Source organism: Modestobacter sp. VKM Ac-2984, from assembly GCF_026967985.1.
Lineage (GTDB): Bacteria > Actinomycetota > Actinomycetes > Mycobacteriales > Geodermatophilaceae > Modestobacter.
This window is the reverse complement of the sequence record NZ_JAPVBJ010000002.1, coordinates 290,349-348,019: the sequence shown is the minus strand read 5'-3', so window position 1 is coordinate 348,019 and position 57,671 is coordinate 290,349. Positions and strand designations below refer to the sequence as shown.

Below are 57,671 nucleotides of genomic sequence, written 5' to 3'. Positions count from 1 at the left end.
GACCAGCGGCTCGGGGCTGCCGATCGGCCGCCAGGCACCGTCCACCAGGTTGTGCAGCCGGTCGGTGCCGAACGCCTCCGGGGCGAGCCCTGCGGCACGGCCGAGGACCGAGGCCCACTCCGTGCCGGGCTTGACGTGCAGGGCGGGGGGCGACGACGCAGCAGCCATGTCGGCACTCTGCCAGTCGTCTTGGACGTCTGGTAAGTGAACTGGCTCACAGGGCCTGCGGGATCGTTGCCCGACCGTGATCCAGCGGCCGGGCGACCGTGCGCGAGGGAGGGCACAGTGAGCCAGGCCACTGCCTTCGCAGGCAACTCCCCCACACACGACGGAGGCAACCGATGCAACGACGCCGGCTCACCCTTCCCGCACTCCTCGCCGCATCTGCACTCACCCTGGCCGGCTGCGGCGGCGGGGAAGAGGACGAGGTCGCAGTGGGAGGTGGCGGGGACGACGCCGCAGCGGCGGAGTACCCGACCGACGACATCACCCTCTACGTCCCCTACGCCGCGGGCGGCCCGACCGACCTGGCCGCACGGACGATCGGCGACTGCCTGTCCACGGAGTTCGGCCAGACCGTCGTGGTGGAGAACCGCCCCGGCGCCTCGGGGTCGCTCGGCATGCAGGCGATGCTGGCCGGCGGCGCCGACGGCTACAGCCTGTCCCTGATCGCCGTCCCGGCCACCGCGACCAACCCGCTCCAGCAGGACGTCGGCTACACCAACGAGGACTACGTCCCGATCGCCGCCGTCACCGAGATCCCCTCCGTCCTCGCGGTCGGGGCGGACTCCGAGTTCGCCGACGCCGAGGCGTTCTTCCAGTACGCCGAGGAGAACCCCGGCCAGGTGAACGTCGGCGTCCCCGGGGCGACGACGTCCCAGGCGATGGAACTGCAGCGGCTGGCCGCGGAGTACGACGTCCAGCTGACCGCGGTGCCGTTCACCGGCAACGCCGAGATGACCACCGCCCTGCTGGGCGACAACGTGGACGCCGTCTTCATCAACGCCTCGGAGGACGTGCTGGCGAACGTCGAGGCCGGCGAGTTCGTGCCGCTGGCGGTGAGCCCCCCCGAGCAGGTCGACTACCTGGAGGACGTGCCCACGCTGGCCGAGTCGGGCTTCCCGGAGCTGACCAACAGCGTGTCGGTGTTCGGTCTCGCAGCCCCGGCCGGCACGCCCGAGGACGTCGTCACCACCCTGGAGACGACGGTCAACGACTGCCTGGAGCAGCCCGAGGTGATGGAGCGGCTCGGCGAGGAGTACGTGCCCGACGAGTTCATCGGCACGGACGCCTTCGCCGACCGGATCGACGAGATCGTCGAGACGTACGGCCCGATCCTGCAGGAGTGAGTCCTGGTGGCCGGCGCCGTCCGCAGCGGGGGACGGCGCCGGTCACCGATCGCCTGGTGACGGACTGGGCAGCACCTCCTCGGCGGTGGCCAGGAAACCGGCCAGCACCGGGGAGGGGTCCTCCCGTCGCCAGGCCAGCGCGATGGGCACCCGCAGGTCGACCCCGCCGGCGATCGGCCGAAAGACCACCCCCTCCAGCTGCAGCCGCTCGGCGGAGGCGGGCATCAGCGTCACGCCCACCGCTGCGCCGACCAGGGCGACCACGGTGTGGGTGTCCGGGGCCTCCTGGACCACCCGCGGGGTGAACCCGGCGGAGAAGCAGGCGTGCACCGCCGCGTCGCGCAGTGCGGACCCCTGGCGGGAGGGATAGGTGATGAAGCCGTCCCCGGACAGGTCCGCCAGCGCCACCGCGGCCTGCCCCGCCAGCGGGTGGTCCAGCGGCAGCACGGCCATCAGCGGCTCGTTGAGGATGACCCGGCTGGCCAACGGCCCGTCGGGCACCGGCGCGCGGAGGAAGCCGACGTCGATCCGGCCGTCCAGCAGCGAGCTGACCTGGGTGCCGCTGAACACCGCGGGGTGCAGGTCCAATCGCACCAGCGGGTAGCGCTGCCGGTAGGCGCGGGCCATCCGGGGGAGCAGCCGCCAGGTGATCGCCCCGGTCACCCCGACCCGGATCTCGCCGCGGGCGCCCCGCTCGGCGGCCAGCACCGACTCGCGCGCCCGGTCGACCTCGGCCAGCACCCGGTGCACGTGCTCCAGGAAGACCACGCCCGCCGCGGTCAGCCGCACCTGCCGGGTGGTCCGCTCCAGCAGCAGCGTGCCGACGTCCTCTTCGAGGTGCTTGATCTGCTGACTGAGCGCCGGCTGGGCCACGTGCAGCCGCAGCGCCGCCCGGCCGAAGTGCAGCTCCTCGGCGACGGCGGCGAACGCGCGCAGGTGTCGCAGCTCCATCGCCTCCTCCTCTCTCGCTCATGCTCTCCCACTCATGCACAGCCGTTCTGGATCAGCGGGCGATTCCGTATTGGACCATTCTCAAAGCCCGCCCTAGTGTCCTGGCTCACACGGGGCGTCAACGAGGACGAGGTGAGCACGTGCACGGCTCGACATCGGCGTCCGGCGCCCCCACCGAGGGGACGGCGGACCGGGGGCATCGGTGGCGCCAGTTGCACCGGATCGCGCCCCTGCTGCTCCTCGTCCTCGGGGTGGCCGCGATCATCGGCTCCCGACAGCTGGGCCTGGGCGAGCTCACGGCCCCGGGCCCGGGGCTGTGGCCCTTCATCGTCTCGCTGCTGCTGACCGGCACCGCAGCCGTGCTCGTCCTCATCGACCCGGCCGAGGACTACGAGCCGTGGACCCGCGGCACGATTCGGATCATCGCCGGACTGGTCAGCCTCGGGGTCTTCATCCTGCTGTTCCAGACCTTCGGCTTCGTCGTCTCGGCGTTCCTGATGCTGGTGCTGTGGCTGCGGGTCTTCGGCGGTGAGTCCTGGCGCTGGACGCTGGGGCTGGCCGTCGGCGGCACGGCCGTCATGTACCTGCTGTTCGTCGAACTGCTCGGCGTGCCCTTCCCCGAAGGCCTCGTCGACGCTGTGATCGGGGGCTGACGTGGACAGCTGGGACGGCATCCTCCAGGGCTTCTCCGTCGCCCTGACCCCGACCAACCTGCTGTACGTGTTCTTCGGCGTGCTGATCGGCACCGTCATCGGGGTGCTGCCCGGCCTCGGGCCGACGGCGTCGATCGCCCTGCTGCTGCCGATCACCTACACGGTCGAGCCGGTGACCGCGATCATCCTGCTGGCCGGCATCTACTACGGCTCGATGTACGGCGGCACGATCACCTCGGTGCTGCTGCGGCTGCCCGGCGAGGCGGCGTCGGTGGTGACCACCTTCGACGGCTACCAGATGGCCAAGCAGGGCCGGGCCGGCCCGGCCCTCGGCATCGCCGCCATCGGCTCGTACATCGGCGGCACGGTCTCCGTGATCGGGATGATCCTGCTGGCACCCCCACTGGCCGACCTGGCGGTCTCCTTCGGGCCGCCGGAGTACGTCGCGCTGACCATCCTGGGCATCCTGCTGGTCACCTACCTGGGCACCGGCTCGGTGCTGAAGAGCCTGTGCATGGCCGCCCTGGGGCTGCTGCTGGCCACCATCGGCCTGGACCCGATCACCGGCACGGCGCGCTTCACCTTCGGCGAGGTGGCGCTGTTCAACGGCCTGGACTTCGTCGCGGTGGCGATGGGCCTGTTCGGTGTCGGGGAGATCCTGCACAGCCTGGAGCGCACCGACAAGGTCCAGGCGGTCACCTCGAAGATCAAGGGCATCTGGCCGACCCGGAAGGACTTCCGCGACTCCTCCGGCGCGATCGGCCGCGGCTCGCTGCTCGGCTTCGTGATCGGGGTGCTGCCCGGCGGCGGCGGGGTGGTCTCCTCGCTGGCCTCCTACGCGATGGAGAAGCGCCGGGCCAAGGACCCCAGCCGTTTCGGCAAGGGCGCCATCGAGGGGGTCGCCGGCCCGGAGACGGCGAACAACGCCTCCTCCACCTCGGCGTTCATCCCGCTGCTCACCCTGGGCATCCCGCCCAACGTGGTGCTGGCGCTGATCTTCGGCGCCCTGATCCAGCAGAACATCACCCCGGGGCCGCAGCTGATCGAGCAGGAGCCGGAGATCTTCTGGGGCGTCATCGCCTCGATGGTGATCGGCAACATGATGTTGCTGGCGCTGAACATCCCGCTGGTCGGGGTCTTCGTCCAGATGCTCCGGGTGCGGGCCGGCATCCTCGCCGCGTTCGCGCTGCTGGTCACCATGGTCGGCGTCTTCTCGGTCAACAACAACGCGTTCGACATGTGGGTCGTGCTGGGCTTCGGGGTCATCGGCTGGCTGATGAAGAAGACCGGCTTCGAGCCGGGCCCGCTGGTGCTCGCCTTCGTGCTCGGGTCGATCCTCGAGCGGGCCTTCCGGCAGTCGATGCTGCTCTCCGGCGGCGACCTCGACATCTTCGTCACCCGCCCCATCTCCGGCGGCATGTTCGCCTTCATGGCGCTGATCATCATCGTCAGCGCGATCACCAGCCGCCGGCGCAAGGCGGTCTTCGGCCGGGTCGACCCCGCCGACGTCGACGAGACCGACGAATCGGCCCCGGACGCCGACCGGCAGGTGACCGCCGAGGGCAGCCCCGGCGCCGACTCGACCACCGACACCACTGCTGGCACCCCCACCGACGGCCCCTCGGGGTCCACCTCCACCACCCCAGGAGAACGATGACCGCGCGCCGCACCCTCGCCGTCCTGCTCGTCACCGGCGTCGCACTGACCGGATGCGGCGGCGCGGAGGAGACCACCGACGCCTCCGGGGCCGCGGAGGAGTACCCGACCGAGGACATCCGGCTGCTGGTGCCCTACACGGCCGGCGGTCCGACCGACATCGCCGCCCGGGCGCTGGCGGCGCACATGGAGAGCGAGCTCGACCAGTCCGTCGTCGTGGAGAACGCGCCCGGGGCCTCGGGGGCGACCGCCTACCAGCAGCTCATCAACGCCGACGCCGACGGCTACACGCTGTCGATGACGGCGCTGCCCACGGCGGTGCTCAACTACCTGTCCAACGACGTCGGCTACACCCGGGAGGACTTCGCGCCGATCGGCGTGGTCACCCAGGTGCCCTCGGGGATCCTCGTGCCGGCCGACTCGCCGTACCAGTCGCTGGAGGACCTCTTCGAGGCCGCCCGGGAGGACCCGCAGGCGGTCACCGTCGGCACCCCCGGGGCCACCAACACCCACGCCGCGGAGACCCAGCGGATCAGCGAGCTGTACGACGTCCCGCTCACCGTCGTCCCGTTCAACGGCAACGCGGAGGTGCAGACCGCGCTGCTGGGGGAGAACGTCACCGCCGGCTTCGCCAACCTGTCCCAGGACATCCTGCCCGCGATCGAGTCCGGCGACCTGCGGGTGCTGGCCGTCGGCAGTCCCGAGCCGCTGCCCTACGTGGACGCCCCCACCTTCGTCGAGCTGGGCTACCCCGAGCTGGTGCAGAGCACCACGACCTTCGGGGTCATCGCCCCGGCCGGCACGCCGGAGGAGGCCGTGCAGACGCTGGAGGACACGCTGCGCAGCGCCACCGAGGACCCGCAGGTCGTCGAGTCGCTGGACGAGCGGTACGTGCCGGAGGAGTTCATCGGCGCCGACGGCCTGGGCGAGCTGTTCGTCGAGACCGAGGAGACCTTCCGCGATGTCCTCGGTGACTGAGGCCACCACGACCGCGATCGGCGTGCGGACCGGCGCCGACGACCTGGTCGCCGCCCTGCAGGAGCTGGGCGTGGAGATCGCCTTCGGCCTGCCCGGTGTGCACAACCTGGCCGTCTGGGAGGCGGCGGCCGCCGCGGGGCTGCGGCTGGTCGGGGTGCGGCACGAACAGACTGCGGTCTACGCCGCCGACGGCTACGCCCGGGCCACCGGCCGGCTCGGCGTCGCCGTCGTCACGACCGGCCCCGGGGCGGCCAACACCCTGGGCGCCACCGGCGAGGCGATGGCGTCGGGCGCGCCGGTGCTGGTGGTCGCCACCGACATCCCCACCACGCTGCGCCGCCCCGGCGTGCACCGCGGGGTGCTGCACGAGACCCGGGACCAAGGCGCGATGTTCGCCCCGGTCACCAAGCTGACGGTCACCTGCGACTCGGCCGGCCGGCTGGGCGAGGAGACGGTGCGGGCCGGCGCCGTCGCGCTGACCGCCGCCACCGGGCCGGTCTACCTCGGGGTGCCGACCGACCTGCTCAGCCAGCCGGTGGACGGCGCCCGGCCGACCGCCCCGGACGTCCCGCCGTCGGCCACCGCGCCCGAGGCGGACGTCGCCCGCGCGGTGGAGCTGCTGACCGCGGCCCGGCGCCCGCTAATCTGGGCCGGCGGCGGCGCGCTCCGCAGCGGCGCCGGGGAGGTGCTGGGCCGGCTCGCCGAGCAGCTGGCCGCCCCGGTGGTCACCACCTACAACGGCCGCGGGGTGCTCCGGCCCGACCACCCGTGCCTGGTCCCCGGGCCGGCGCACGTCCCCGAGATCGGGGCGCTGTGGGACGACGCCGACCTGGTGATCGCCGTCGGCAGCGACCTCGACGGGATGACCACGCAGAACTGGGCGATGCCGCAGCCGGCCACCCTGCTCGCGGTGAACGTCGACGCCGCCGACGCGAACAAGAACTACCCGGCCGACCTGACCCTGGTGGGGGACGCCACCACGGTGGTCGGCCAGCTCCTCGCCGGCACCCCGCCGCGCGACGGCCTCCCCCAGCTCCGGGAGCGGCTGGCCGGCCTGGGGGACCGGGTCCGCGCGCTGGTGGCGGCCGAGGACCCGCAGGCCGCCCAGTTGCTGGACGTCCTGGACCGGGTGTCCGCGCCTGAAGGAGTGCTGCCCGACGGGATGCTGCTGGCCGACATGTGCATCGCCGGCTACTGGGTGGCGGCGTTCGGCCGGGTCCCCGGGCCGCGCCGGCTGGCCTTCCCGATGGGCTGGGGCACGCTCGGCTACGCCTTCCCCGCGGCGCTCGGCGCCGCGCTGGCCGGGCAGGGCCGCGCCCTGGCCCTGGTCGGCGACGGCGGCTTCCTCTTCGCCTGCGGCGAGCTGGCGGCGGTCGCGCAGGAGCAGCCCGCGCTGACCGTGGTGATCGTCGACGACGGCGGCTACGGGATGCTCCGCTTCGACCAGGTGCACAGCGGGACCCCGACCCGCGGCGTCGACCTGGTCACCCCCGACTTCGTCGCCCTGGCCCGCTCCTTCGGCGTCCCGGCGGACTCCGTCGACGGCTTCGGGCCGGAGTTCGAGAGCCGGCTGACCGCGGCGCTGGGCGCCACCGGCCCGAACGTGCTGGTGGTGCGGGCGGCCCTCACCCCGCCGCCGTCGACCTCGCCGCGCTGGTACCGCCGGCAGGGGCCGCGATGATCGACAAGCGGGTGGCGACCCTCGCCGACGCGGTCGCCGGCATCTCCGACGGCGCCACGGTGCTGATCGGGGGCTTCGGGGACTCCGGCGTCCCGGTGGAGCTGGTGCACGCCCTGCTCGACCACGGTGCCCGCGACCTGACCGTGGTCACCAACAACGCCGGGGCGGGGGAGAGGGACGTCGCCGCGCTGATCCGGGAACGCCGGGTGCGGACGGTCGTCTGCTCCTACCCCCGGTCGATGGGCTCGATCTGGTTCGAGGAGCGGTGGCGGGCCGGGGAGATCGGCCTGGAGCTGGTGCCGCAGGGGACGCTGAGCGAGCGGATGCGCGCCGCCGGCGCCGGGCTGGGCGGGTTCTTCACCCCGACCGGCGCGGACACCCTGCTGGCCGAGGGCAAGGAGGTGCGCACCATCGACGGCCGCCCGCACGTGTTCGAGCACCCGCTGCCCGGCGACGTCGCGCTGATCAAGGCCCACCGGGCCGACCGGTGGGGCAACCTCGTCTACCGGACGGCGGCGCGCAACTACGGCCCCACGATGGCCACCGCGGCGGCGCTCACGGTGGTGCAGGTCGAGGAGTTCGTCGAGCTGGGCGACCTGGACCCCGAGGCGGTGGTCACCCCCGGCATCTTCGTCGACCGGGTGGTCCAGGTGGCGGCGTCGTGATCAGCCCGCTGAGCGACGTGGCCGTGGCCCGGCGGGTGGCCCGGGACATCCCGGACGGCTCCTACGTCAACCTGGGCATCGGCATGCCGATCCTGGTCGGCGACGTGGTGGGACCGGACAAGGAGATCGTCTACCACAGCGAGAACGGGATCCTCGGGATGGGACCGGCCCCGGCGCCCGGCGAGGAGGACCGGGAGCTGATCAACGCCGGCAAGCAGCCGGTGACGCTGTTGCCCGGGGGCTGCTACTTCCACCACACCGACGCGTTCGTGATGATGCGCGGCGGGCACATCGACATCTCCGTGCTCGGCGCCTTCCAGGTCTCCGAGACCGGCGACCTGGCCAACTGGATCACCGACCTGGCCACCATGCCGCCCGCCGTCGGCGGGGCGATGGACCTGGCCGTGGGCGCCAAGCGCGTGCTGGTGATGACGACGCACACCACCCGGGACGGCCGCCCCAAGCTGCTGCCCCGGTGCACCTACCCGCTCACCGCCGGACGAGTGGTGGACCGGGTCTACACCGACCTGGCGGTCCTCGACGTCGGCCCCGACGGGCTGGTCGTCCAGGAGATGGCCCCGGGGCTCACCCGCGCGGAGCTGCAGTCGGTCACCGCCGCCCGGCTCACCTTCGCCGACGACGTCGGCGAGCTCGACCCGCACTGACCGGCCCCACCCCACCACCGGAGGCAACGATGCCCCTGTCCCGCACCTCCCGCGCCCGCACCGCCCGCGCCCTCGCCGCCTGCACCGCCCTCGGCCTGCTCACCGCCTGCGGCGGGGCGGAGGAGACGGCCGGCTCCGCCGAGTCGGCCGCGGAGTACCCGACCGAGGAGATCCGGCTGCTGGTGCCCTACGGGGCCGGCGGTCCCACGGACCTGACCGCCCGCGCCTACGGCGCCTCCCTCGAGGAGCAGCTGGGCCAGACCGTGGTGGTGGAGAACCTGCCCGGCGGCTCGGGCGCGCTCGCGACCCAGGAGCTGATCGGCGCCGACCCCGACGGGCACACCCTCTCCCTCGCCACCCCCGGCACCCTGGTGCTCACCCCGCTGGCCAACGAGGTCGGCTACACCAAGGACGACGTGACGCCGATCGGGGTGATGAGCGAGGTGCCGTCGGTGCTCGCCGTCGGCGCGGACTCGCCGTACGCCACCGCCGAGGAGTTCTTCGCTGCTGCCCGGCAGCAGCCCGGCTCGCTGAACGTCGGCACGCCTGGCGCGTCCACCCCGCAGGCGATCGAGCTGCAGCGGCTGGCCGAGGAGTACGACGTCGAGGTCACCGCCGTGCCGTTCAACGGCAACGCCGAGATGACCACCGCCCTCCTGGGCGGCAACGTCGACGCGGTGCTGATCAACGCCTCCTCCGACGTGACCGCGAACATCGACGCCGGCCAGTTCCGCCCGCTGGCGGTCTCCTCCGCGGAGCCGCTGCCCTGGCTGCCGGACACCCCCACCCTGGCCGAGTCCGGCTTCCCGGAGCTGACGCTCTCCGGGTCGACGTTCGGTCTCATCGGGCCCGATGAGCTGCCCGAGGAGATCGTCACCGAGCTGGAGGACGCGCTGCGGACGGCGTCCGAGGACCCGGCGGTCGTCGAGCAGATCGGCGAGGAGTACGTGCCGGCGGAGTTCCAGGGTGCGGAGGAGTTCCAGCAGCTGCTCGACCGCACCCAGGAGGTGTACGAGCCGATCCTCGGCGGCTGATCCGGGCGATCAGCTCAACCGCGCCTCGGCGGCGGCCCACCGGGCCGCCGCCGAGGCCTGTGTCGGTCCGGACGTCCGGTCGGCGCCACCTGCCACCTGCTTCGTCACGTCGCGATCTCGTCGCACACTGTGATGATCGACAACTCCGCTGGTTTCGATTGGCACCCTTCGGGCCTTCGTTACCTTTTTGTGCTTTGTCACTTGCTTGCCCCTCCGCTTAGGTCCGAGACGCGGATCACAGTGATCCACATCACCTCAGACTGCAGGTGGCGGGAGGGACGTGGACGAGATCACCCGTTCCGAGGCGATCATGTCCCGGCTCGATTCGGACGGCCGGGTCCTCGTGCGCACTCTCGCCAGCCAGCTCGGCGTCTCCACCGTCACGATCCGCAAGGACCTGGAAGCGCTCGAGCAGCGTTCGGCGTTGCGTCGCATCCGTGGTGGTGCGGTCGCCGCCCGCTCCGCCGACGAGGGGACCTTCGACACCCGGTTGCGGCACCACCGGGCGGAGAAGGAGGCGATCGCCTACGCCGTGGCGCCGCTGGTCCGCGACGGCGACGTCATCGCCTTGGACTCCTCGACCACCTGCCACTACCTCGCCAGCCAGTTGCTGGACCGGCGCGGCCTGGTCGTCGTGACCAACAGCCTGCCGATCGCCACCCTGCTGTGCGAGCGCACCGACGCCAACGTGCTGCTGCCCGGCGGCGTGGTGCGACGGTCCGCGCGTTCCCTGGTCGGACTGGTCGGTGACGTGCTCGCCGGCCGCGGCCGTATCGACCGTGGCTTCCTCGGTGGGCACAGCATCTCCGCGCACCACGGGCTGCTCGACCTCGCCAGCGAGGAGGCGCAGGCCAAGACGTACCTGGCCAGTGCCTGCCGCGAGGTCTACGGCCTGATCGACTCATCGAAGTTCGGCAGCTTCTCCATCCACCCCTGCGTCCCCATCGAGCGGCTCACCGCCGTCTACACCGACGCCGGGGTGGACCCTGCGGCCGCTGCGTCGATCTCCGCCGCCGGTACCCGGGTGCACGTCGTCGGTTTGGACGAGCCGTCGTGAGCCGCCCGACCGATCCCGGTGAGGGATCGGCCACCGGCCGACCCCTCCCGTCCGGGACCTGCCCGGAAACCGCTCCCGAACCCGGGGGCGGTCCACCGCGGGTACGCCCGCCGCACCAAGGAGTGAGCATGAGAGCACACCGGTACACGACCCTCGCGGCCGGACTCGCCGCGGCATCACTGGTGCTGGCCGGCTGCGGAGAGGGCAGCGGCGGCTCCGCCACCGGCGACAGTGGCGGCGAAGGCGGCGGCGACGACCAGCCCACGATCGCCTTCGTGCCGAAGCTGCAGGGCATCCCCTACTTCGAGGCGATGAACACCGGTGGGGAGCAGGCCTGCGAGGAGCTCGGGTGCGAGTGGCTCTACCAGGGCCCGGTCGAAGCCGACGCCGCCGCCCAGGCCGACATCGTGCGCTCCTACATCCAGCAGGGCGTCGACGTGCTGTTCGTGGCCCCCAACGACCCGGACTCGATGGCCCCGCTGCTGCAGCAGGCCGCCGACGCGGGGATCGCCGTGGCCACCACCGACACCGACGCCCCGGACTCCGTCCGCGAGGTCTTCGTCAGCCAGGCCTCCACCGAGGGGATCGGCCAGACCCTGACCGACGAGCTCATGCAGGCCATGGGTGGGTCGGGGCGCTACGCGATCGTCTCCTGCGGGGAGACGGCGGAGAACCTCAACTCCTGGATCGAGGTGCAGCGGGAGTACACCCAGTCCGAGTACCCCGACGCGGAGATCACCGACGTCGTCTACGCCGGTGAGGACCAGACGGTCGCCACCCAGATGGCGACCGACCTGATGAACTCCGATCCGTCGCTGACCGGTCTGGTCGGGGAGTGCACCTCCTCGGCGCCCGGTGTCGCCCAGGCGGTCCGGGACGCCGGGAAGATCGGCCAGGTCCAGACCGTCGGGCTCGGGACGCCGAACTCGATGGCGCCCTACCTGGAGGACGGCTCGGCCGCGGCCAGCGTGCTCTGGGACGTCGAGGCGCTGGGTGAGCTGACCGCCTGGGCCGGCACCCAGCTGGCTGCGGGCGAGGAGATCTCGGCGTCCCCGGACGTCCCCGGCATCGAGGGCGTCACCTACGACGCGGAGAACAACGTGCTGCTGCTCGGTGACCCGCTCGTCCTGACGGCCGACAACGTCGGCGAGTACGACTACTGATCCCTCCGGGCTCAGTGGGGGGACGGACCGGCCGGCCCGTCCCCCCACCCCGGGCGCACCCACCACGGAGGTCGCCAGGTCATGACCGAACAGAGCTCGAACCCGCCACGGCTGGCGGTCCAGGGCATCGCCAAGCGGTTCGGCGCCGTCCACGCCATCGAGAACGCCGACATGGTCGTCCAGCCGGGCACGGTGCACGCCCTCGTCGGTGAGAACGGGGCCGGGAAGTCGACGTTGATCAAGATCCTCGCAGGAGCGGAGCGCCCTGACGCCGGGACCGTCGAGTTCGACGGGGATCGGGTGTCGATCACCTCGACCACCGACGCGATGGCCCTGGGGATCGCCACCGTCTACCAGGAACCCCAGCTGTTCGACGAGCTCACCGTCGCCGAGAACGTCTTCCTGGGCCGGGAGATCACCCGCGGCGGGCGCGTGGACTGGGCAGCGCAGATCGCCCGGGTCACCGAGCTGCTGGAGCTGATCGGCCTGCCCGCCGAGCACGCGACCACCGCCGTCGGCACGCACTCCATCGCCCAGAAGCAGCAGGTCTACATCGCCAAGGCGCTGGCCGGCGAGGCCCGGGTGCTGATCCTGGACGAACCCTCGGCGATCCTGACCGACCGCGAGGTCGAGGTGCTGTTCGGGGTGATCCGCCGGCTCACCGAGGCCGGCGTCGCGATCATCTACATCTCCCACCGGCTCGACGAGCTGTTCCGGATCGCCGACGAGGTCACGGTGATGCGGGACGGCCGCACCATCGGGACCCACCCGATCGGCGACCTCTCGGTCCGGCAGATCGTGGAGATGATGGTGGGCGGGGCCATCGAGGACGAGCGCCCCGAACGCGACGTCCCCACCGGTGACCCCCGCCTGGAGCTGCGCGGCCTGGGGCTGACCGGCCGCTTCCACGACGTCGACGTCCAGGTACGGGCCGGGGAGATCGTCGCCCTCTACGGGCTGGTCGGCTCCGGCGTCGCGGAGATCGGCGCCACGGTCTACGGCATGGACCGGGCCACCGACGGCGCGATCCTGGTCGACGGCACCGAGGTGCGCCCGCGCTCTCCGCGCGAGGCGAAGGGCCTGGGGATCGCCCTGCTGCCGGCCAACCGCAAGGAGCAGGGGCTGTTCTCCTTCCAGCCCATCTCCTTCAACATCTCCGCCGGCCACCTGGGCCTGCTGTCCCGGCTCGGGGTGTGGCTGGACCGCCGCCAGGAGACCGAGGTCGCCCGGTCGATGATCGACCGGCTCGCGGTGAAGGCGCCCAGCGAGAGGACGCCGGTGGCGGCGCTCTCCGGCGGCAACGCCCAGAAGGTCGTGCTGGCCCGTCAACTGGTCGACAAGCCCCAGGTGCTGGTGCTCGCCGAGCCGACCCAGGGGGTCGACGTCGGCGCCAAGGAGGAGATCCACCGGCTGATCACCCAGCTCGCCGACGACGGCGTGGCGGTCCTGATCGTCACCTCGGACCTGCTGGAGGCGATCCGGATCGCCGACCGCATCCAGGTGGTCCGCGCCGGCACCACGACCGTGGAGTTCGGCCCCAACGCCGACCAGGTCGACGTGCTGACCGCCGCCGCAGGCGACGAGTCCGGGCCCGCCGCCGAGACCCAGCCCGACCAGACGGGAGTACCCGCATGAGCAACTCGACGCTCACCCCACCCGGGGGGGCCGGGAGCACCGCGGTCTCCGGCAGGGACGGACCCGGCCGGGGGCGCGGCCGGGTGCTACCGCCGCCGGTCACCAGCCAGGAGACGGTGCTCATCGTCGTCATCGCGCTGCTCTGGCTGGTGCTGAGCCTGGCGACACCGGCCTTCTTCACCGCGGGCTCGATCGTCCCGCTGCTGGTGGCGACCACCCCGATCGCGCTCATCGGCATCGGCATGACGATCGTGATCATCACCGGCGGGATCGACGTCTCCGTCGGCAGCATCGTCATGGTCGCCTCGGTGATCACCGCCCAGACCATGGTGGACACCGGCCTGCCGCTGGTGCTGGCGGTCCCGCTGTCCATCGCGGTCGGCGGCGTGCTCGGCCTGGTCAACGGCGTGCTGATCGCCTACGGCCGGGTGCACGCGATCATCATCACCTTCGGCACACTGAACCTGTTCCGCTTCGTCGGGCTGCAGATCTTCGGCTCCTCGACCGTCGAGGGCATCCCCCGCACGCTGAACTTCTTCGGCCGCGGGGACGCCGGTCGCACCCTCGGCATCCCGCACGCCTTCCTCATCACCATCGTGATCGCCGCGCTGGCCTGGTACTACCTGCGGCACACCGCGGGCGGCCGGCACTTCTACGCCGTCGGCGGCGACGCGAACGCCGCTCGGCTGGCCGGCGTCGCGGTCCGCGCCCGGGTGCTGTCGGCCTACGTGGTCACCGGCCTGCTCGCCGGCCTCGCGGCCTGCTTCGTGCTCGCCCAGGGCACCTCCAGCCTGGCTGCGAACGTCGGGTCCGGCCTGGAGCTGGCGGTGATCGCCGCGGTGGTGATCGGCGGGACGTCGATCACCGGTGGCCGCGGCTCGGTGCTGGGCACCGTGCTCGGCGCGCTGCTCGTCCAGACCGTGGCCACCGGGGTGACCCAGCTCGGCTGGCCGACGCAGCTGTCCTCCCTGTTCGTCGGTGTGTTCATCATCGTCGCCGTCGGGGCCGACCTGCTCCGCCGGCGCACCAGGAGCGACTCATGACCACCTCGACCACCCCTCCCCCGGCACCGGCACCGGAGAAGCCGCAGCCTGGCGCCGCCACCGACCGGCCGGAGAGCCTGCCCGGCCGGCTGCTGAGGGTCCTGCTGACCCAACGCATCGCGCTGCTGGTCCTCCTGCTCGCGGTCGTGCTGATCACGATGACGACGCTGAGCGGCAACAACTACCTCAGCGCGCCCTACGACAGCGGCTACCTGGCGGCGACGCTGATCAACGCCGTGCCGCTGGTGCTGCTCGGGCTGGCCGAGCTGCTGGTGATCACCTCCGGCCGCGGCGGCATCGACCTGTCGGTCGGCGCCATCGTCTCCCTGACCGGGATGGTCTTCGGCTTCGCCTACGGCGAGTGGGGCTGGTCGCTGTTCCCGGCGCTGGTGCTGGCCGTGGCGTTCGGCGCGCTGTGCGGCGCGCTCAACGGCGTCCTCGTCGCCTACCTGGGTTTCCCGGCGCTGATCACCACGCTGGCGACCTACTACGCGTTCAGCTCGCTGGCCCTGGTGATCAACGACCAGCAGCCGATCAACGCCGAGCCGATCCAGGAGCTCTACTCCACCGCCCGGGCGGTGGAGGTCCCGTTCCTGCCCGACGCCGTGCCGGCGGTCCCGCTCGGGGTGTTCACGTACCTGATCCCGGCGATCGTCGTGATCTGGCTGGTGATGGCACGCACCACCTACGGCCGCAAGCTCTACGCGATCGGCACCAACGACGTGGCGGCCGAGTGGACCGGGATCAACGTCCGCCGCACCCGTTTCCTGGCCTACGTCGGGGCCGGCGCGCTGTCCGGGCTGGTGGCCGTCTACACCGTGGCCCAGTTCGCCTCCGCCCGGCCGGACGCCGGCGTGGCCGGCAACGGCATGGCCCTGCCGGCGATCACCATCGCCGTCCTCGGCGGGGTGGCGATCACCGGCGGCATCGGCCGGGTCGCCGGGGTGGTGCTGGCCACGCTGCTGATCGTGTGGCTCAACGCCGGGATCCTGCTCGCCGTCCCGGGCAACGCCGGCACCCAGTTCCAGCTGTTCGCCCTGGGCTTCGTGCTCGTCTTCGCCGCCCTGCTCAACGGGTTCGCCAACCGGCGCTACGGCGGGACGTCGTAGCGCCCGCCGACCGAACGTCACCGCCTGACAGTGCCCCGGGACCGGGACACGGAGAGAGGACCCCATGACCGTGACCCACGGCGTGCACGCCCTGGTCTGGACCGGCAGCTGGACGCGGGAGGAGGCGCGCCGGGCCATCGCCGCCACCGCGGAGGCCGGCTACGACCTGATCGAGATCGCCCCGATCGACCCCACCGGGTTCGACGCGGACATGACCGCCGAGCTGCTCCAGGAGCACGGGCTGCAGGTGAGCGCCTCGCTCGGCCTGAGCGCGGACACCGACGTGTCCAGCGAGGACCCGGACGTGGTGGCCCGCGGCCGCGCGCGGCTGGCCGCCGCGCTGGGCGTCCTCCGCGACAGCGGCGGCACAACCCTGTGCGGGGTCCTCTACTCCAAGCTGGGCAAGTACGACGCCCCGGCGACCGAACGGGGCCGCGCCAACTCCCAGGAGACGATCGCCTGGCTGGCGGACAGGGCTGCGGCCTCCGGCATCACCCTCGCCCTGGAGTTCTGCAACCGGTACGAGACCAACATCATCAACACGACCCAGGAGACGTTGGACTTCATCGCCGTGGTGGACCGGCCCAACGTGATGGCGCACCTGGACACGTACCACATGAACATCGAGGAGCACTCGTTCGCCGATGCGGTGCGGGCGGCCGCGGCGGCCGGGCGGCTGGGCTACGTCCACATCGGGGAGTCCCACCGAGGCGCCCTGGGCACCGGGTCGATCCCGTGGGGGGAGTTCTTCGGGGCGCTGGACGAGGTGGGCTACGAGGGGATCGCCACCTTCGAGTCGTTCTCCTCCGAGGTCGTGCACCGGACGCTCTCCAACGACCTGGCGATCTGGCGCAACCTGTGGACCGACAACCACGCCCTGGCCCGGGACGCACTGGCGTTCACCAAGGCCGGGCTGGCCGGGGCGGCGGCGCAGCGGGGCGGGGCGGGCTGAGGCGCTGACCGCCAGGAGCCCGGTCACCGGGCCGGGCTCCTGGCCGCGTTCAGCGGGTACGCCGGACCCGGTCCTCCGCGGCCTGCCACGCGGCCTCCTGGGACGGGGTGGGATCGTGCCGGACGACCTGCTGGGTCGCCCGCAGCAGTGTCCGGAGCTCGGCCAGCCCGCCGCTGAGCGCGCCCCCGGCGCGGGCCTGGACCAGCACGTTGCCCAGCGCCGCCGCCTCGACCGGTCCGGCCAGCACCGGCAGCCCGCAGGCGTCGGCGGTGAGCTGGCAGAGCAGCGTGTTGCGGGCACCGCCGCCGACCAGGTGGACGACGTCCACCGACCGCCCGGAGAGCTCGGCCGCTTGGCGCACCGTGCGCCGGTAGGCCAGCGCGAGGCTGTCCAGGATGCAGCGGACGGTGGCCGCCTGGCTCTGCGGCGGCGTCTGCCCGGTCTCCCGGCAGACCTCGGCGATCCGGGCGGGCATGTCGCCGGGCGGCAGGAAGCGGTCGTCGTCGCAGTCGACGACCGCCCCGAAGGCCGGCTCCCGGGCCGCGGCGTGCAGCAGCTCGGTGAGGTCGGCCGGCAGCCCGGCCGACTGCCAGGTGCGCAACGACTCCTGGAGCAGCCAGAGCCCCATCACGTTGCGCAGGTGACGGACCGTCCCGTCCACCCCGAGCTCGTTGGTGAAGCCGGCCTCCCGGCTGGCCTCGGTGAGCACCGGGCCGGGCAGCTCCACCCCGACCAGCGACCAGGTGCCGCAGGAGACGTAGGCGAACCGTTCGGACTCCGCCGGCACCCCGACGACAGCCGAAGCGGTGTCGTGCGAACCGACCGCCGTCACCGGGACCGGCCCGGTGAGCCCGGTGTCGGCGAGCACCTCGTCGGTGAGCTCGCCGAGCCGGTCACCGGGTTGCCGCAACGGCGGGAACAGCTCGTGCGGGAGGTGCAGCCGGTCGATGAGGTCGGTCGACCACTGCCGGGTGCAGGCGTCCAGCAGCCCGCTGGTGGAGGCGTTGGTGACCTCCGCCCCGACCGCCCCGGTCAACCAGTAGGCCAGCAGGTCGGGGATCAGCAGCGCCCGGCGGGCCAGCCCGAACCCGGCCAGCTGCCGCATCGCCGCGAGCTGGAAGACCGTGTTGAACGGCAGGTGCTGCAGGCCGTTGACCCGGTAGAGCTCAGCCGGTGACACCAGCTCGTGCACCCCCGGGACGGCGGTGGCGTGCCGGGCGTCCCGGTAGTGCACCGGGTTGCCCAGCAGCGCGCCGTCGGCGTCGAGCAGCCCGACGTCGACCGCCCAGCTGTCGATGCCCACGCCGTCCAGCGGCCCGACGTCCCGGCCGGCGGCCCGCAGGCCGTCGAGCACCCCGCCGTAGAGCGCCAGCACGTCCCAGTGCAACGTGCCGGCGACCCGGACCGGCCGGTTGGCGAACCGGTTGGCCTCGCGCAGCTCCAGCCGCTCCGGACCCACCCGGCCGACCATCACCCGCCCGCTCGAGGCCCCCAGGTCGACGGCCGCGAGCGTCAGCTCCCTGGGGGCCAGAGTCGCGATCGTGGCCCCCACGTCAGCGGAGGAAGGCGGCGGCGACGCCGGAGTCGACCGGGACGTGCAGGCCGGTCGTCCGGGTGAGCTCGCCGCCGGTGAGGGCGAAGACGGCGTCGGCGACGTGGTCGGGCAGCACCTCGCGCTTGAGCAGGGTGCGCTGGGCGTAGAACTGGCCCAGTTCCTCCTCCGGGACGCCGTAGACCGCGGCGCGCTTGGCGCCCCAGCCGCCGGCGAAGATCCCCGACCCGCGGACGACGCCGTCGGGGTTGATGCCGTTGACCCGGATCTGGTGCTCGCCGAGCTCGGCGGCCAGCAGCCGGACCTGGTGGGCCTGGTCGGCCTTGGTCGAGGAGTAGGCGATGTTGCTCGGGCCGGCGAAGACCGCGTTCTTGCTGGAGATGTAGACGACGTCGCCGCCCATCCCCTGCTCGATCATGATCCGGGCCGCCTCGCGGGAGACCAGGAACGAGCCCTTGGCCATCACGTCGTGCTGCAGGTCCCAGTCGGCCTCGGTGGTCTCCAGCAGCGGCTTGGAGATCGACAGCCCAGCGTTGTTGACCACCAGGTCGACCCCGCCGAAGGCCAACACGGCCGTGCGGAACGCCGCGGCCACCGCCTCGGCGTCGCTGACGTCGGCCGCCACGCCCACCGCGACGTCGGCCGAGCCGATCTCCGCCGCGGCGTCGGTGGCCTTGGCCAGGTCCAGGTCGGCGACGACGACGCACGCGCCCTCGGCGGCCAGCCGCTGGGCGATCGCCTTGCCGATCCCGCTCGCCGCGCCGGTGACCAGCGCGACCCGGGTGGCCAGCGGCTTGGGCCTCGGCATCCGGGCGAGCTTGGCCTCCTCCAGCGCCCAGTACTCGATCCGGAACTTCTCGCTCTCGTCGATCGGCGCGTAGGTGGAGACGGACTCGGCGCCGCGCATCACGTTGATCGCGTTGACGTAGAACTCACCGGCGACCCGGGCGGTCTGCTTGTTCGCGCCGAAGCTGAACATGCCGACGCCGGGCACCAGCACGATCGCCGGGTCCGCGCCGCGCATGGCGGGGGAGTCCGGGCTCGCGTGCCGCTCGTAGTAGGCCGCGTAGTCGGCGCGGTAGGCCTCGTGCAGTTCCTTCAGCCGGACGACGACGTCCTCGACCGGGGCGGAGGCCGGCAGGTCGACCACCAGCGGGCGGACCTTGGTGCGCAGGAAGTGGTCGGGGCAGGAGGTGCCCAGCGCCGCCAGCCGCGGGTGCTCGGCGGCGGCGAGGAAGTCCAGCACGACGTCGGAGTCGGTGAGGTGCCCGACCTGCGGCTTGTCGGTCGAGGCCAGGCCGCGGACCACCGGGAACAGCGCGGCCGCCTTCGCCCGGCGCTCGGCCTCCGGCAGCGCCTCGTACCCGGGCAGCGGGGCACCGAAGGGCTGGGGGCGGCCGCGCTCGGCGAGGAACCGCTCCGCCGTCCGGATGATCTCCAGCGAGTTGGCCTCGCACTGCTCGCTGGTGTCGGCCCAGGCGGTGATGCCGTGCCCACCCAGGACGGCGCCGATGGCCTGTGGGTTCTTCTCGGCGATCTCGGCGATGTCCAGCCCCAGCTGGAACCCCGGACGGCGCCACGGCACCCAGACCACGCGGTCGCCGAAGCACTCGGCCGTCAGCGCCTCGCCGTCGGCCGCGGTGGCCAGGGCGATGCCGGAGTCCGGGTGCAGGTGGTCGACGTGGGCCGCGCGGACCAGCCCGTGCATCGCGGTGTCGATGCTCGGCGCGGCCCCGCCGCGGCCGTGCAGGCAGTAGTCGAACGCGGCGACCATCTCGTCCTCGCGGTCGACGCCGGGGTAGACGTCGACCAGCGAGCGCAGCCGGTCCAGCCGGAGCACCGCCAGGCCGGGCTCGGTGAGGGTGCCCAGGTCGCCGCCGGAGCCCTTCACCCAGAGCAGCTCGACCGGCTGCCCGGTGACCGGGTCGGTGTCGGTGCCGGCGGCGGAGGTGTTGCCGCCGGCGTAGTTGGTGTTGCGCGGGTCCTCGCCCAGCCGGTTGGAGCGGGCGAGCAGGTCACTGACCACGGGGTTCGTCATCTCGTCGTCCTCCAGTTCTTCAGGCGCCCCAGGAGGCCTGCTGGCCTCCGACGCGCTCGGTGGCGATCTGCTCCTGGTGCCCGGAGGCGGCGTAGGCCCGGTAGGGGTCGGCGGGCAGGCCCTTCGACTCGCGCAGCTCGGCGAGCAGCGGGCGGACGTCGGTGTTGTAGGCGTCCATCAGCGCGCCGTTCGCGCCGAGCACGTCACCGCTCCGCTGCGCCGTCCGCAGCGCCTCGCGGTCGACCAGCAGCGCCTTGGCGGTGGCCTCCTGCACGTTCATCACCGAGCGGATCTGGCCGGGGATCTTCGGCTCGATGTTGTGGCACTGGTCGAGCATGAAGTTGACGCCGGAGTCCGGGCGGAGCGCGTCGGCCCGGACGATCTCGTTCATGATCCGGAACAGCTGGAAGGGGTCGGCTGCGCCCACGATCAGGTCGTCGTCGCCGTAGAAGCGGGAGTTGAAGTCGAAGGCGCCGAGCCGGCCCACCCGCAGCAGCTGGGCGACGATGAACTCGATGTTGGTGTTCGGCGCGTGGTGGCCGGTGTCGAGCACGACCTTCGCCTGCTCGCCCAGCGCCAGGCAGTGCAGCAGCGAGGTGCCCCAGTCGGGGATGTCCATCGTGTAGAAGTACGGCTCGTAGAACTTGTACTCGAGGACCAGCCGGTGCTCGGGGTCCAGCTCGGCGTAGATCTGCTGCAGCGACTCCGCCAGGCGCTCCTGGCGGTCGGTGATGTCGTCCTGGCCCGGGTAGTTCGTGCCGTCGGGCAGCCAGATCTTCAGGTCGGTGGAGCCGGTGGCCCGCATGACGTCGATGCACTGCACGTGGTGGGCCACGGCCTTGGTCCGCACGGCCGGGTCGGCGTGGGTCAGCGACCCGAGCCGGTACTCGTCGGCCTGGAACAGGTTCGAGTTGATCGCGCCGATCGAGACGCCCTCGTCGGTCGCGTGCTGGGCCAGCTTCGTGAAGTCGTCGACGAGGTCCCACGGGATGTGCAGCGAGACCCGAGGGGCGACGCCGGTGTGCCGGTGCACCTGGGCGGCGTCGCTGATCTTCTCGAACGGGTCCCGCGGGACGCCGGGGGTGCTGAAGACCTTGAACCGGGTGCCGGCGTTGCCGAACGCCCAGGAGGGCAGCTCGATGGTCTGCTCGGCCAGGGCGGCGAGCGCCTGGGCGCGGAGATCGGTGGTCACGGGGTCTCTCCGTTCGTGGTGGTGTGCTCCCCGGCGGCCCGCAGCTGGGCGTCGAGGTCGAAGACGAGGTCGAGCGAGGACTTGCCGCGGCCGTCCCCGGTCTCGAAGAAGGGGGCCATCTCGGCCTCCCAGCGGGCGCTGACGTCCGCGGCGTCCACGGCGGCCTGGGCTGCGTCGAGGTCGTCGGTGACGACGGTGCCGACGAGCAGTCCGTCCTCGCGCAGGAAGAGCTGGTAGTCGTGCCAGCCGGCGTCGCGGAGCGCGCGGAGCATCTCCGGCCACACGGCGGCGTGCCGCTCGCGGTACTCCGCGAGCCGGTCGGGCCGGACCTGGAGGGTGAAGCAGACGCGGGGCACGGACCCTCCTCGCTGAAACGATTCACAAGGTGCTGTGGGCCACAGTAGGATGCTGCGTGCGAGCGGTCAACGGGCCGACCGGGAACCGAGGGGGCAGCGCTGACCGCCAGCATCCGGGACGTCGCCGTCCACGCCGGCGTCTCGGTCGGCACGGTCAGCAACGTCCTCAACCGGCCCGACACGGTCAGCCCCGGGACCCGGGAACGGGTGCTGAGCGCGATCACCGCGCTGGGCTTCGTGCGCAACGAGTCGGCCCGCCACCTCCGGGCCGGCCGCAGCCGCACCATCGGGCTGGTCGTGCTGGACATCGCCAACCCGTTCTTCACCGACGTCGCCCGCGGGGTCGAGGAGGTGGCGAACGCGCAGGGGCTGTCGGTGATCCTCTGCAACTCCGACGGCCGGCCGGCCAAGGAGGCCGCCCACCTGGACGTGCTCACCGAGCAGCGGGTGCGGGGCGTCGTCCTCACCCCGACCGCGGAGCTGTCCCCGCAGGTCGAGACGCTCCGGCAGCGCGGCGTGCCGGTCGTGCTGCTCGACCGCCGCGCACCCGGCCCCGACCAGTGCGCCGTGGCCGTCGACGACGTCCTCGGTGGCCGGCTGGCCGCCGACCACCTGCTGGAGCGCGGGCACCGCCGGATCGCCTTCATCGGCGGCCCGCGCGGCCTGCCGCAGCTGCAGGAGCGCTACCGGGGAGTCGTCGCCGCCGTCCGCGAGGGCACCGGCTCCGACGACGCGCTCACCGTGATCACCCCGGACACGCTGACCGTGGCCGGTGGCCGCGAGGCGGCGTCCCACGTCCTCGGGCTCCCGGCCGGGCTCCGGCCCACCGCCGCGGTCTGCGCCAACGACCTGCTCGCGATGGGCGTGCTGCAGGAGATGGTGCGCCAGGGGGTCCGGGTGCCCGACGACTTCGCCATCGTCGGCTACGACGACATCGACTACGCCGCAGCCGCCGCCGTCCCGCTGACCTCGGTCCGCAAACCCCGCCAGGAACTGGGCCGCCGCGCGGCGGAGCTCCTGCTGGACGAGGCTGCGGGCGAGGGCCACCAGCACGACCAACCCGTCTTCGAGCCGATGCTCGTCGTCCGCGAGTCCAGCATGGTCCGGCGCCTGCGCCCGACCGTCGCGAGCTGAGAGGAGGAGCCGCCCGTGAAGGTCGCGCTCTTCGCCACCTGCCTGGTGGACACCCTGACCCCCTCGGTGGCCCGGGCCACCGCCACGCTGCTGCAACGGCTGGGGCACGAGGTCGTCGTCCCGCCGGGGCAGTCCTGTTGCGGGCAGATGCACGTCAACACCGGCTACCGCCGGGAGGCGGTGCCGATCGTCGCCAACCACGTGCGGGCCTTCGCCGGCGCGGAGGCGATCGTGGCGCCGTCGGGGTCCTGCGTGGCCTCCATCCACCACCAGCAGGCCGCGGTCGCCCGCCGGGCCGGTGAGCACCGGTTGGCCGACGAGGCCGAGGAGCTGGCCGGGCGCACCTACGAGCTGTCCCAGTTCCTGGTGGACGTGCTGGGGGTGACCGACGTCGGCGCCTACTACCCGCACCGGGTCACCTACCACCCGACCTGCCACTCGCTGCGGCTGCTGAAGGTGGGCGACCGGCCCTACCAGCTGCTGCGGGCGGTGCGCGGGCTGGAGCTGGTCGAGCTGCCCGGCGCCGAGCAGTGCTGCGGCTTCGGCGGCACCTTCGCGGTGAAGAACGCCGACACCTCGACCGCGATGCTCACCGACAAGATGGCCAACGTCCTCGGCACGCACGCCGAGGTCTGCACCGCCGGGGACGCCTCCTGCCTGATGCACATCGGCGGCGGCCTCTCCCGGCTCCGGGCCGGCACCCGCACGGTCCACCTGGCCGAGATCCTCGCCTCGACGGAGGAAGCCGTGACACCCGACCAGCAGACCCGACCGGCGGTGTCGGCATGACCGCCACCGTCCCCCCGAAGGCGCCGACCTTCCTCGGCCTGCCCACCGCGCCCCGCGGCGTGGGCCACCTGCGCGGCGACCAGTCCTTCCCGGACGCCGCCCGCGGGGCGCTGCGCGACGGTCAGCTGCGGGCCAACCTCGGCCACGCCACCAGCACGATCCGCGGCAAGCGGGCCAAGGTGGTCGACGAGCTGCCCGACTGGGCGCAGCTGCGCGAGGCCGGCCGGGCGCTCAAGGCCGCCACGATGGCCCGCCTCGACGACCACCTGGAGGAGCTCGAGCGCCAGGTCACCGCCCGCGGCGGCGTCGTCCACTGGGCCCGGGACGCGAACGAGGCCAACGAGATCGTCACCCGGCTGGTGCAGGCCACCGGCACGTCCGAGGTGGTCAAGGTCAAGTCGATGGCCACCCAGGAGATCGGCCTGAACGAGGCGCTGGAGGCGGCCGGGCTCGACGTGTTCGAGACCGACCTGGCCGAGCTGATCGTGCAACTGGGGGAGGACAAGCCCTCGCACATCCTGGTGCCGGCGATCCACAAGAACCGGGCCGAGATCCGGGAGATCTTCGCCCGCACCATCCCCGGCGTCGACCCCGACCTCACCGACGACCCCCGGCAGCTGGCGATGGCCGCCCGCACCCACCTGCGCGAGCGGTTCCTGCGCGCCCGGGTGGCGGTGAGCGGGGCGAACTTCGCCGTCGCCGAGACCGGCACGCTCACCGTGGTGGAGAGCGAGGGCAACGGGCGGATGTGCCTGACCCTGCCGGAGACGCTGATCACCGTCATGGGCATCGAGAAGGTGGTGCCCACCTGGCGCGACCTCGAGGTCTTCCTGCAGCTGCTGCCGCGCTCCTCCACCGGGGAGCGGATGAACCCCTACACCTCGACCTGGGCCGGCGTGACCCCCGGCGACGGGCCGCAGGAGTTCCACCTGGTGCTGCTGGACAACGGCCGCACCGCGGTGCTCGCCGACGAGGTGGGCCGCGAGGCGCTGCACTGCATCCGCTGCTCGGCCTGCCTGAACGTCTGCCCGGTGTACGAGCGGGCCGGCGGGCACTCCTACGGCTCGGTGTACCCGGGGCCGATCGGCGCGGTGCTCTCCCCGATGCTGACCGGGGTGGAGGACAACGCCTCCCTGCCGTTCGCCTCCTCGCTCTGCGGCGCCTGCTACGACGTCTGCCCGGTGGCGATCGACATCCCCTCGATCCTGGTGCACCTGCGCGCCGAACACGTCGAGGCCGTCGCCCGGGACAGGGAGCGGCCGACCGCGGAGGCGGTGGCCTTCCGCGGCCTGGCGAAGGTCATGTCGCACCCGCGGCTGTGGCACCTGGCCCAGCGGGCTTCCCGGCTCGGCCGGCTGATCGCCCGCGGGAAGCCCACGTTGCCCAACGCGCTGCCGCCGCCGGTCTCCGGCTGGACCCGCAGCCGCGACCTGCCCACCCCGCCGCGGGAGACCTTCGTGGAGTCCTGGGTCCGGGAGCACGGGTCGTGACCGGGCAGGGCGCCACGGGGCGACGTTCCACGTGCAACACGACAGGAGGACGACGGTGAGCGCTCGCGAGGAGGTGCTGTCCCGGGTGCGTCAGGCCCTGGGGGCGGACCGGACGCCCCCCGAGGAGGTGGTCCGCGACTACCGGCTCACCGACGGCCGCCCGGCCGGCGACCCGGCGCTGCTGGAACTGCTGGTCGACCGGGTGGAGGACTACCAGGCCACGGTGTTGCGCTGCGCCCCCGCCGACGTCGGCGCCACCGTCCGGGCCGCCCTGGACCAGGGGCTGGGCAGCGGGTGGACGGCCGGCGACGTCGTCGTCGCTCCAGGGCTGGCCGAGGACTGGCGGCCGGCCGGCTGCGACGTCGACGACGACCGGCCGGCGGTGCAGCTCGCCGACCGGGCCGCCTCGGTCACCGCGGTGGCGGTGGCGGTCGCCGAGACCGGCACCCTGGTGCTCGACGGCTCCCCCGCCTGCGGACGGCGGGCGCTGTCCCTGCTGCCGGACTGCCTGGTCTGCGTGGTGACCGCCGACCAGGTCGTCGGCAGCGTGCCCGAGGGGCTGGGCCGACTCGACCCACTGCGGCCGCTCACGATGGTCAGCGGCCCCTCGGCCACCAGCGACATCGAGCTGCAGCGGGTCGAGGGCGTGCACGGCCCGCGCACGTTGCTGGTGGTCCTGGCGGGCTGACGGCGTCAGCCGTTGCGGGTGGGGGGCTCCCCCTCCGCGCGGGCGGCCTCCGCCTGCGCCGGGTCGTAGGCGCAGGCGTCACCGACCTCGGCGGCCGGGTCGGGCTCTGCCGGTGCGGCACTGGTCGCGCCGGCCGACGACGTGGGGGACGGCGCAGCCCCGTCGTCGGTCACGTCCTCCTCGGCCGGGGTGCTCTCGGCCGGGGTGTCCGACGACCCGTCCAGCGCCTGCTGCACCAGCGTGCGGATCTGGTCGTAGTCCGGGTAGGCCGGGTCGATCACCGTGTCGTCGAAGACGACGCTGCGGATCTCGGCGTCCTTGACCTCGAACGCCAGGTCGACGAGGTCGTCCAGCCGGGACTGCGGCACGTCGGTGGACACGATGTCCTGCGTGGTCGCGGCCAGCTGCTGGAACCGGGAGAGGAGCGTCATCGGGTCGGCGGCCTCGACGATCTCGCCGATCACGCACCGCTGGCGGTCCATCCGCTGGTAGTCGGAGAGACCGAACCGTCCGCGGGCGTAGTCGAGGGCCCGGGCGCCGTCCATGTGCTGCTCCGGCCCCGGCTCGATGTAGTCGTCCGGCAGGATCCCGAGCGAGGGCTCGCCACCGACCGGCACGTAGTAGTTGACGTTCACGTCGATGCCACCGAGCGCATCGACCAGCCGGCTGAAGCCGTCCAGGTTGACCAGCACGAAGTAGTCGATCTCCAGGCCGAGGGCCTCGCCGACGCCGAGCTTGAGCATGTCCGCGCCCGGGTCGTCGGTCTCGCCGAGGATGCCCGGGTACCACGCCGGCCCGTTCCGGTAGACGGCGTTGAGCAGGCTCTCGGCCTCGCTGCCGACGTCGAACCCGTCGGGCCAGACCTCGGCCAGCGGGCTGTCCTCGGGGAAGGGCAGCTCCTGCAGGTTGCGGGGCAGGCTGAACAGGGTGGTGGCGCCGGTGTCGGTCTGCACGTTCGCGACGATCACCGTGTCGGTGCGCACGCCCTCGCGGCCCTCGCCGCCGTCCCCGCCCAGCAGCAGGAAGTTGACCTCCTCCCGGTCGCCGAACGGGTCCGGGTCGTCGGCGGACTCCACCGGGTCGGGGACCGTGGCGCTCTCCCGGTCGGCGAACACGTTGTCGAGCAGCTGGGCCTGGGCATCGGCGATCCGCACGGCCCACACGGCGGGCGCGACCACCCCCGCGCACAGGGTCAGGACGACGACCGCGCCGAGCACGTGTTGCCATGCTCGCGTACGGCGTGGCAACAACAGCGCGTAACCGATCAGGACGACGAGCAGCCAGGCCACCGCGAGGGCGACGATGCCGCCGATCACCCATCGCAGGGCCGCGGAGTCGACGGCCACCGCGATCACGTCGCGCAGGCCCGTGGTGGCCAGGTAGGCCACCCCACCGAGCAGCACCATGAACACGACGACGACGAGCGCACCGAGCCGGCGCCGCCCGGTGGCCAGGAAGGCAGAGCCGGGCACCAGGGCGCCGACCACGGTGAGCAGCAGGGCCGGGCCGAAGCCACGGACGGTGTGTGGGCCTCTCCGCCCGCCGTGCCGACCGCCCCGTCGGGTCGCTGGTTCGTCGCTCACGCGGCAGCCCCGTGCATCGCCGATCCGGTCATCCGACCATGATCGCACCGTTTCGGCCTCAGATCACGGGTTCAGCGGACGGCCTCACCCCCGGAAGAGCAGGTCGTGTGCCCGGTCACACCCCGATGTCTGGTGCGGCTTCCCCCGGGTACGGAAGGGTCGGACCCGACCGCGGTCGGCCACGCCCGTCGGCACGGTCCGCCGTAGGTCACAACACCGCAGGTACCGGACCGAGGAGGTCGATCGTGTCCCACACGTCGCGCGAGGCAGCACTGCTCAGCGAGCTCGAGCCGGTGGTGGAGGAGAACCTGAACCGCCACATCGGGCTGGCGCAGGAATGGCACCCCCACGACTACGTCCCGTGGTCGCAGGGGCGGGACTTCGCCTTCCTCGGCGGCGAGGACTGGTCGCCGGAGCAGTCCCGGCTGGACGAGACCGCCAAGGCGGCGATGTTCACCAACCTGCTCACCGAGGACAACCTCCCCAGCTACCACCGGGAGATCGCCACCCGCTTCGGCCGGGACGGCGCCTGGGGCACCTGGGTCGGCCGCTGGACGGCGGAGGAGAACCGGCACGGCGTCGCGCTGCGTGACTACCTCGTCGTCACCCGCGGGGTCGACCCCGTCGAGCTCGAGCGGGCCCGGATGGACTACATGACCTCCGGCTACGACTCCGGCGACAAGACCCCGCTCGAGGCGGTCGCCTACGTCTCGTTCCAGGAGCTCGCCACCCGGGTGAGCCACCGCAACACCGGCAAGGCCACCGGCGACCCGATCGCCGACCAGCTCCTCGCCCGGATCGCCAAGGACGAGAACCTGCACATGGTCTTCTACCGGAACATCGTCTCCGCGGCGTTCGAGATCGAGCCGGACAAGACCATGCGGGCCGTCGCCGACGAGGTGATGCGCTTCGAGATGCCCGGCGCCACCATGGCCGGCTTCCGGAAGAACTCCGTGCTCATCGCCAAGGCCGGCATCTACGACCTGCGACTGCACCACGACGAGGTCATCCAGCCCGTGCTGCGCGCGTGGAAGGTGTTCGAGCGCACCAACCTCGGCCCCGAGGGCGAGCAGGCCCGCGAGGAGCTCGCCCAGTTCCTGGTCGGCCTCGATGCCCAGGCCACCAAGTTCGTGGAGAGCCGGGACCGGATGCGCGCCCGCGTTCAGGCCCGCCAGGACACCGAGCTGACCCCTCTCCCGCAAGCCTGAGGAAGGGCCCGGCCTAGGCTCGGCACCCGTGCGCCTGGCCACCTGGAACGTCAACTCCATCCGCAGCCGAGTCGACCGGGTGGAGGCCTTCCTGCAGCGCAGCGATGTCGACGTCCTGGCGCTGCAGGAGACCAAGTGCAAGGACGAGCAGTTCCCGGAAGACCGGTTCCGGGCGCTGGGCTACGACGTCGCGCACGTCGGGCACTCGCAGTGGAACGGCGTCGCGCTGCTCTCCCGGGTCGGGCTCAGCGACGTCCAGGTCGGCTTCCCCGGCATGCCCTCGTGGTCGTCGAAGGAGGGTGTCGAGCCGGCCCAGGAGGCCCGTGCGCTCGGCGCCGTCTGCGGCGGGGTGCGGGTGTGGAGCCTGTACGTCCCCAACGGCCGCACGCTGACCGACCCGCACCTGCAGTACAAGCTCGAGTGGCTGGAGGCCCTGCGGGTGCACGCCGGCGGCTGGCTGACCGAGGACGCCGAGGCGCAGGTCGCGCTGGTCGGCGACTGGAACATCGCCCCGCAGGACGACGACGTCTGGGACATCTCGGTGTTCAGCCACTCCACGCACGTCTCCGAACCCGAACGGGCCGCGTTCCGGGGCGTGGTCGAGGCCGGCTTCACCGACGTCGTCCGGCCGTACACGCCCGGGCCCGGCGTCTACACGTACTGGGACTACACCCAGCTGCGCTTCCCCCGCCGCGAGGGCATGCGGATCGACTTCGTGCTCGGCTCCCCGGCCTTGGCCCAGCGGGTCACCGGCGCCCGCATCGACCGCGAGGAGCGCAAGGGCAAGGGCGCCAGCGACCACGCCCCGATCGTCGTCGACCTGGCCGACTGACCCAGTCCACTCGCGGTCCGGCGCCCGTACCGGCGTCGAGGAAAGCGGCGGGCGGGACGGTTCCGCGGAACCGTCCCGCGCTGCTGAGCTGCAGTTCTGTCGGTGGTCTCCCCTACGTTCGAACACATGATCGATGCACTGGTCTCTACCCTGCCGCTGCCCGTCGTCGCCCCTGCCGTCACGGAGCCGATCGAACCCCTCGAGCCCCTCGACTCACTGGGTGATCGGATCTGCGCCGGTGCAGTGCAGCTGGCGGCGGCCACGGCGTCCTGGCTGCGATTGGTCGCCCAGTTCGACGAGCGGGAGGGCTGGGGAGGCGTCGGCATCACCTCGTGCGCGCACTGGCTGGCCTGGAAATGCGCGCTGACGCCGGGGACGGCCAGGCAGCACGTCCGGGTGGCGCGGGCACTGCGCGAGCTGCCTCTCACCAGCGCCGCCTTCTCCGCCGGGGAGCTCTCCTACTCGAAGGTGCGCGCACTGACCCGGGTCGCCGAACCGGGCACCGAGGCAGAGCTCGTCGAGTTCGCCCGGCACGCCACCGCCTCCCAGGTGGAGCGCACCGTGCGGGCCTGGCGCCGGGCCGACGACGTCGACGCGGGCCGGGTCGCCGACCGGCGACGGTTCTCCTGGTGGACCGAGGACGACGGGATGGTCTCGGTGCAGGTGCGGATGGAAGCCGAGCAGGGCGCCGAGTTCCTCGCCGCGATCGAGTCACTCGCCGAACGGGACGCCCGCCGGGAACGGGCCGCCCGCCGCCGCGCCCAGGCCGCCCTGCCCGGCGGTCCCGAACCGGCTGGGGACGGCGAGGCGGCCTCCACCGGCGTCCCCGCCGCGGGAGGACATGCCGCCGGAGATGCCTCGGGCGAGGACGAGGTGGAGCCGCTGGCGGTGACCACCGAGCGCCGATGCCGAGCGATGACGCAGCTGGCCGCGGCGGCGGCCGACGCCGACCGCCGCGCCGGGGACCCACCCCGTCGCGAGGTGGTCGTCGTCGTGGACGCCTCGGTGCTCGCCGACGACGAGGCCGCCGGGCGGGCCGCATTGGAAGGCGGTCCGGCCCTCACGCCTGCGCAGGCGCGTCGGCTGGCCTGCGACGCGGCCGTCACCGCGATCGTCACCGACGGCCCCGAGGTACTGGCCCAGGGCCGGTCGCGGCGATACGCCACCCGCGCCCAGCGCCGCGCACTGCTGCTGCGCGACGGCGGCTGTGCGCGACCGGGCTGCGAGGAGACGCGGCCGGAACGTCTGCACGCCCACCACCTGAGGCACTGGCTGCACGGCGGCCGCACCGACGTCTCCAACCTCGTCCTGCTCTGCGACGTCGACCACGGGCTCGTCCACGACCACGACCTGGCGCTCAGCCGGCGCTTCGGCCGGCTGGTCGCCGTGGCCCCGGACGGCGGGCACCCGTGGTCCGGCATCGGGGAGCGGTTCCGCGGGACCGCCCCCGACGGGCTCATGTCACTGCTCCCGTCCCCGCACCTGCTGCCCTCGGCCCTCCCCTCCGACGGCGAGCGGATGGACCTGCGGCACGTGGTCTGGGCGCTGATGGCACATCGCGACCTCGTCCGGCGGCGCGCCGCCTGAGCGGAAGGACGGCCGTCCGGGGGCCGTTGCACCAGGCGATGCCCACCGCGCGCACCGCTCCCGCCAGCTCCCCGCTCCCCGCCGCCCCGTTCCCCGCCGCCCCGCTCGCCGTTCGACCCGTCACGGCTACCACGCCGACCCGGCTGTGGACGCCGTCCCGTGTCCTCGTCACCCGTTCCGCGGCAGAGCGCCCGTACGGGCAGCGGGTGCTGGCCCAGCTGGAGGCCTCGGGGGTCAGCGACATCGAGCTGCTGCGCGGCGACCGGCTGCCCGCCCTGCGCGGCGACGGCGACCGGGCGGCGTTCATGGCGGCCAAGCAGACGTTGGCGCTGGTGGTGCCGCCGCCCTCGCTGCGCCGGCTCCAGCCGATCGCCCCCTCGGCCGACTGGCGGTTCGACCTCGCGCAGGGCTGCCCGGCGCACTGCCAGTACTGCTACCTGGCCGGCTCGCTGTCCGGGCCGCCGATCACCCGGGTGTACGCCGACCTCGACGAGGCCCTGGCGGGCCTGGACGGCTACGTCGGGCACGGAACCGTCACCTCCGGGTCCGCTGCCCGCGCCGGCGAGGGGACGACGTTCGAGGCCTCCTGCTACACCGATCCGCTCGCCCTGGAACACCTGACCGGCGGGCTGGCCACGGCGATCCGACACTTCGGCACGCACGACTGGGCCGGGCCCGTGCAGCTACGGGCCACCACCAAGTTCGACGACGTCGCCGGCCTGCTCGACCTGCCGCACGGCGGCCGGACCCGGCTGCGGTTCTCGCTGAACGCCGCGTCGGTGGCCCGCCGCTTCGAGGGGGCGACCTCGCCCGTCGCCGGCCGCATCGCCGCCCTGGGCGCGGTCGCCGCCGCCGGCTACCCGGTCGGCCTGACCATCGCGCCGATCATGCCGGAGCCGGGCTGGCGCGAGGAGCACGGCCAGCTGTTGGACGACGTCGCCGCGGCGCTCCCCACCGGCACCGACCTCACCGTCGAGTGCATCACCCACCGCTTCACGCCGGGCAGCAAGGCGACGCTGACCGAGTGGTACCCGCGGACGAAGCTGGAGATGGACGAGGCCGCGCGGACCACCAAGCGCGGGAAGTACGGGGCGGTCAAGCACGTCTACCCCCGCGACACCATGACGGAGCTGCGGAGCTGGTTCACCGACGCGATCGCCGACCGGCTGCCCGGCGCCCGGTTGCTCTACTGGACCTGACGGAGGACCCCTGCGCTCAGCGGGGGCGGTGCTGGACCAGGCCGACCGGCACCGGGCCGGGCCAGACGGCCTCCAGCGCCTCGGCGGTCTCCTCGCGGAGCTCGGTGGCGGCGCCGTACGTGCACACCCGGACCGGGCCGCCGTCGGGCAGCGCCTCCAGGACGTCGGCGACGACGACGGTGATGTTGTCGGTGGGCGGGCCGGCCAGCGCGGCGTCCCGCAGGCGCGCGGCGGCCTCGGCGGGCGTGCCCTCGGCGGCCAGCAGGTCGCACAGCACCGCCGGCGGGACGACGTCGGACAGCCCGTCGGAGCAGACCATCACCCGGTCACCGGGGCGCGCGTCCAGCCGCAGCACGTCGACCGCGGCGACGTCGTCGTCCGCGCCGTGCAGGGCCGCGTAGACCGCCGACCGCTGGGGGTGCACCTTCGCCTCGGCCGGCGTCAGCGAGCCGGCGTCGATCAGCGCCTGCACGAGGGTGTGGTCGGTGCTGACCTGCTGGAGTTCGCCGTCCTGGAGCAGGTAGCCGCGGGAGTCGCCGATGTGCAGCAGCGCCAGCCCCTCGGCGTCGACGTGCAGCACGGTCATCGTGGTCGCCATGGTCCGCAGCCGGGGGCGCTCGGTGTAGGCGGCCCGGATCCGCTCGTTCGCGCTGGCCACGATCCGCACCGGGTCGTCCGCGCCCTCGCCGGTGCTGCCGGTGGCCAGCGGAGCCAGCCAGTTGACCACCAGCGAGGATGCGACCGCGCCACCGACGTTGCCGCCCACCCCGTCGGCGATGGCGATCAGCTGGGGGCCGGCGACCGCGGAGTCCTGGTTGTCCGGGCGGGGGCCGCGGGTGGAGACGGCAGCGCTGTCGAGCACGAGCACCTGCCGTCACCTCCTGTCCTCACCGACCGACCGGCCTGCACTGCGAACGCAGCGGTCGCCGAACGGTAGATCACGCGACCCGGGGGCGCCCACGAACACGGCGGGCGGGGTCACCTACCGTTCGTCCTCGTGCTCGTCCTGCTGCCGCCGTCGGAGACCAAGCACCCCGGCGGGGACGGCGCCCCGCTGGACCTGAGTGCCCTGGGCACCCCGGAGCTGAACCCCCTGCGCGCACAACTGGTGACCGCGGTGGTGTCCCTCGCCGGCGACGTCCCGGCCGCCCGCGCAGCGCTCGGCCTCTCCCCCGCCCAGGACGGCGAGATCGCCCGCAACGCCGCACTGCGCACCAGCCCGACGATGCCGGCGATCGAGCGCTACACCGGCGTCCTCTACGACGCCCTGGACGTGCGGTCCCTCACCCGGGCGCAACGCCGCCGGGCCGCCGGGCGGCTGGCCGTGGGGTCGGCACTGTTCGGGCTGCTGCGCGCCGACGACCCCGTCCCCGCCTACCGGCTCTCCGCGGGCAGCTCCCTGCCCGGGCTGCCGACGCTGCGGTCGCTGTGGAAGCCGGTGCTCACCGACGTGCTGACCGGCGTCGACGACCTGGTGGTGGACCTGCGCTCCGGGGCCTACGCCGAGCTGGCCCCCGTCCCGGGCGCGGTCACCGTGCAGGTGCTCAGCGAGCGCCCCGACGGCACCCGGGCGGTGGTCAGCCACTTCAACAAGGCGCACAAGGGCCGGCTGGCGCGGCTGCTGGCGACCACCACGGCGGAGCCGGACTCCGTCGTCCGGCTGCGCGCCCTGCTGCGCCGGGCGGGGTTGCACGTGGAACACGACGGCCGCACCGAGCTGACCCTCGTCGTCCCCGCAGCCGCAGTGACCCGCTGACCGAGGTTCCTCAGCGCTGAGAGACCCAGTACGGTCGCCGGGGTGAGCGACCTCGATGAGCTGTGCACCCGTCCGGCGACCGAGCTGGTCGCGCTGGTCCGCGACCGGGAGGTCTCCGCCCGCGAGCTGATGGACGCCCACCTCGACCGGATCGAGCGGCTGAACCCGGAGCTCAACGCGATCGTCACGCTGGACGCCGAGGGCGCCCGGGCCGCGGCCGACGCCGCCGACGCCCGGCTCGCCGCCGGTGAGCCGGTCGGCCCGCTGCACGGCCTGCCGGTCGCGCACAAGGACACCCACGCCACCGGGGGCATGCGCACCACCTGGGGCTCCCCGCTGCACGCCGAGACGGTGCCGGCCCGCGACGAGCTGGTCGTCGCCCGGCTGAAGGCGGCCGGTGCGATCCGGGTCGGCAAGACGAACGTGCCCGAGTTCGCAGCCGGCTCGCACACCTTCAACACCCTGTTCGGCGCCACCCACAACCCCTACCGGCACGGACTGTCCGCCGGCGGGTCCTCCGGCGGCGCGGCAGCGGCGCTGGCCGCCGGGCTGGTGCCGATCGCCGAGGGCAGCGACATGGGTGGCTCGCTGCGCAACCCGGCTGCGTTCTGCAACGTCGTCGGCCTGCGCCCCACGCCCGGCCGGGTGCCCAGCCACCCGACGGCGATCGGCTGGTCGCAGCTGTCCGTGCAGGGGCCGATGGGCCGCACCGTCGGCGACGTCGCGCTGGGGCTGTCCGCGCTGGCCGGCCCCGACCCGCGGGTACCGATCTCGCTGGCCGACCCCGGCGCCCCGTTCGCCGCGCCGCTGCCGACCGAGCTGACCGGCCTGCGGGTCGCCTGGGCGCCCGACCTCGGCGGCCAGGTGCCGGTCGACCCGGCGATCACCGCCGTGCTGATGGAGCAGCTCGGGGTGTTCCGCGACCTGGGCGCCACCGTCGAGGAGGACTGCCCCGACCTGGCCGGCGCCGACGAGGCGTTCGGGGTGCTGCGCGCCTGGCTGTTCGAGGCGAGCTTCGGCGCCCTGGTGCGCGAGCACCCGGACCAGGTGAAGGAGACGATCCGCTGGAACGCCTCCCGGGGTGCGGCGCTGACCGGCGCCGACGTCGGCCGCGCGGAGGTCGCGCACACGGCGCTCTTCGAGCGGGTCGTCGCGTTCTTCGAGCGCTTCGACGTGCTGCTGGCCCCGACCACGCAGGTCCTGCCGTTCCCGGTCGAGCAGGAGTACCCGACCGAGGTCGCCGGCGTCCCGCAGGAGGACTACCTGGGCTGGATGCGCTCCTGCACGCTGATCTCGGCGACCGGGTGCCCCGCACTGTCGGTGCCCGGGGGCTTCACCCCGGACGGGCTGCCGGTGGGCCTGCAGGTCATCGCTGCGCCGCGGGCCGACCGGCGGGTGCTGGAGGTCGGGCACGCGTTCGAGCAGGCCACCGGCCACGGCCGGCGCCGTCCCGACCTGGGCTGAGCCGGGGGCTCACTCCTGCTCGGGCGCGACCACCCGGTAGGCGCCCCCGGTGCCGGCGACCCCACCCGGGCGGTGGGCCCGGGCCACCATGACCTTCTCGTGCCGGCGGGCGAAGACCACCGTGCCGACGAGGAACAGCCCGGAGATCATCAGGACGAGGGCGGTGAAGGCGTTGGTGAACGGCAGCTCCACCCCGGCGAGCACCAGCGCCCCGACGGCGACCAGGGCGAGGGCGGCGAGGACGGCGCCGGCGGCCCGCCAGGGGCTGCGGCCGACCTCCTCGACGCCGGCCACGGCCTTGTCCTGGGCGTAGTCCAGCGGCTTCTTCGCCCAGGCGAACCGGGTGGCCAGCACGGCCAGCCCCGCAGCGACGAGGACGAACCCGGGGCCGGGCAGCACCAGCAGCCCGATGCCGGCGAGGGTCAGCAGGCCACCGAGGGTGGCGATCACAGCGGTCTTCACGAGGCCGGTTGTGCCCCACCCATCTGCGGCACACTCCGTTCCTCCGGCGTGTCGCACGGATTCCCTGGGTTCAGCGGCGGCGGCGCAGCCCCCGCAGCGTGCGGACGGCGACCAGCAGCTCGGCCAGCTCGTGCCGGTCACCGCCGGCCAGGTCGGCGAGCTGGGCCGCGGCCCGCTGCTGGGCGACGTCCCAGGCGTCGACCCACCGCTCGACCAGCTCGGCCGCGGCCTCGCCGTCGGAACGCCGCAGGCCCAGCACGTCGCCGGTGAGCGTCGCCTGCTCGGCCGCCAGGTCGTCGCGCAGGCTCGCCCGGGCCATCGACGGCCAGCGCCGGTCCCGGGGCAGCCCGATCACCAGCTCGCGCAGCGGCACGAGGGCCAGCCGCTCGGCCAGGCACTGGGACACCTGCGCGGCCAGCGCGATGGGGGCGCCGGTGTCCTCGGCCACCACCGCGAGGTCCAGCGCCGTCGGCAGCAGCGGCGCGGCGGCGACCTCGGCGGCCAGCTCCGGCGCGACGCCGGCGGCCCGGAGCTCCGCGGCCCGCTCCGCGTAGGCCTCGGCGTCGGCCCCCAGCAGCCAGCCGGGCAGGCCGGCGCGCACCTCGGCGACCGGCGCGGCGAACCGCTCGATCACCGGGGTCAGCGTGGCCGCCGGCTCCGCGGTGAGCTCGGGGATCCGCAGCAGCCAGCGGGTGGTCCGCTCGGCCAGCCGGGTCGCCTCGGTGCGCAGCCGCACCTGGGTGGCGGCCGGCACCCGGTTGTCCAGGTCCCGTGGGGCGTCCCACAGCCGGTCGACGTCGAACACCGCCCGGGCGACGGTGTGCGCGCGCACCACGGCCGAGACCGGGGCACCCGTCTCCTCGCCGAGCCGGAACAGCCCGGTGACGCCGGCGGTGTTGACCGCCCGGTTGCTCAGCACCGTCGCCACGATCTCCCGGCGCAGCGGGTGGCTGGTCAGCGCGGTCGGGAAGCGGGCACGCAGTGCGGTGGGGAAGTAGTCCTCGAGCAGGTCGGCCAGCGCCGGGTCGTCGGGCAACCCCGAGTCCAACACCGCGTCGCCGGCCTCGATCTTGGCGTAGGCCAGCAGCACGGACAGCTCGGGGCCGGTCAGGGCCTGACCGTCGCGGCGGCGCTCGGCCAACGCCCGGTCGTCGGGGAGCGCCTCCACCGCACGGTCGAGCCGGCCGGCCCGCTCCAGGGCCCGCAGGTAGCGCTGGTGGGCGTCGAGCAGCCCCCGCGATGCGGCGCACTCGGTGGCCAGCGTCGCGTTCTGCGCGTAGTTGTCCCCGAGCACGGCCGCGGCCACCTCGTCGGTCATCTCCTCCAGCAGCCGAGCCCGGTCGTCCGGCTCCAGGCGCCCCTCGTCGACCACCCGGTTCAGCGCGATCTTGATGTTGACCTCGTGGTCGGAGGTGTCGACGCCCGCGGAGTTGTCGATCGCGTCGGTGTTCACCCGCCCCCCGGCCAGCGCGTACTCGATCCGCCCCCGCTGGGTCAGGCCCAGGTTGCCGCCCTCGCCGACCACCCGGACCCGCAGCTGGCCGCCGTCGACCCGCACCGCGTCGTTGGCCTTGTCCCCCACGTCCAGCGCGCTCTCCGCGGCGGCCTTCACATAGGTGCCGATCCCGCCGTTGAACAGCAGGTCGACCGGGGCCAGCAGCACCGCGCGCACCAACTCGGGCGGGCTCAGCGCGTCCACGTCGTCGGCCAGCCCCAGCGCCGCGCGCATCGGCGCGGACACCGGCACCGACTTCGCCGTCCGGGGCCAGACTCCCCCGCCCGGGCTGATCAGCGAGCGGTCGTAGTCCGCCCACGAGGAGCGCGGCAGCTCGAACAGCCGCCGGCGCTCGGCGAAGGACACCGCGGCGTCCGGGGTCGGGTCGACGAAGACGTGCCGGTGGTCGAAGGCAGCCACCAGCTGGAGGTGCTCGGACAGCAACATGCCGTTGCCGAACACGTCACCGGACATGTCGCCGACGCCGACGACGGTGACCTCCTGGTTCTGCACGTCGACGCCGAGCTCGCGGAAGTGCCGGGTGACCGACTCCCACGCACCACGGGCGGTGATGCCCATCGCCTTGTGGTCGTAGCCCACCGAGCCGCCGGAGGCGAAGGCGTCGCCCAGCCAGAACCCGCGCTCGATCGCCACCGAGTTGGCCAGGTCGGAGAAGGTCGCCGTCCCCTTGTCGGCGGCGACCACCAGGTAGGTGTCGTCGCCGTCGTGGCGGACGACCCGCTCCGGGGGGACCACCTGGCCCTCGACCAGGTTGTCGGTGAGCGTCAGCAGCGCGCCGATGAACTGGGTGTAGCAGGCCTTGCCCTCGGCGAGCACCTCGTCGCGGGACGCCCCCTCACCCGGGCCGCGCAGCACCACGAAGCCGCCCTTGGCCCCGGTCGGGACGATCACGGTGTTCTTCACCGTCTGCGCCTTGACCAGGCCGAGCACCTCGGTGCGCAGGTCCTCCCGCCGGTCGCTCCAGCGCAGTCCGCCGCGGGCCACCGCACCGAACCGCAGGTGCACGCCGAGCACCTGCGGCGAGCTGACCCACACCTCCCGCGCCGGGCGGGGCTCGGGCAGGTCGGGGACGGCGGAGGGGTCGAGCTTGAGCGCCAGCGGGGCGCCGTCGGTGAAGACGCCGGCCGTGTAGGCCGTCGTCCGCAGGGTCGCCCGGACGGCGGCCAGCAGCGAGGACAGCACCCGGTCGGCGTCCAGCGAGGCCACCTCGCCGATCGCCGCGGTCAGCGACTCGACCAGGGCGGTGGTGCGCGCCTCGCGGCCGGCCGAGCGGTCGGGGTGGAACCGGGTCTCGAACAGCGCGATGAGCCGGGCCACGATCCCCGGGTGCGCGGCGAGGGTCTCCTGCACGTAGGACTGCCCGAAGGGGAGCCCACCCTGGCGCAGCCACTGCACGTAGGCGCGCAGCACGGCCACCTGCCGCCAGGTCAGCCCGGCCAGCAGGACGAGGGAGTTCAGCGCGTCGTCCTCCGCTCGGCCGGCCCAGACGGCGGTGATCGCGTCGGTGAACCGCTCGGGCAGCGTGCCGGCGAAGGGCACCTCGGTGGTCGGCGACGCCAGGCCGAAGTCGTACACCCAGGCCATCGGGGCGCCGATCCGGTCGACCTCGTACGGCCGCTCGTCGAGCACGTCGACGCCCATGTGCTGCAGCACCGGCAGCACGTCGGACAGCAGCAGCCGCTCCCCCACCCGGTACACGGTCAGCCGGCGCTCCCCCTCCGGCCCGGCCGGTGCCCGCAACCGCAGGTCCATCCCGCCGGGGGCCAGCCGGTCCAGCCGGGCCAGGTCCTCCACGGCCACCTGGGCCGGGAACTCCTCCTGGTAGGCCGCGGGAAAGGCGTCGGCGACCCGGGCCAGCAGCCGGGGAGCGTCGTCGCCGTGCCGGACGACGAGGGCGGCAGCCAGGTCGTCGGTCCAGCTGCGGGCGGCCGCCGCCAGGGCCTGCTCCAGCGCCGGGACGTCGACGTCGGGCAGCGACGGGCCACCCCGCCGGCTCACCGGCACCCGGACGATGAAGTGCAGGCGGGTGAGCACCGACTCGCTGGACCGGACGGTGAACTCCACGTGGGTGCCGCCCAGGTGCTCCAGCAGCAGCCGCTGCATGGTCAGCCGGACCTGCGTCGTGTACCGGTCGCGGGGCAGGTAGACGAGGGCGGAGAAGAACCGGCCGAACGGGTCCCGGCGCAGGAACAACCGGGTCTGCCGGCGTTCGCGCAGGTGCAGCACGGCCAGCGCCACCGGGAGCAGCTCGTCGACGTCGACCTGCAGCAGCTCGTCGCGCGGGTAGGTCTCCAGGACGTCGAGCAGCTGCTTGCCCGAGTGGCTGTCGGCGGGCACCCCGGAGCGGTCCAGGACGGCGTCGGCGGTCCGCCGGACCAGCGGCACCTCCCGGACGCTGCTGGTGTAGGCCTCGTTCGGGAACAGGCCCACCAACAGGTGCTGGCGGCCACGGCTGCCCGGCGAGTCGCTGGGCAGGTCGACGACCACCAGGTCCAGCCAGGCCGGGCGCTGGACCGTGGAGCGGGCGTCGCCCTTGGTGATCCGGACCCGGCGAGCGGCCCCCGCACCCGGCGCGGCCAGCCCGGCCGGCGCCACCGAGGTGGCGCGCTCGGGGGAGCTGCGCAGCACGCCGAGCTCGGAGCCGGCGACCACCTCGACCGCCGGCTGGGCGGCGTCACCGACCAGCTCGACGGTGCGGGCGCCGAGGAAGAGGAAGTTGCCGCCCGCCAGCCAGCGGAGCAGCGCCGCGGCCTCGGCCGGATCGTCGGCGGGGTGCCCGTCGTCCGCAGGGGCCGGCAACCGGCCCAGCGCGTCGGCGATCTCCCCGGCCCGCCCGGCCAGGGCGGGGGCGTCGGTGTGCGCCCGGCGGACGTCGTCCAGCACGGCACCGATCCCGGCCAGCAGGTCGGCGGCGGCCTCCTCGTCGACCTGCCCGGACAGCACGACGGACATCCAGGACTCGGCGATGGCGTCGGCCCCGCAGGTGACGGCGTCGGCGCTGTCGCAGAAGGCGACCAGCTCCCCGTCGGCGTCCCGGCGGACGACCACGACCGGGTGCACGACGTGGTCGGGGGCGATGCCCTGCCGGGTCACCTCGGCGCTGACGGAGTCGACGAGGAACGGCATGTCGTCGACGACCACCCGGAGCACGGCCCGCCCACCGTCGGTGCGGTGGACGTCGACGACCGGGGTACCGGGCCGGCGGGAGGCCGCCAGCCGGAGGTGCCCGAGTGCGAGGGCGGCCAGCTGGGCGGGGTCGTGGCCGACCACCTCGGCGGCCGGCTCCCCGGCGTAGAAGCGGTGCAGCAGGACGGGGGTGTCGGCCGGTCCGACGCCGGCCGGGAGGGTGCCCTGGGCGGTCAGCAGCTCGCGGGCGGCGGTGGCTGCCTGGTCCAGCAGCCGGCGCTTCTCCTCCTGCGCAGCCTCCAACGAGGCCATGTCGGCGCGGGTGTCGACCAGGCCGTCGACGGTCCCGTCGCCGCTCTCCCCACCCGGGGGGACCGGGATGCGGTCACCCCCCGGAGCGGCCGGGGTGCGTGCGGACCGATCGGACTCCGAACCGAGACGAGCCATGCTCACCGACGCTAGTGGCCGCGCACCTTCAAGGGCAGCACCAGCTCGGCGATCCAGCTGAAGAGGGCGATGAGGAACCCGCCGAACAGAGCGGCGAGGAAGCCGTCCACGGTGAACCGGTCGGACAGCACCGCGGTGAGGCCGAGCATCGCCGCGTTGATCACCAGCAGGAACAGGCCGAGGGTGAGGATCACGAACGGCAGCGCCAGCAGCCGGACGATCGGCCCGATGATGGAGTTGACCAGCGCGAACAGCAGCGCCACCCACAGGTAGGTGCCGGTCTCGCCGAAGAACCCGGTGGGGTTGCCGATCACCTCGATCCCGTCGACGAGCCGGGTCACGGCGTAGATGATGGCCGCCAGCACGACGACGCGGACGGCGAACTTCCCGATCGTGGCCACGGCGGCACGGTAGCGCCCAGCGATCACGATCCGTGGGACTCGGGCCGTATGACCGACTCTCGCGCCGTGACTAGACAGCGGTAGACACCGCCGACTGCGGTGCATGCCACGCAATCCGGCGGGGAACAATCGAGCGCGCCGGGCGTTGTGATGGGTACCGGTCCGGTCGGACCCTCGGGCCCCACCCCCTCGTCGCCTCGTGCTCGTCGCCTCGTGCGACCACTCGCCGAGAGGCGCCCGCCCGGATCGGTCATCGCGCGCCCCGTCGGGAGTCGGCTCCCGGCGGGGCGCTGCGCTGCGCTGCGCTGGGAGACTGCGGCCATGACCAGTGCGCCGACGCAGGACCCGGCCCCGGCGCACCGCCGACCGGACGCCGAGCCGCGCCGACTGCCCGCCCGGACCGCGCGCCGAGCCCTGCTGCTGGTCGCCCTGATCGCCGCCGGCTGCACCGTCGCCCTCACGGCCGACCTCCCCGAGGTGGCCGCGCTCCGCGACTGGCTCGGCGACGTCGGCCCGCTCGGCTGGGCCGTCCTCGTGGTCGGCCTGGCGCTGGCCACGCTCGCGCCGGTGCCCCGCACAGCACTCTCCCTGCTGGCCGGGGTCCTCGCCGGGTTCTGGGGCGGGCTGGCGCTGGCGCTGACCAGCGGCGCCCTCGGCGCCGCCGCCGGGTTCCTGGTCGCCCGCCGACTCGGCCGGGAGGCGGTCACCCGGCTGGCCGGCCCACGGTTGGCCCGGGTCGACGCCCGGCTGTCCGAGCGCGGGTTCCTCGCGGTGCTGGTCGGCCGGCTGACGCCGATCGCGCCGTTCACCGTGGTCAGCTACGCCGCCGGGCTGTCCGGCATGCGGTCGCGGGACCACCTCGCCGGGACCGCACTGGGACTGGTGCCGGGCACCGTGCTGCACGTGTCCATCGGGGCGACCGTGGGCTCGGCCGACCAGGACGGCGGGGTCCCGCTGCTGCTGAGCCTGGTGCCGCTCACCCTGGCCCTGGTGACGCTCGGCGTGGTCCGCGGTCGCCGGCGGGCGGCCGGCGCCCGAGAGCCCCGGGCCTGACGCCGGCTCATCGGTTCGAACGTGTGTTCGAGCGCCGTGATAGCGTGACACCCGTCGAGGAGCCCACCACCACCTCTCTGACGCCGTATCGGTTTGTCTAACGCTGACGCTAGACAGCCGCAGATGCATGTCGAGACGGCGGTCGATGCCGTCGTCTAACGGTTTCTACCGCCATGGCAAGACAACGGCATAGGGTGCTCGACATGGACCCCGTGCGGAACCCGTACGCCCCCGGCGCCGGGCAGCGCCCGCCCGAGCTGGCCGGCCGGGACACCGAGCTCTCCGCGTTCGACGTCGTCCTCGAGCGGATCGCCCGTGGCCGGCCGGAGCGCTCCCTGGTGCTCACCGGGCTGCGCGGCGTCGGCAAGACCGTGCTGCTCAACCAGCTGCGCTCCGCGGCGATCACCCGCGGCTGGGGCACCGGGAAGATCGAGGCGCGCCCGGACCAGTCGCTGCGCCGCCCGCTGTCGGCCGCGCTGCACATGGCCCTGCGCGAGCTGCGGCACCCCGACCAGGAGTCCACCGACGCCGTCCTGGGCACCCTCAAGGCCTTCGCCCAGCGCCAGGCCCCGGCCGACGCGAAGGTGCGCGACCGCTGGCAGCCGGGCATCGACGTGCCGGCCAGCTCCGGGCGCGCCGACTCCGGGGACATGGAGATCGACCTGGTCGAGCTGCTCAGCGACGTGGCCGGCCTCGCCGCCGACGTCGGCAAGGGCGTGGCGTTGTTCATCGACGAGATGCAGGACGTGCAGACCGACGACGTCTCGGCGATCTGCGCCGCGTGCCACGAGCTCTCCCAGCAGGGCTCGCCGCTGATCGTCGTCGGCGCCGGGCTCCCCCACCTCCCCGCGGTGCTGAGCGCCTCCAAGAGCTACTCCGAGCGGCTCTTCCGCTACCTGCGGATCGACCGGCTGGACCGGGCCGCCGCCGACCGGGCACTGCTGGCCCCCGCCGAGCGGGAGGACGTCGAGTTCGACACCGAGGCACTGGACGCCCTCTACGCCGCCGCCGACGGCTACCCCTACTTCGTGCAGGCCTACGGCAAGGTCACCTGGGACGTCGCTGCGGCCTCCCCCATCACCGCCGACGACGTCGCGATGGCCGCACCGGCCGCCGAGGCCGAGCTCGCGGTCGGCTTCTTCGGGTCCCGCTACGACCGGGCCACCCCGGCCGAGCGCGAGTACATGCACGCGATGGCCGAGCTCGGCGGGCCGAGCGGCGCCGCGGTGGGCACCTCCGACGTCGCGGTGTCGCTGGGCCGCAAGCCGGCCTCCCTCTCCCCCGCGCGGGACTCGCTGATCAAGAAGGGCCTGGTCTACTCCGCCGAGCGCGGCCAGATCGCCTTCACCGTCCCGCACTTCGGCCGGTACCTGCTCCGGCACGCCCCGGAGTAGTGCGGCACCCGATCGGGTCGTGTTCCACGTGCGACCTCGCCGCCGGGACGGCAGGGTGGCCGGGGTGAGCACCCCTGCCGACGCCCGCTCCCCCGAGGAGATCACCGTCCCCGTCGAGGGCGGCGAGCTCGCCGCGCTGTACTGGGCGGCCGACGCCCCGGGGGCCCCGCTGGTCGTGCTGGTGCACGGCATCACCGGGAACGCCGCGGTCTGGGGGCCGGTCGCGGCCGCACTGGCCGGCGAGTGCGAGGTGGTCGCGCCCGACCTGCGGGGCCGCGCCGGCAGCGCCGAGCTCCCCGGCCCCTACGGCCTCTCCGTCCACGCCGCGGACATCGCCGCGCTGCTCGACCGGTTCGGCGCCGACGCCCAGGCCGGGGCTGACGCGACCGTGCTCGTCGGCCACTCGATGGGCGGGTTCGTCGCCGCGCTGGCCACCGCCGGGGTGGCCCGGGACATGGTGCACGGGCTGGTGCTGGTCGACGGCGGCCTGCCCTTCGCCGTCCCGCCGGCCGCGGACACCGACTCGATGCTCGGCGCGTTCCTCGGGGCGAGCCTGGATCGACTGGACCGGACCTTCCCCGACCTGCCGGCCGTCCGGGAGTTCTGGTCCGAGCACCCGACGATCGGCCGCTGGGTGGACCACCCGCCGGCGTCGGCGTTCTTCGTCCGCGACCTCACCGGCACGCCGCCGGAACTGCGCAGCGCGGTGGCGCACGAGGCGGTCCGGGTCGACGGCGCGGACATGCTCCGCAACCAGGTGGTGCTCGAGGCGACCACCGACCTCCCGGTGCCGGCGACCCTGCTGTGGGCCACCCGCGGCATGCAGGGCGAGGTGCCCGGCCTCTACGACGAGGTGCGGCTGGAGCCGATGCAGCTCGGCGAGGCCCACGTGACCGCCCGCGAGGTCCCCGACACCGACCACGACTCGGTCCTGTGGGCCGAGGAGGGCGTCCGGGCGATCACCGACGCCGTCCGCGAGGCGGCCGCGCGCGGCCGCTGAGACGCACAGGAGCCGGCGCCGCCGTGGGGCGGGTCGGCGGGGGTCCGGAGGTCGGCTACCGCTGGCGCTGAACGCAACGACCAGGGGAGCAGGTCCGGCGCTCTCGCCCGGTCCCGCTCCCCTGGTCGCTGGGTCCTGCTGGTCGGTCGTGGGGGTCAGTGCGCCATCACGATGGACATGTTGCCCGAGCCGTAGCCGGCCACGTCGACCTTGAGGTCGATCCGGTTGAACGCCGCGGCGAGGCCGGCGATGTCCCCCGGGATCGGCTCCCCCGGAGCGTGCAGCTTGTGCAGCTTCGAGTGGTTGACGCCCCCGCCGTTGAACAGCGCGGCGGCGACGTTCACCACCTCGTAGACGACCTCCAGGTGCATCTCGGAGAGCTCGCCCTCGTCGATGGCGTCCTCGAGCCCGCCCTTGGGGAGCAGGGCCAGCGCCCCGGCGAGCCAGGCGGCGAGCCGGATGTCGACCAGGCAGAGGGCGGTGGTCGCCATCGTCGGGTCCACGTAGACGGCCACGGCCGGCTTGTCGTTGAGCGACACCGGGTCGCCCGGGGAGACGGTGACGTCCTTGCCGAACAGCCCCTCCAGCAGGTCGCGGACGGCCTTGGGGTTGGGCAGCAGCGCCGGTGCGGGGGCGGTCATGCGATCACCCCGTCCAGGGCGTCCTTGAAGGTGTCCTCGTTGAAGGGCTTGGCGATGAGGAAGAGGGCGCCGGCGTTGGCCGCCTTCTCCCGCATCTCCGGGGAGCCCTCCGAGGTCACGAAGCCGAAGGGCACCTGCGAGCCGGAGGCGCGCAGCGCCTCCAGGCACTCGATGCCGGACATCTCGGGCATGTTCCAGTCCGAGAGGACCAGGTCGGGCTTCTCCGACCCGACCTTCTCGAACGCGTCGCGTCCGTCGACGGCCTCGACGATGTCGTGGTCGTCGTAGCCCGCCTGACGGAGGGTGCGGATCACGATCTGCCGCATGACACGGCTGTCGTCGGTCACCAGGATCTTCACTGCGGCACCTCAGTTCCGCTCGGGTGCAGCGCCTGGGTGGCGCCCTGCACGGTGATGGTCAGGGACTGTCCGCGCCACTGACCGTTGACGCGGCAGACGTCGTCCAGCCGCCCGGTGGTGGGCGCGGAACCGATCTGGGGGAGGCCGAGGCTGGAGGGCCCCGGCAGGACGGACTTGATGTTGCCGCCCAGCACGTTGGCGAGTTCGCCGAGCGCATCGGCGACGTCCTCGTCGTCCACGACCGTGGGTGGCCGGGTCATCAGCACGCTCTCGGCGAGCGCGCCGGCGGTCGCCGGGGCGCAGGTGAGGACGACGGCGCCGTTCCACGGGCCGCTGATCGTCACCCACGCGCTGACCACCTCGGCCGGCGGTGCGACCGGGACGGGGACGAACGCCTCACCGTCACCGACCAGGGTCGGCCAGATCTCGTCGGCGATGCTCTGCACCGTCTCCGGGTCCAGCAGCGCGGTGATCGGCGGGGCTTCCTGCAGGGTCACGCGGACACCTCCTCGGGGAGCAGGCCGAGCAGCGCCAGCTTGTCGCGGAGCGCGTCGGCGGTGAACGGCTTGATCAGGTACTCGTGGGCGCCGGCGGCCAGCGCCTTGACGATCTGGCCCGTCTCGCTCTCCGTGGTGACCATCATCAGCGTCACCTGGCGGAGCTCGGGGTTGGCGCGGACGGCGACGACGAACTGGAGCCCGTCCATCACCGGCATGTTCCAGTCGATGCAGCAGAGGTCGGGGACCCAGCCCTCGGCCTTGCCCTCCTGCAGCGCGTCGAGGGCCTGCTGGCCGTCTCCGGCCTCACGCACCTCGAAGCCGAAGTCCTTGAGGATGCTGCCGACGATGCGCCGCATGGCGCGGGAATCGTCGATCACCAGAGCTCGCACGGTCAGGCTCCCTTTCGCGGGCGGTAGGCGGAGCCGCGGCCGAGGACGACCCGCTCCCAGTTCTCGTCGACCCCGAGCGTGGTCTCCGCCGCGCCCAGGAACAGCCACCCGTCGGGGCGCATGAGCTGGCGGACTCGGGTCAGGATCGCCTGCTTGGTGGGCAGGTCGAAGTAGATGAGGACGTTGCGCAGGTAGACCACGTCGAACGGGCCCATCCGGGGCAGCGGGGCGGCGAGGTTGCACTCGCTCGCGGTGATCATCCGGCGCAGGGCCGGGGCGATCTCCCACTCGTTGCCGCTGCGGGTGAAGTGCCGCACCAGCATCGTGGCGGGCAGGCCCCGGTTGACCTCCAGCTGGCTGAACCGGCCGGCGCGGGTGCGCTCCACCATCTGCTGGGACAGGTCGGTCGCGGTGATCGACACCCGGGTGGGGGCGTTGGGCAGCGCGTCGGCCAGCAGCATGGCGATCGTGTAGGCCTCCTGCCCGCTGGAGCAGGCCGCCGACCAGATCTGCAGCCGCTCGTCGGGCCGGCGGGCGGCCAGCAGCTGCGGCAGCACCGTGCTGGTGAGCGCGGTGAACGGGTCACCGTCGCGGAACCAGGACGTCTCGTTCGTGGTGAGCGCCTCGACGATCCGCCGGGTGGTCGCCGGGTCCGGCCGGTTGCGGACGGACTCGACGAGCTCGCTCACCCCGGACATGCCGCGCTGCTGGGCCATCGGCAGCAGCCGGGCCTCGACCAGGTACTCCTTGCCCGGCTGCAGGACGATCGCGCTCTCGCGGTGCACCAGCTGGCGCACCCAGTCGAAGCTCGTGGCGGTGAGGGTCATCGTCGGCCTCCCATCGGGGCAGCGGCCCGGGCAGCGGCGAAGCTGGCGGCCGGGCGCGGGGTCGGGAGCAGTCGGACGATCGCCTCGGCGATGCGGTCCAGTGGCAGCACCTCGTCGGCGAAGCCGGCCTGGGCGACCGCACCGGGCATGCCCCAGACCACCGAGGTGGCCTGGTCCTGGGCGACGACCGTGCCGCCGGCGTCTCGGATCTGTCCGGCGCCGATGCGCCCGTCCGAGCCCATGCCGGTGAGCACGACGCCGAGCACGGCGCCGTCGAAGGCGGCCACGGCCGAGCGGAAGAGGACGTCGACGGCCGGCCGGCAGAAGTTCTCCGGCGGTGCCTGGTTCAACGCCGTCCGCTTGTTGGCCCCACTGGTGCCCACGGTCAGGTGGAAGTCACCGGGGGCGATGTGCACGGTGCCGGGCACGAGCGGACTGCCGTCGGTGGCCTCGACCACGGTGAGCGGGCAGAGCCGGTCCAGCCGCTGGGCGAACTGACGGGTGAAGACGGGGGGCATGTGCTGCACCAGCAGCACCGGCACCGGCAGCGAGGCCGGCAGCAGCGGCAGCACCTTGGTGAGCGCCTCGGGGCCACCGGTGGAGGAGCCGATCACGAGCACGGCCGGCTCCCTGGGGGCGCGGGTGCGCGCCACCGGCGGACGGACGGCGACCGGCGAGGCGACCGGGGCGGCCGCGGGGCCGCTGGTCTGCGGCCGGCCGGTCAGGGCCTTGATCTTGGGGATGAGCTGCTGACGCACGCTCTCCATCGACTGGGCGACGCTGCCGACGTTGGCCGGCTTCGTCACGTACTCGTTGGCACCGGCGGACAGCGCGTCCAGGGTCGCGGAGGCACCGCGCTCGGTCAGCGTGCTGAACATGATGATCGGCACCCGGCTGTACGCCTGCCCGCCGGCCCGGCTGCGGATGGCCCGCACCGCCTCGATGCCGTTCATCTCCGGCATCTCGATGTCCATCGTGACCAGGTCGGGCTTGAGCTGCTCGAGCTTGGCCACGGCCAGCCGGCCGTTCGGCGCCGTGCCGACGACCGTGATCATCGGGTCCTCGGACAGCACGTCCGTCACGATCTTGCGGACGACGACGGAGTCGTCGACGACCATCACCCTGATCTGTTCCACGCGTTCCCCCGCAGCCGATGTGCCGGCCGGTGGGCCGCTCCAGACCTGTATCGGCATCCCGTGCCGGGCCTTGAGCGGATTCAGACGCGTACTGCAGATCGAGCGGGATTCACCCCTCGAGGGGGAGGGACCTCCCGGTCACCGCGGCCCACGGGCCACCCAGCACGGCGAGGGACTCCTCGTCCAGCAGGTCGGCCATCGCCAGGCCCTGCACGCAGCCGGCCAGTGCGTTCCAGACGCCCTCGGCGCCGTCCCGGGAGGAGAAGCCGGCCTCGGCGAAGACCCCGACGGTCATGAGCTGGACGGCGGCCAGGGTGCGGGTGCGGCCGGAGACGTGCGCGGCCCAGGCGGCACCGTGCATCGCCGCAGCCCAGGGACGGCGCTGGGCGCGCCCGGCGTCGACGGCCAGCCGCCACCGCCGGCGACCGGGCTCGTCCAGGCCGCGCAGCTCCTCGAAGAAGGCAGCGACACCCGGGGCCGCGGGTCCGAGGTCCGGTCGCGGACCGGGCTCCCAGGCGGTCGCGGTCGCGAACGGGCTGGTGAGCTCGGCCCGGGTCGGTGCGTCGAGGGCGTCCGCGGCCCACCAGCCGGTGGCGGCATCGGCCAGCACGTCGGCGGCCTGGGTCGTCACGGCCGGGTCGAGGTCGGCCACGACGGGGTGCTCCGGGCCGAGGACGTCGTCGCGTACCAGGCGCTCCAGGGCGGGGGTGTTGCCGATCGTGCCGCGCTCCAGCAGGGCGACCAGGCGGGCGGACCGGTCCTCGCCGGCCGGGGCGGTCAGGTCGCGCAGCTGCGGGACGCCGCCGGCGGCCAGTTCGTGGGCCCGGCGGGCGCGGACGGCGAGGGCCGCGCGCTCGTCGTCGGGGCAGCCGGCGGCGGGGTGCGCCGCGGCGATCCGGTGCAGGGTGGCGGCATCGGCACCGATGCCGGTCACCAGGACGTCGGCGACCTGGCCACCGGCGGGCAGACGGACGAGGTCGAAGCCGAGCGTCGCAGCGCTGACCAGGGAGTAGGGCACGTCGCCTCCAGGGAAGTGGTCAGGCCATCGTGCTGGCAGCCCGGGCCACAGCGCCACGCGGAGGTCACCCGCTCGCAGGACAGCGAGCTGGCGACCTCCGCGCGTTGCTGCCGGACGGTCAGTGCCCGGTGACAGGTTGTTCCAAACGCGTCACTCAGTAGGTGAAGCGGGCCACGCTCCCCCGCAGGTCGCTGGCCATCCGGGACAGCTCGTCCACGGCCTGCCGGGTCTGCCCCAGCGCCTGCGTGGTGGACGACGCCGCCGCGGAGACGCCGGTGATGTTCGTGGCGATCTCCGTCGAGCCGCCGGCTGCCTCCTGCACCGACCGGGACATCTCGTTGGTCGTGGCCGTCTGCTCCTCCACCGCACTGGCGATGGTCAGCTGGAAGTCGTTGATCGACCCGATCACCGCACTGATCCCACCGATCGCCTCGATCGCCTTGCCGGTGTCGCCCTGGATCGCCTCCACCCGGCGCGCGATGTCCTCCGTGGCCCGCGCGGTCTCCTGCGCCAGCTCCTTCACCTCATTGGCGACCACCGCGAAGCCCTTGCCCGCCTCACCGGCACGCGCGGCCTCGATCGTGGCGTTCAACGCCAGCAGGTTCGTCTGCTCGGCGATGGAAGTGATCGTCTTCACCACCGCACCGATCTCCTTGGAGGAGATCCCCAGCTTCGTGATGGTCGCCGTCGTCGCCTCCGCCTCACTCACCGCCGACGCCGCCACCCGCGCCGCCTCGTTCGCGTTCTGGCTGATCTCCCGGATCGAGGCGCCCATCTCCTCCGCACCCGCAGCCACCGTCGCCACGTTGCGCGACACCTCCTCCGCCGCAGCCGACACCACCCCGGACTGCGCCGAGGTCTCCTCCGCCGACGACGAGATCTGCGCCGAGGACGCCGACAGCTCCTCCGACGACGCCGCCACCGCATCAGCCGACGCGACGATCTCCGCGACCGTGTCGGCCATCGTCTGCGCGGCCGTGTTCAGTGCCGCCGACATCTGCCCCATCTCGTCCCGGCCGCGGACGGGCAGCCGCACGGTGAGGTCACGCCCGGCCAGCCGCTCCAGAGCGGTCTGGATCTCCCGGACGCCGCGGACGATCCCGCCGGACACCACGAACGACAGACCGGCGCCGAGCAGCACCGAGGCGAGGGCGACCAGCACCATGTTGCGGACCATCGCCGACTCGGCCGCTTCGGCCTCGGCGCGCGTCTCCGCGACGCGGGCGTCCACGGAGCCGACCAGTTCGGTCATCGCCTGGTCGAGCACGTAGAAGACGTCCCACTTGTCCCCGGTGGAGACCGCGTCGCCCTCGTCCAGCCGGCCCTGCGCCCAGAGGGCGAAGATCTGGTCGTTGAAGGCGCTCATCGCGGTCCAGTTCTCCTGGATCGTGTCCAGGCTGGCGCGGGCGTCGGCGTCCAGCAGGTCACGGTCGATGGCGAAGAGCTCCTCGAACCCGGTGGCGCCGTCCTCGTAGTTCGGCACGTTGTCGCCGTCGGGAGCGGCCGCGGTCGCCCCACCGTCCACCCGCGCGCGCCAGGCGGTGATGTTCTGCCAGTTGGCGGCCCACAGGAGGTCGTAGCGGGCGTCCTCGACGGCGCGCTGGACCCCCACGGCCGCCGTCGCCCGGGCGTTCAGGTCGCTCACCCGGTGCGACCCGGTGATCCCGGTGATCGCGACGGCCGCCAGGCCGATGAGCAGGACGGTGCTCAAGGCGAAGATGCGGGTCCTGATGCCCCGGTCGTGCAGCCAGCCACGCGCGCCGGCGCGCGGCGTCCGCTGGCTCGATCCGGTCGTCCGGGCGAGGACGGATGGTGCGCTCACGAAGGGGCCTCCTGGGCTCGAGCTGGTCCGACCGGTCCGTCGGTCGGTGGCGTGGCGGCCGGTCACGCGTGGGCCCCGTGGGGCGCATGTGACTCGGTCTCGTCCGGCAGATCGTCGGGCACCAGGTCGGCCCGGTCGTTGATCGTCCGGGCGTGTCGCGCCGCTGACCTGCAGAAAGACGGATGACCGTCGACCAGGGACGACGAGTCGACATGCCGCACGGGCAACCGGGCGGGGAACGCAGCAGGGCCGCACGGACCTGAGGTCCGTGCGGCCCTGCTGTTCCGGTGGAGCGGCGGATCAGAAGCTGAAGCGGGCCACGCTCCCCCGCAGGTCGCTGGCCATCCGGGACAGCTCGTCCACGGCCTGCCGGGTCTGCCCCAGCGCCTGCGTGGTCGAAGTGGCCGCCGCCGAGACACCGGTGATGTTCGTGGCGATCTCCGTCGATCCGCCGGCGGCTTCCTGCACCGACCGGGACATCTCGTTGGTGGTCGCGGTCTGCTCCTCCACCGCACTGGCGATGGTCAGCTGGTAGTCGTTGATCGACCCGATGATCTCGCTGATCCGACCGATCGCCGACACCGCACCGGAGGTGTCGCCCTGGATGGCCTCCACCCGGCGGGCGATGTCCTCCGTGGCCCGCGCCGTCTCCTGCGCCAGCTCCTTCACCTCGTTCGCCACCACCGCGAAGCCCTTGCCCGCCTCACCAGCACGCGCCGCCTCGATCGTGGCGTTCAGCGCCAGCAGGTTCGTCTGCTCCGCGATCGAGGTGATCACCTTGATCACGTTGCCGATCTCCCGGCTGGAGTCACCCAGCTTCATCACCGTCGCGTTGGTCGTCTCCGCCTCCGCCACCGCCTGCGCCGCCACCCGCGCCGCCTCGTTCGCGTTCTGCGAGATCTCCCGGATCGACGCGCCCATCTCCTCCGCACCCGCAGCCACCGTCGCCACGTTCCGGCTGACCTCCTCCGCCGCGGCCGACACCACCCCGGACTGCGCCGAGGTCTCCTCCGCCGAGGACGAGATCTGCGCCGAGGACGCCGACAGCTCCTCCGACGCCGCCGCCACCGCATCCGAGGACGCCACCACCGAGGCCATCACCCCGCGCAGGCTGTGCACCGCGGCGTCGAGGGCCGAGCCCATCTGCCCCAGCTCGTCCCGGGTGGTGAGGCCGCTGGTCCGGGTCAGGTCGCCCTCGGCCAGGCCCTCCACCACGTGCTTGACCTTCGCGGTGGCCCGGGCGACGCCGGTGGCGACGAACCAGCCGAGGGCGAGCGCGATGCCGATGCCCACGACGATGAACAGGATCGACAACGTGCGCTGCGCCTCGTAGTCGGCGCGGACGTCCGCGGCCGCCTGCTCGGCCTCCGCCGACTCCAGGTCGCGCAGCTCACGGATCTCCGCCTCGGCCTCCGTGACGATGGGGGTTCCCTCGGCGGCGTTGCGGCTCATCCAGCCCCCGAAGTCCTGGCTCTGGGCGAGCGGGACCAGGACGTCCTGCTGGAAGTCGACGTACGCCGCGATGTCAGCGGTCACCTCATCGAGGATGGCCAGCTTCTCCGGGCTCGCCGTCACCTGGCGGTAGGCGTCCGCCGCGGACTGGAACTCAGCACCCAGCGTCTCGATCGCGGCGATGTTCGCCGCCGCGTCGGCTCCCAGGATCGTGTCGCGGAGGTTGACCCGCAGGTCTCCCACCAGCGCGTCCAGGTCCGCAGCCCGGGCCACGCCGAGCGTGTTGTCCTCGTACAGCTGTTCTGCCGACGCCGCCGAGTCACTGAGCGCCGTCATCCCCAGGATGCCGATGCCGGCGGCGACGACGCCGGCGAAGCCCGCCGAGGCGAGCACCTTGGTCTTGATGGTGCGGTCGCCCCACAACGAACCAGAGCGGGCCAGCGGGCTGACGGACATGTTCTCTCCTGAGGGGTGCGTGCACTGTGCGGGTGGGAGGGGTCGGACTGGTGACCTGACCGCTCGCTCCACCGATCAGCATTCATCTGCGATCGGCGAGTCAGGACCATGGTGATTGATCCGGTAATGCGAGGTGTCGTTTTTCTGGCGTGTCGTCTGGTGTGCAACACAAAGTGCACCAATCGATTTCCGGTGCGCCTTTGTCGACATGTCCAGAGGGGCGGGGCAGTGAGAAGGAATGGTCGCCGCGGGTCATCGCGACACACCGGGACGACGACGGCCGGCACCTCTCGAGGCGGATCAGGTGCCGGCCGTGGGCCGAGTGGGTTCACCAGGTGAAGCGGGCCACGCTCCCCCGCAGGTCGCTGGCCATCCGGGACAGCTCGTCCACGGCCTGCCGGGTCTGCCCCAGCGCCTGCGTGGTCGAAGTGGCCGCCGCCGAGACACCGGTGATGTTCGTGGCGATCTCCGTCGATCCGCCGGCGGCTTCCTGCACCGACCGGGACATCTCGTTGGTGGTCGCGGTCTGCTCCTCCACCGCACTGGCGATGGTCAGCTGGTAGTCGTTGATCGACCCGATGATCTCGCTGATCCGACCGATCGCCGACACCGCACCCGAGGTGTCGCCCTGGATCGCCTCCACCCGACGGGCGATGTCCTCCGTGGCCCGCGCCGTCTCCTGCGCCAGCTCCTTCACCTCGTTGGCGACCACCGCGAAGCCCTTGCCCGCCTCACCAGCACGCGCCGCCTCGATCGTGGCGTTCAGCGCCAGCAGGTTCGTCTGCTCCGCGATGGAAGTGATCGCCTTCACCACCGCACCGATCTCCTGGGACGAGGTGCCCAGCTTGGTGATCGTCTGCGTGGTGGTCTCCGCCTCGCTCACCGCCTGGGCAGCCACCCGGGCCGCCTCGTTCGCGTTCTGGCTGATCTCCCGGATCGACGCCCCCATCTGCTCGGCACCCGCGGCAACGGTGGCCACGTTCCGGGAGACCTCCTCCGCCGCCGCCGACACCACCCCGGACTGCGCCGAGGTCTCCTCCGCCGACGACGAGATCTGCGCCGAGGACGCCGACAGCTCCTCCGAGGCGGCCGCCACCGCATCCGAGGACGCGGCGACCGAGGCGATCACCGCACGCAGATGCCCTTGCGCGGTGCCCAGCGCAACCGCCATCTGGCCGACCTCGTCCCGGGACGAGACGCCGGCGTCCACGGTCAGGTCACCGGTCGCCATGGCCTCCAGCGATGCCTGGACCTGCCGCAGGGGCCGGGCCAGCGAACGCTGGGTGAGCAGGCAGATGACCAGGATCGCCACCAACCCCAGGGCTGCGGCGATCTCACTGGTGCGGGCCCCCTGGGTGATCGCGGCGTCCAGCTCGGCCTGGGCGACCGCGGACTCCGCGGCCAGCGCGTCCTTGGCCTCGCCGACCGCCCCGTCGGTGAGGTCGTTGGCGACCTGGATCTCCTCGAAGCGGGCCCGCATGGCGACCTGGTCGGCCACGGCCGCCTGCACGAACGCCCTGAGCCCCTCCTGGTAGTCGCCGAAGGTCGACTGCACGGCAGCTGCCGCCGCGGCGCTGGCCCCGGTCAGCGGGACGCCCCGGAGCTCGTCCAGCAGCGCGTCCGCCGTCGCGACGTCGTCGGTCACGTCGACCAGCTGGTCGGCGGGGGTGGGGCTCACCAGGGCCTTGAGGCCGTCCACCTTCAGCTCACTGGCCCGGGTGTCCAGCTGCAGCACCAGCTCGGCCGCCTGGTCCAGCTCCGCCAGGTGCGCGCTGGCGTCCCGGACGCTGGCGTTCGAGGACAGCGTCGCGGTCACCAGCACACCGAAGGCCAGGACGACGACGCCGATCATGAGGCCGAACTTCACGGCGAGCCGACGGTCGGCGAACCAGCTCGATGGGCCGGGCGGTGCGGGGGAGCGCATGGCGGGTCTCCTGATCAGGAACGGGCGGTGTGGCGGGGCGGATGGGATCGATTGCACCCGTTCCAGAGAGAGGTGCCGCGTTCTCCGGATCGGTGGGGGAGTGGAACACCTCGGATCGGTTCGGACGGCGTCGTCCTGACATTTCCTGAGGATGGTTCGCGGGCCATGGTGGGGGATCCGGTAATGCGCGGTACCGATGCATGCGGCGTGTTGCGGAAGGCGTGGGAAATGGTCGACGACCGACACCCCGCGGCCCTTTGTCGACTCGGGCGCCAGCCCACGGCCGCGCTCCGTCGAGTGACAGCTGAGCGGGCATCAACCCGCTGGGAAGCCCGCTCAGCTGTCACTCGATGCGCCCCCCGGGGGCGCGTGTGGGGCGGGGTGACGGGAGAAGGACCGCGGCCGCTGCCTCGCCCGGGGAAGGGGGCGAGACAGCGGCCGCGGGAGTCGTGCGGATCGGGCCTCTCGGGACGAGAGGCGGCGTCAGTAGGAGAAGCGGGCCACCGTCGTGCGGAGGTCGCTGGCCATGCGGGACAGCTCGTCCACGGCCTGCCGGGTCTGCCCCAGCGCCTGGGTGGTCGAGGACGCCGCCGTGGAGACGCCGGTGATGTTGGTGGCGATCTCCGTGGAGCCGCCGGCGGCTTCCTGCACCGACCGGGACATCTCGTTGGTGGTCGCGGTCTGCTCCTCCACCGCACTGGCGATGGTCAGCTGGTAGTCGTTGATCGACCCGATGATCTCGCTGATCCGACCGATCGCCGACACCGCACCGGAGGTGTCGCCCTGGATGGCCTCCACCCGGCGGGCGATGTCCTCCGTGGCCCGCGCCGTCTCCTGCGCCAGCTCCTTCACCTCGTTCGCCACCACCGCGAAGCCCTTGCCGGCCTCACCGGCCCGGGCGGCCTCGATCGTGGCGTTGAGCGCCAGCAGGTTCGTCTGCTCCGCGATCGAGGTGATCACCTTGATCACGTTGCCGATCTCCCGCGAGGAGTCACCCAGCTTCATCACCGTCGCGTTGGTCGTCTCCGCCTCCGCCACCGCCTGCGCCGCCACCCGCGCCGCCTCGTTCGCGTTCTGCGAGATCTCCCGGATCGACGCGCCCATCTCCTCCGCACCCGCAGCCACCGTCGCCACGTTCCGGCTGACCTCCTCCGCCGCCGCCGACACCACCCCGGACTGCGCCGAGGTCTCCTCCGCCGAGGCGGAGATCTGCGCCGAGGACGCCGACAGCTCCTCCGAGGCGGCCGCGACCGCATCGGACGAGGCGACGACGGAGGCCATCACCGAGCGGAGGTTGGTCTGCGCGGCGGCGAGCGACGCGGCCATCTGGCCGATCTCGTCCCGGTCGCGCGCCTCGGGCAGCACGGTCAGGTCACCGTCGGCCATCGCCTGCACCGAGCGCTGCACCGAGCCGACCGTGGCGAGGATGCGGCGGACGACCAGGAAGGCCAGGCCGGCTGCGACGACGATCGACACGATCGAGACGGTCAGCAGCAGCGTGGTGGCGCTGCTGGCCTCCTCGGCGGCCGCGGCGTTGCGCGCGGCGGCCTGCTCGGACTGGGCCACGCCCTCGAGCTCGAGCTCGTCGGCCATGACCTGCAGCAGCGGCTGGAGCTGCTGCTCCTGCACCTGGGCGAAGGCGGCCAGGTCGCCACGGTCTGCCGCCGGGAACAGCTGGCTGGTCAGCAGGCCGAGGAACTGCTGACGGGTCGCGAGGAAGTTCTCCATCGCGCTCTGCTCGACGATGAACGGCTCGTAGGCGTCGTAGCCGGCCTGCAGGTCAGCGGTCTTCTCCTCCATCTGCTCGATCAGCTCGGCCCGGCGCTCGGGCGTGGAGACCGCGTACTCGAGGGTGCGAGCGCGGTGCGCGGCGTGCGCCCGCTGGATCTCCGACAGGGCGTTCAGCGGCTGGAGGTTCTCGGTGTAGATCGCGTCCTGCCCGGCGCGCATGTCGTTGATCCGGCCGATCGCCAGCGCATTGGTGCCGAGGACGACGACGGCGAGCAGGGCGATGACCGCCCCGATCTTGACGCCGATCGGCCGGTCGGCGAACCACCCGAACCGCCGAGGGGGGAGTGCTGTGGTGCTCATGGTCTTTCTCCAGGGGAGAGGGAGCGGATCGGGTGGAGGGGTGGGGCGGAGAAGCGGGGCCCCGTCCCGGGGAGGACGGGGCCCCGTGCTCAGGTGCCGACGGCGCGGTTCACGTCGAGCGCGAGGAGCAGCTGGCCGGAGAGCTTGTAGGCGCCCCGGATCAGCTCGCGGGCCGCACCGTCGAGCGTGTCCGGCGGG

At 73.2% G+C, this 57,671-nt stretch carries 49 protein-coding genes (1 of these 49 only partly in view); 27 read left to right on the top strand and 22 right to left on the bottom strand.

What is annotated here, in order from left to right; all coding sequences use genetic code 11:
- Positions 1–168, bottom strand: the 5' end (the start) of a protein-coding gene (locus O2W16_RS05520) for an aldehyde dehydrogenase family protein (protein ID WP_269157802.1). The gene continues 1,398 nt to the left of window position 1, outside the view; the window shows 168 of its 1,566 coding nt (coding positions 1–168); the start codon lies at positions 166–168; its stop codon lies beyond the left edge, outside the window.
- A 173-nt stretch (positions 169–341) separates the two neighbouring features.
- Between O2W16_RS05520 and O2W16_RS05515 the strand changes: the two genes are divergently transcribed.
- Positions 342–1,349: a tripartite tricarboxylate transporter substrate binding protein gene (locus O2W16_RS05515; RefSeq protein ID WP_269157801.1), complete on the top strand. Its 1,008-nt coding sequence runs from the start codon at positions 342–344 to the stop codon at positions 1,347–1,349.
- 42 nt (positions 1,350–1,391) lie between these two features.
- On the opposite strand, the gene O2W16_RS05510 is transcribed toward O2W16_RS05515, so the two are convergent.
- Positions 1,392–2,300 carry a LysR family transcriptional regulator gene (locus O2W16_RS05510; protein ID WP_269157800.1) on the bottom strand — a complete coding sequence of 303 codons (909 nt, stop codon included), beginning with the start codon at positions 2,298–2,300 and terminating at the stop codon, positions 1,392–1,394.
- Between the two features lie 140 nt (positions 2,301–2,440).
- On the opposite strand from O2W16_RS05510, the gene O2W16_RS05505 reads away from it, so the two are divergent.
- The 13 genes from O2W16_RS05505 to O2W16_RS05445 all read left to right on the top strand — a co-directional run bounded on the left by O2W16_RS05505 (position 2,441) and on the right by O2W16_RS05445 (position 16,591).
- Complete coding sequence (locus O2W16_RS05505; RefSeq protein WP_269157799.1) at positions 2,441–2,953, top strand: tripartite tricarboxylate transporter TctB family protein; 513 nt, start codon at positions 2,441–2,443, stop codon at positions 2,951–2,953.
- Position 2,954: 1 nt separating this feature from the next.
- Entirely contained in the window at positions 2,955–4,610 is a 1,656-nt protein-coding gene (locus O2W16_RS05500) for a tripartite tricarboxylate transporter permease (protein WP_269157798.1), read from the top strand.
- Entirely contained in the window at positions 4,607–5,587 is a 981-nt protein-coding gene (locus O2W16_RS05495; protein ID WP_269157797.1) for a Bug family tripartite tricarboxylate transporter substrate binding protein, read from the top strand. Before O2W16_RS05500 ends, O2W16_RS05495 begins: the two co-directional genes overlap by 4 nt.
- Positions 5,571–7,268, top strand: a complete 1,698-nt coding sequence (locus tag O2W16_RS05490; protein ID WP_269157796.1) for a thiamine pyrophosphate-binding protein — start codon at positions 5,571–5,573, stop codon at positions 7,266–7,268. The genes O2W16_RS05495 and O2W16_RS05490 overlap by 17 nt, the downstream gene beginning before the upstream one ends.
- On the top strand, positions 7,265–7,933 hold the full coding sequence (locus O2W16_RS05485) for a 3-oxoacid CoA-transferase subunit A (RefSeq protein ID WP_269157795.1): 669 nt from the start codon (positions 7,265–7,267) through the stop codon (positions 7,931–7,933). Before O2W16_RS05490 ends, O2W16_RS05485 begins: the two co-directional genes overlap by 4 nt.
- Positions 7,930–8,598, top strand: a complete 669-nt coding sequence (locus O2W16_RS05480) for a 3-oxoacid CoA-transferase subunit B (RefSeq protein ID WP_269157794.1) — start codon at positions 7,930–7,932, stop codon at positions 8,596–8,598. Before O2W16_RS05485 ends, O2W16_RS05480 begins: the two co-directional genes overlap by 4 nt.
- Positions 8,599–8,627: 29 nt before the next feature.
- Positions 8,628–9,632 (top strand): tripartite tricarboxylate transporter substrate binding protein, encoded by a 1,005-nt coding sequence (locus tag O2W16_RS05475; RefSeq protein WP_269157793.1) that lies wholly within the window; start codon positions 8,628–8,630, stop codon positions 9,630–9,632.
- 280 nt (positions 9,633–9,912) lie between these two features.
- On the top strand, positions 9,913–10,689 hold the full coding sequence (locus O2W16_RS05470) for a DeoR/GlpR family DNA-binding transcription regulator (protein ID WP_269157792.1): 777 nt from the start codon (positions 9,913–9,915) through the stop codon (positions 10,687–10,689).
- Positions 10,690–10,817: 128 nt separating this feature from the next.
- Positions 10,818–11,852 carry an autoinducer 2 ABC transporter substrate-binding protein gene (locus O2W16_RS05465; protein WP_269157791.1) on the top strand — a complete coding sequence of 345 codons (1,035 nt, stop codon included), beginning with the start codon at positions 10,818–10,820 and terminating at the stop codon, positions 11,850–11,852.
- A gap of 81 nt (positions 11,853–11,933) precedes the next feature.
- Positions 11,934–13,487 (top strand): sugar ABC transporter ATP-binding protein, encoded by a 1,554-nt coding sequence (locus tag O2W16_RS05460; protein ID WP_269157790.1) that lies wholly within the window; start codon positions 11,934–11,936, stop codon positions 13,485–13,487.
- Complete coding sequence (locus O2W16_RS05455; RefSeq protein WP_269157789.1) at positions 13,484–14,530, top strand: ABC transporter permease; 1,047 nt, start codon at positions 13,484–13,486, stop codon at positions 14,528–14,530. Before O2W16_RS05460 ends, O2W16_RS05455 begins: the two co-directional genes overlap by 4 nt.
- The gene (locus tag O2W16_RS05450) at positions 14,527–15,639 is read left to right on the top strand and encodes an ABC transporter permease (RefSeq protein ID WP_269157788.1); all 1,113 of its coding nucleotides are present in this window, start codon (positions 14,527–14,529) and stop codon (positions 15,637–15,639) included. Before O2W16_RS05455 ends, O2W16_RS05450 begins: the two co-directional genes overlap by 4 nt.
- Positions 15,640–15,703: 64 nt before the next feature.
- Entirely contained in the window at positions 15,704–16,591 is an 888-nt protein-coding gene (locus O2W16_RS05445; protein ID WP_269157787.1) for a sugar phosphate isomerase/epimerase family protein, read from the top strand.
- Positions 16,592–16,640: 49 nt separating this feature from the next.
- Here the strand turns inward: O2W16_RS05445 and O2W16_RS05440 are convergent, their stop codons facing one another.
- From O2W16_RS05440 to O2W16_RS05425, 4 genes are read right to left on the bottom strand one after another with little or no spacing between them, the layout of a single operon-like run.
- Positions 16,641–18,143 carry a rhamnulokinase gene (locus tag O2W16_RS05440; RefSeq protein ID WP_269157786.1) on the bottom strand — a complete coding sequence of 501 codons (1,503 nt, stop codon included), beginning with the start codon at positions 18,141–18,143 and terminating at the stop codon, positions 16,641–16,643.
- 1 nt (position 18,144) lies between these two features.
- Entirely contained in the window at positions 18,145–20,181 is a 2,037-nt protein-coding gene (locus tag O2W16_RS05435) for a bifunctional aldolase/short-chain dehydrogenase (protein ID WP_269157785.1), read from the bottom strand.
- Positions 20,182–20,200: 19 nt separating this feature from the next.
- The gene (rhaI, locus tag O2W16_RS05430) at positions 20,201–21,373 is read right to left on the bottom strand and encodes an L-rhamnose isomerase (protein WP_269157784.1); all 1,173 of its coding nucleotides are present in this window, start codon (positions 21,371–21,373) and stop codon (positions 20,201–20,203) included.
- Entirely contained in the window at positions 21,370–21,729 is a 360-nt protein-coding gene (locus O2W16_RS05425) for an L-rhamnose mutarotase (protein ID WP_269157783.1), read from the bottom strand. Before O2W16_RS05425 ends, rhaI begins: the two co-directional genes overlap by 4 nt.
- A gap of 99 nt (positions 21,730–21,828) precedes the next feature.
- Between O2W16_RS05425 and O2W16_RS05420 the strand changes: the two genes are divergently transcribed.
- The 4 genes from O2W16_RS05420 to O2W16_RS05405 are packed head-to-tail and all read left to right on the top strand — an operon-like array spanning position 21,829 to position 25,830.
- Complete coding sequence (locus O2W16_RS05420; protein ID WP_269158117.1) at positions 21,829–22,863, top strand: LacI family DNA-binding transcriptional regulator; 1,035 nt, start codon at positions 21,829–21,831, stop codon at positions 22,861–22,863.
- Between the two features lie 15 nt (positions 22,864–22,878).
- On the top strand, positions 22,879–23,652 hold the full coding sequence (locus O2W16_RS05415; RefSeq protein ID WP_036336058.1) for a (Fe-S)-binding protein: 774 nt from the start codon (positions 22,879–22,881) through the stop codon (positions 23,650–23,652).
- Positions 23,649–25,142 (top strand): LutB/LldF family L-lactate oxidation iron-sulfur protein, encoded by a 1,494-nt coding sequence (locus O2W16_RS05410; protein WP_269157782.1) that lies wholly within the window; start codon positions 23,649–23,651, stop codon positions 25,140–25,142. The genes O2W16_RS05415 and O2W16_RS05410 overlap by 4 nt, the downstream gene beginning before the upstream one ends.
- 55 nt (positions 25,143–25,197) lie before the next feature.
- A complete protein-coding gene (locus O2W16_RS05405) occupies positions 25,198–25,830 on the top strand; it encodes a LutC/YkgG family protein (RefSeq protein WP_269157781.1) in 633 nt (210 codons plus the stop codon).
- A 5-nt stretch (positions 25,831–25,835) separates the two neighbouring features.
- Here O2W16_RS05405 and O2W16_RS05400 read toward each other — a convergent pair whose 3' ends face one another.
- Positions 25,836–27,413, bottom strand: coding sequence for an LCP family protein (locus O2W16_RS05400; protein WP_269157780.1), 1,578 nt, complete (start codon positions 27,411–27,413; stop codon positions 25,836–25,838).
- Positions 27,414–27,658: 245 nt separating this feature from the next.
- Between O2W16_RS05400 and O2W16_RS05395 the strand changes: the two genes are divergently transcribed.
- From O2W16_RS05395 to O2W16_RS05380, 4 genes are all read left to right on the top strand, one after another.
- The gene (locus O2W16_RS05395) at positions 27,659–28,621 is read left to right on the top strand and encodes an acyl-ACP desaturase (protein ID WP_269157779.1); all 963 of its coding nucleotides are present in this window, start codon (positions 27,659–27,661) and stop codon (positions 28,619–28,621) included.
- A gap of 28 nt (positions 28,622–28,649) precedes the next feature.
- Complete coding sequence (locus O2W16_RS05390) at positions 28,650–29,453, top strand: exodeoxyribonuclease III (protein ID WP_269157778.1); 804 nt, start codon at positions 28,650–28,652, stop codon at positions 29,451–29,453.
- 126 nt (positions 29,454–29,579) lie between these two features.
- Positions 29,580–31,040, top strand: a complete 1,461-nt coding sequence (locus O2W16_RS05385; RefSeq protein ID WP_269157777.1) for an HNH endonuclease signature motif containing protein — start codon at positions 29,580–29,582, stop codon at positions 31,038–31,040.
- A gap of 38 nt (positions 31,041–31,078) precedes the next feature.
- Entirely contained in the window at positions 31,079–32,239 is a 1,161-nt protein-coding gene (locus tag O2W16_RS05380; protein WP_269157776.1) for an SPL family radical SAM protein, read from the top strand.
- 16 nt (positions 32,240–32,255) lie between these two features.
- Here O2W16_RS05380 and O2W16_RS05375 read toward each other — a convergent pair whose 3' ends face one another.
- The gene (locus O2W16_RS05375; RefSeq protein WP_269157775.1) at positions 32,256–33,107 is read right to left on the bottom strand and encodes a PP2C family protein-serine/threonine phosphatase; all 852 of its coding nucleotides are present in this window, start codon (positions 33,105–33,107) and stop codon (positions 32,256–32,258) included.
- Positions 33,108–33,236: 129 nt separating this feature from the next.
- On the opposite strand from O2W16_RS05375, the gene yaaA reads away from it, so the two are divergent.
- Positions 33,237–33,995, top strand: a complete 759-nt coding sequence (yaaA, locus tag O2W16_RS05370; RefSeq protein WP_269157774.1) for a peroxide stress protein YaaA — start codon at positions 33,237–33,239, stop codon at positions 33,993–33,995.
- Positions 33,996–34,037: 42 nt separating this feature from the next.
- Positions 34,038–35,459: an amidase gene (locus O2W16_RS05365; RefSeq protein ID WP_269157773.1), complete on the top strand. Its 1,422-nt coding sequence runs from the start codon at positions 34,038–34,040 to the stop codon at positions 35,457–35,459.
- A gap of 9 nt (positions 35,460–35,468) precedes the next feature.
- On the opposite strand, the gene O2W16_RS05360 is transcribed toward O2W16_RS05365, so the two are convergent.
- The 3 genes from O2W16_RS05360 to O2W16_RS05350 all read right to left on the bottom strand — a co-directional run bounded on the left by O2W16_RS05360 (position 35,469) and on the right by O2W16_RS05350 (position 41,411).
- A complete protein-coding gene (locus O2W16_RS05360) occupies positions 35,469–35,921 on the bottom strand; it encodes a PGPGW domain-containing protein (RefSeq protein WP_269157772.1) in 453 nt (150 codons plus the stop codon).
- Between the two features lie 70 nt (positions 35,922–35,991).
- The gene (locus O2W16_RS05355) at positions 35,992–41,010 is read right to left on the bottom strand and encodes an NAD-glutamate dehydrogenase (protein WP_269157771.1); all 5,019 of its coding nucleotides are present in this window, start codon (positions 41,008–41,010) and stop codon (positions 35,992–35,994) included.
- 11 nt (positions 41,011–41,021) lie between these two features.
- Positions 41,022–41,411: a phage holin family protein gene (locus O2W16_RS05350; protein ID WP_269157770.1), complete on the bottom strand. Its 390-nt coding sequence runs from the start codon at positions 41,409–41,411 to the stop codon at positions 41,022–41,024.
- Between the two features lie 321 nt (positions 41,412–41,732).
- On the opposite strand from O2W16_RS05350, the gene O2W16_RS05345 reads away from it, so the two are divergent.
- The 3 genes from O2W16_RS05345 to O2W16_RS05335 all read left to right on the top strand — a co-directional run bounded on the left by O2W16_RS05345 (position 41,733) and on the right by O2W16_RS05335 (position 44,858).
- Positions 41,733–42,464, top strand: coding sequence for a TVP38/TMEM64 family protein (locus O2W16_RS05345; RefSeq protein WP_269157769.1), 732 nt, complete (start codon positions 41,733–41,735; stop codon positions 42,462–42,464).
- Between the two features lie 203 nt (positions 42,465–42,667).
- Positions 42,668–43,858, top strand: a complete 1,191-nt coding sequence (locus O2W16_RS05340; protein WP_269157768.1) for an ATP-binding protein — start codon at positions 42,668–42,670, stop codon at positions 43,856–43,858.
- A gap of 64 nt (positions 43,859–43,922) precedes the next feature.
- Complete coding sequence (locus tag O2W16_RS05335; RefSeq protein WP_269157767.1) at positions 43,923–44,858, top strand: alpha/beta fold hydrolase; 936 nt, start codon at positions 43,923–43,925, stop codon at positions 44,856–44,858.
- A 155-nt stretch (positions 44,859–45,013) separates the two neighbouring features.
- Here the strand turns inward: O2W16_RS05335 and O2W16_RS05330 are convergent, their stop codons facing one another.
- The 11 genes from O2W16_RS05330 to O2W16_RS05280 all read right to left on the bottom strand — a co-directional run bounded on the left by O2W16_RS05330 (position 45,014) and on the right by O2W16_RS05280 (position 57,473).
- On the bottom strand, positions 45,014–45,499 hold the full coding sequence (locus O2W16_RS05330; RefSeq protein ID WP_269157766.1) for a hypothetical protein: 486 nt from the start codon (positions 45,497–45,499) through the stop codon (positions 45,014–45,016).
- Positions 45,496–45,858 (bottom strand): response regulator, encoded by a 363-nt coding sequence (locus O2W16_RS05325; RefSeq protein ID WP_269157765.1) that lies wholly within the window; start codon positions 45,856–45,858, stop codon positions 45,496–45,498. Before O2W16_RS05325 ends, O2W16_RS05330 begins: the two co-directional genes overlap by 4 nt.
- Positions 45,855–46,355 (bottom strand): chemotaxis protein CheX, encoded by a 501-nt coding sequence (locus tag O2W16_RS05320; protein ID WP_269157764.1) that lies wholly within the window; start codon positions 46,353–46,355, stop codon positions 45,855–45,857. The genes O2W16_RS05325 and O2W16_RS05320 overlap by 4 nt, the downstream gene beginning before the upstream one ends.
- Positions 46,352–46,735 carry a response regulator gene (locus O2W16_RS05315; protein WP_269157763.1) on the bottom strand — a complete coding sequence of 128 codons (384 nt, stop codon included), beginning with the start codon at positions 46,733–46,735 and terminating at the stop codon, positions 46,352–46,354. The genes O2W16_RS05320 and O2W16_RS05315 overlap by 4 nt, the downstream gene beginning before the upstream one ends.
- A gap of 14 nt (positions 46,736–46,749) precedes the next feature.
- Entirely contained in the window at positions 46,750–47,574 is an 825-nt protein-coding gene (locus O2W16_RS05310) for a CheR family methyltransferase (RefSeq protein WP_269157762.1), read from the bottom strand.
- Positions 47,571–48,710, bottom strand: coding sequence for a protein-glutamate methylesterase/protein-glutamine glutaminase (locus O2W16_RS05305; protein ID WP_269157761.1), 1,140 nt, complete (start codon positions 48,708–48,710; stop codon positions 47,571–47,573). The genes O2W16_RS05310 and O2W16_RS05305 overlap by 4 nt, the downstream gene beginning before the upstream one ends.
- Before the next feature lie 109 nt (positions 48,711–48,819).
- A complete protein-coding gene (locus tag O2W16_RS05300) occupies positions 48,820–49,728 on the bottom strand; it encodes a hypothetical protein (RefSeq protein ID WP_269157760.1) in 909 nt (302 codons plus the stop codon).
- Between the two features lie 154 nt (positions 49,729–49,882).
- Positions 49,883–51,550 carry a methyl-accepting chemotaxis protein gene (locus tag O2W16_RS05295; protein WP_269157759.1) on the bottom strand — a complete coding sequence of 556 codons (1,668 nt, stop codon included), beginning with the start codon at positions 51,548–51,550 and terminating at the stop codon, positions 49,883–49,885.
- A gap of 300 nt (positions 51,551–51,850) precedes the next feature.
- Positions 51,851–53,458 (bottom strand): methyl-accepting chemotaxis protein, encoded by a 1,608-nt coding sequence (locus O2W16_RS05290; RefSeq protein WP_269157758.1) that lies wholly within the window; start codon positions 53,456–53,458, stop codon positions 51,851–51,853.
- A gap of 328 nt (positions 53,459–53,786) precedes the next feature.
- Positions 53,787–55,382 carry a methyl-accepting chemotaxis protein gene (locus tag O2W16_RS05285; RefSeq protein WP_269157757.1) on the bottom strand — a complete coding sequence of 532 codons (1,596 nt, stop codon included), beginning with the start codon at positions 55,380–55,382 and terminating at the stop codon, positions 53,787–53,789.
- 483 nt (positions 55,383–55,865) lie between these two features.
- On the bottom strand, positions 55,866–57,473 hold the full coding sequence (locus O2W16_RS05280; RefSeq protein WP_269157756.1) for a methyl-accepting chemotaxis protein: 1,608 nt from the start codon (positions 57,471–57,473) through the stop codon (positions 55,866–55,868).
- Positions 57,474–57,671 lie beyond the last annotated feature (198 nt).

Excerpts from the sequence above, each read along its gene's own strand:
- O2W16_RS05515 (WP_269157801.1), top strand. The coding sequence starts at position 342 with ATGCAACGACGCCGGCTCACCCTTCCCGCACTCCTCGCCGCATCTGCA.
- O2W16_RS05510 (WP_269157800.1), bottom strand. The coding sequence starts at position 2,300 with ATGGAGCTGCGACACCTGCGCGCGTTCGCCGCCGTCGCCGAGGAGCTG.
- O2W16_RS05495 (WP_269157797.1), top strand. The coding sequence starts at position 4,607 with ATGACCGCGCGCCGCACCCTCGCCGTCCTGCTCGTCACCGGCGTCGCA.
- O2W16_RS05490 (WP_269157796.1), top strand. The coding sequence starts at position 5,571 with ATGTCCTCGGTGACTGAGGCCACCACGACCGCGATCGGCGTGCGGACC.
- O2W16_RS05485 (WP_269157795.1), top strand. The coding sequence starts at position 7,265 with ATGATCGACAAGCGGGTGGCGACCCTCGCCGACGCGGTCGCCGGCATC.
- O2W16_RS05475 (WP_269157793.1), top strand. The coding sequence starts at position 8,628 with ATGCCCCTGTCCCGCACCTCCCGCGCCCGCACCGCCCGCGCCCTCGCC.
- O2W16_RS05465 (WP_269157791.1), top strand. The coding sequence starts at position 10,818 with ATGAGAGCACACCGGTACACGACCCTCGCGGCCGGACTCGCCGCGGCA.
- O2W16_RS05460 (WP_269157790.1), top strand. The coding sequence starts at position 11,934 with ATGACCGAACAGAGCTCGAACCCGCCACGGCTGGCGGTCCAGGGCATC.
- O2W16_RS05455 (WP_269157789.1), top strand. The coding sequence starts at position 13,484 with ATGAGCAACTCGACGCTCACCCCACCCGGGGGGGCCGGGAGCACCGCG.
- O2W16_RS05450 (WP_269157788.1), top strand. The coding sequence starts at position 14,527 with ATGACCACCTCGACCACCCCTCCCCCGGCACCGGCACCGGAGAAGCCG.
- O2W16_RS05445 (WP_269157787.1), top strand. The coding sequence starts at position 15,704 with ATGACCGTGACCCACGGCGTGCACGCCCTGGTCTGGACCGGCAGCTGG.
- O2W16_RS05435 (WP_269157785.1), bottom strand. The coding sequence starts at position 20,181 with ATGACGAACCCCGTGGTCAGTGACCTGCTCGCCCGCTCCAACCGGCTG.
- O2W16_RS05410 (WP_269157782.1), top strand. The coding sequence starts at position 23,649 with ATGACCGCCACCGTCCCCCCGAAGGCGCCGACCTTCCTCGGCCTGCCC.
- O2W16_RS05385 (WP_269157777.1), top strand. The coding sequence starts at position 29,580 with ATGATCGATGCACTGGTCTCTACCCTGCCGCTGCCCGTCGTCGCCCCT.
- O2W16_RS05380 (WP_269157776.1), top strand. The coding sequence starts at position 31,079 with ATGCCCACCGCGCGCACCGCTCCCGCCAGCTCCCCGCTCCCCGCCGCC.
- O2W16_RS05355 (WP_269157771.1), bottom strand. The coding sequence starts at position 41,010 with ATGGCTCGTCTCGGTTCGGAGTCCGATCGGTCCGCACGCACCCCGGCC.
- O2W16_RS05345 (WP_269157769.1), top strand. The coding sequence starts at position 41,733 with ATGACCAGTGCGCCGACGCAGGACCCGGCCCCGGCGCACCGCCGACCG.
- O2W16_RS05340 (WP_269157768.1), top strand. The coding sequence starts at position 42,668 with ATGGACCCCGTGCGGAACCCGTACGCCCCCGGCGCCGGGCAGCGCCCG.
- O2W16_RS05330 (WP_269157766.1), bottom strand. The coding sequence starts at position 45,499 with ATGACCGCCCCCGCACCGGCGCTGCTGCCCAACCCCAAGGCCGTCCGC.
- O2W16_RS05310 (WP_269157762.1), bottom strand. The coding sequence starts at position 47,574 with ATGACCCTCACCGCCACGAGCTTCGACTGGGTGCGCCAGCTGGTGCAC.
- O2W16_RS05290 (WP_269157758.1), bottom strand. The coding sequence starts at position 53,458 with ATGTCCGTCAGCCCGCTGGCCCGCTCTGGTTCGTTGTGGGGCGACCGC.
- O2W16_RS05285 (WP_269157757.1), bottom strand. The coding sequence starts at position 55,382 with ATGCGCTCCCCCGCACCGCCCGGCCCATCGAGCTGGTTCGCCGACCGT.
- O2W16_RS05280 (WP_269157756.1), bottom strand. The coding sequence starts at position 57,473 with ATGAGCACCACAGCACTCCCCCCTCGGCGGTTCGGGTGGTTCGCCGAC.